We start from the raw sequence: 55423 nt of genomic DNA, 5'->3' as shown, positions 1-55423 counted from the left end.
ATAAACGCGTCAAGATGGCGCAAAGCGTAGAAATACGAAGGTCTTGTTCTGCAGGCGCATTGACGGCTGACATGGCCTGCAAATGTTTGACGACATGTATTTTGATGACAGGTTAAGTCACGCAATACAATCGCTTTTTGTGCGGGCCGTTCTTTCTTTGTGCAATCCTGTTGCAGGCGGTCCTCGCTTGCCGCTGTGCAGTGGTATCGTTGCTGCAGGGAACTCTGACAGGCTTCGCCCGTTTATAGTGTGACAGATATAAACCAGGAAGGAGCAGATCATGAACAGGAACCAGCTTGAAGGTAACTGGAAGCAGTTCAAGGGCGAGATCCGTACCCAATGGGGCAAGCTGACCTCCGACGACGTCGATATCGTGGCCGGCGAGCGCGACAAGCTGATCGGCAAGATTCAGGAGCGCTACGGCAAGGCCGAGGCGGAGGCAGCGCGTGAGGTTGATGAGTGGATGTCGCGGCATTGATCGGCTGATCCGCCGGCAAGACGACGTCGCAAATTGAGTGAAAGGCAGCTGCGCCTGGCGCGGCTGCCTTTTCTGTGCGCAAGGCGAGGTGCAAATGCCTTCTCGCTAAGCATCTGCAAATATATGAGTTTTACACATAGCAGCCATGCGGACCAAATGTTCGCGATTGCTTGCATTTTGCCAGATTGAGCATAAATCAGAGTGACACAAGTCAAGGCGGACGGATTGTTCTGGCGCCGCTTGAAAGATCCCGGATCAGACCCGCAGACTGCGTTTTACGTGGAAAAGAGCCTGGAAATGGGGTCCCCGTTTTCGAAAGGATCAAGACCATGGCATGGCAGGATGTTGAACATAACTGGACGGAACGCAAGATGAAGGTTCGCGCCAAGTGGACGCGTCTTTCCAATGATGATCTCGATTTCATTGCCGGCAGCCGCGACAAGCTGATCTCGAAGATCCAGCAGCATTATGTGCGCGGTCGCGACGAGGCCGAGGTCGAACTGAATTCCTGGCTCGCCAACCGTCATCATTGATGGTGGGTTGGCCGTCCGCGCGAAAGCGGGGCAGTCATGATTTGCGGCGGCACTGACCGCCGATAAACAAACGGGCCGTATCCCTTGAGGGAACGGCCCGTTTCTTTTGCCATGGTTCGGTTATCGTCGCGCGAAATTGACGACGACGGCAACGGCGAAGAACAGCAGAAACAGAAAGAACAGGATCTGCGCGATACCCGCTGAAGCGCCTGCAATACCGCCGAAGCCGAGGGCTGCCGCCACAAGCGCGATGATGAAGAAGACGAGCGCGTAATAAAGCATCGTAAACCTCCTTGTTTGTCTGGCTTGTCTGTCTGGAGGAATAACGACGGCTGACGGAAATGGTTCCGATGCGGCAGAATCAAAAACAGGGGCGCCTGGCCCCTGTTTTTCATCTTCGCATTTTCCGGGAACGGGATCGCCGCTCAGGCCTCGGCGCTGCTGTGTTCTTCAAAGAACAGCGCCTGACTGATCAGCGCCTTGACCATGTCGGGGTTGAAGGGCTTGGTCACCAGAAAGGTCGGCTCAGGCCGTTCACCAGTCAAAAGCCGTTCCGGGAAAGCGGTGATGAAGATGACCGGCAGTGAATGGCTGGCGAGAATATCGTTGACAGCGTCGATGCCGGAGCTTCCGTCAGCCAGCTGGATGTCGGCCAGAACCATTTTCGGCTTTGTCCGCTGGAAGAGTTCGACGGCCTCCTTGTGGGTGCGGGCAATGCCGGTGACCCGGTGGCCGAGGCTCTCGACCATTTCCTCGATATCCATGGCGATCAGCGGTTCATCCTCGATGATCATGATATCGGTGGCGACCTGACGCGAGATCTCCGTGGAAGCCTCGTCGAGAAGGGCGTTGAGATCCGCTGCCGGAACCGAAAGGATTTCGGCGGTCTCCGCTGCGGAAAATCCCTCGAGCGAGACCAGAAGGAAGGCCTGGCGCGGTTTGGCCGGAAGAGCGAGCAGATTGGCCGCCGCCCGCTTTTCCCAGGAAAAGGGCGAGTCGATCTCGCCGATTTCAATTGTCGTGGAACTAAATAAAGTGGTGAAAAGTTTATACAGTGCGACCTTGTCGTCACCCTTGTCGGGGAAGAGAGAAACATCCGCGATCAGGGCTTCAAGGACAGCTGCCACATAGGCGTCTCCAGACGTCTGGGAACCGGAGACCGCGCGAGCGTACCGCCTCAGATACGGCAGATGCGCGGCGATACGAGTAGAAAGTGACATGTCTGATTGTCTCCTGCCTGATTGTCGTCGTGTGGTATGAATTGCAGTTAGAAACAGTCCTTCAAACGTAAAAAATGCGTGAGCGTGAAATTTGTTCCGCCGCGCCGGAACTTTTTCTGAAGCGCCACGTTTGTAGGACAGAAAATGAAATTCGACCATAGCGAGGCGATAAAGTGAAAAAGACGGTTGGCCTGCAGCAAGGCATGATGATGCCCGGCGCCTCGGACAATCCGAACGAGGCAATCAGCCGGCGCCTGAAAGCGCTCTATTCATCGATAGAGCAGGAGGAGATCCCTGATCGCTTTCTTGATCTTCTTGAAAAGCTCGATGCTGCTGAAGAAGCGGCGCGCAGTGTGAAAGAGGGTTGAGGCAACATGGCGACAAATGATCCGAGTTTCAAAAGGGACCTGCTGAAGACTTTGCCCAGCCTGCGCGCGTTCGCCGTGTCGTTGTGCGGGCATCCGGATCGTGCAGACGATCTTGTCCAGGATACGATCATGAAGGCCTGGGCCAAGCAGGACAGTTTCGCCGTCGGGACCAATCTCAAGGCCTGGCTGTTCACCATTCTGCGCAATGAATTCTACAGCCAGATGCGCAAGAGCGGCCGCGAGATCCAGGATCCCGACAATGTCTTTACCGACCGGCTGTCGATCCATCCAGCCCAGCACGGGGTGATGGATCTGAAGGACTTCAGAAAGGCCCTCGACAGCCTGCCGAGCGATCAGCGTGAAGCAATCATTCTGGTTGGTGCGTCCGGCTTCTCCTATGAGGAAGCGTCGGAGATCTGCGGCTGTGCCATCGGCACGATCAAGAGCCGCATTGCCCGGGCGCGGACAAAGCTTCAGGACATGCTGGCGATTGAAGGTGAGGGTGACTATGGCCCGGATGCCTCTTCGGCCGCAGCCATGACCGGAGCGATTTCGGCGCGGACCGCCTGAAGCCATATTCACTGACAGGTCCTGTCCCAATGCCACGCTCTTGCCGGCGTGGCTTTTTTGTTTGGCGGCGGCCAGCAGAAAGAGCCGGCCATCTCAGGATGGCCGGCCCGGGCTTCAAGCGTCAGAAATGAGGACGGATCGGGTCAGTCGCTGATGATGGCGCGCAACATCCAGAGCGCCTTTTCGTGGAAGGTCAGGCGCTGGGTCAGCATGTCTTCGGTGACAAGGTCGCCAGCCTCTCCCGCCGCCGCGCCAGCCTCTCGCATCTGCCGTACGGCTGTTTCATGTTCACTGATCAGATCACGCACCATGGCGTCGGCCGAAAGGCTGCTGATCGTCTTGCCATCGGGGGCGAAGCCGTTGCTGGCGCTGACGGTTTCCGGCGCGAGGAAGCCGATGGCGCGGATTCGTTCGGCAATGATGTCTGTTGCCGCGAACAGGGCGTTGTAATGTTCTTCCGTCAGTTCATGCAGCGAGCGGAACAACGGGCCGACGACATTCCAGTGATAGATGTGGGTCTTGATCGTCAGCCGGTAGGTGGCTGCGAGGATATTGGACAGCTGGTCCGCCATGTCGGAGCGATATTGCTCCGAAAGGCCTGTCTGCATCGTGCTTTCGTGCGATTTGGGTTTCAGAACGGCTGCAACATTGGCCATTTTGGTGTCTCCTTTCGCTGTTGTGCCCGCAGGATCACCGCTGGGCACTGTTCAGTCAGCCAGCCACAGGACCGGCCGCTTGTTCAAATAACGAATGAGGCTGCGGGCTTGTTCCTTGCATCCGGATTTTGCTTTGTGGCAAAAAAAAGGTGCGGGCACGGAACCAAAGCGCATGGCTTGCGTTTCCCGCCCGAGGCTTGCATCAATCAATTGGCCGGACATGCGCTTAAGTGGCTGACATGGGCGTTGCCCGTGGTGGCGAAACAGAAGAAGAAGAGCAGTGAAACATTTACCGCAGGAACTCGTGGAGGCGATCAAGGATGAATCGCGGCTCAGGATCCTGTCGCAATATATCTTGCGCTCAGAGGACGGGGATGCGGATTTCGATACGGTGACCTCTCAGGCTGCCAGGCTCTTGTCTGTGCCATTCGCCTTTCTGATGATCATCGATTTTGACCGCAACTGGGTTCAGTCCGCGTCCGGCATGGACATTTCCGACGTGGAGACGGAGAAGGGGCTCAGTGCCTACCCGATTGCCGGCGGGGTGGAGCCGGCGCTCGAGATCCACAATCCCCAGGAGGATCCGCGCTTCCTCCGGTCTGTGCCGGAATATCAGGGGCAGGTTGCTGTGTTTTTCGTCGGTGCGCCAGTCTATGTCCACGGCGTCAAGGCCGGCACACTCTGCGTTTTCGATACTAAGCCGCATGAAAAAACCCCGGTCGAGACGCTTGTCGCGCTCAGACGGATCGCCGATCTGGCCGGTTCTCTCTATGAATTGAAGGATGCCGCACGTGGCAAGGCGTCAGCCGATCTCGCCCTGTCGCGGGCGGAAACGCGCCACTCGCTGGCGCTCAGAGCCGCCAATATCGCCGCCTGGAGCTGGGACGGAACGTCCGAGGCGATCGAATGCGACAATACCTTGCGGGCGATGTTCGATCTGCCTGTCGGCGAGCCGGTGACCTTTCGCAAGGCGCTTGATGCCATTGCCCCCTCAATGCGGGCGTCAACCATGCGGGCCTTCAAGGGGGCGCTCTCGCGGGGTGAGGAATATCAGGGTGAGGTCAGGGTCAGTTCTTCCGGCCGCTGGCTTCTGGCGCTTGGCCGCACCTATGACAATCCCGTCAGCCAGCGCGGCGGCACCCGGCCGGTTTTCGGCGTTGTGGTTGACATCACCGCGACCAAGGCCTCGGAGGAGAAGACGCGGCTTTTGCTGCGCGAGCTCAATCACCGGGTCAAGAACACACTCGCCATCGTCCAGTCCATCGCCAGCCAGACGCTCAGGCGGTCGCGTTCGTCCGCCGAGTTCACCATGTCGTTTTCGGCGCGGCTGCAGGCACTTTCTCTGGCGCATACGCTGCTGTCAGACGAACAATGGGGCGCCATCGAAGTGGAGCGATTGCTGCGCTCGCAGATCGCACCCTATACCGATCGCTTTGATCGCCAGATCGAGATTGATGGCGACACGGTCTATCTCGATCCCGACGAGGCCCTGGCACTTGGCCTTGTGATCCACGAACTGGCCAGCAATGCCGCCAAGTTCGGCGCGCTCACCGCCGAGCGCGGCATGGTGAAGATCGCTGTGCGGCGCGTTGTCGGGAAGCAGGGGCGCTATCTCGATCTCAGCTGGCAGGAGGTTGGCGGACCGCCGGTGGCGGTTCCGGATCAGCAGGGTTTCGGCTCGGTGCTGATCAAGCGCAGCCTCGACAAGGTGGTCGGCAGCCGGGTCGACGTTTCCTATGCGCGAAGCGGGCTGGAAGTTCATATCACCATGCCGCTCAGAACACGCTGAACCCTGTTTTTTAGGGCCCGAAAAGAACATTGTTTCATATTACATGAAGGCCCGGGAAGTCCGGGCCTTTCGCGTTTTCCGGCGGCACATCTTTCCGCAATGCGCCTCTTTTGAGCGCAGTTTTTCGGGAACCGGACAGCGTCCGACACGTTTTCCCAATCAGCGAGACGGGTCGGGAAGCCAAAGCCCGGCGCGCTCGAGATGAATGAAGAAAACAGGAGTTTCATATGCTTCGCAAGATTCTTTCGACCACCGCAGTTGTCGCACTCATGGCAGCGGGCGTTGCCCAGGCTGAAGACAGCACGACAACGGGCAAAGTGGGAATGGAGGTGCAGGCTCCTGCTGATACCTCTGCCAATCCGCTGTTTCCCGATGACAAGATGGGCGAAAACGGCTCATCCTTCTTTGATGCCGGCGATCACCAGATCCTCGCCAGCACCGTGCTTGGCTGGCCTGTCTATGGCATGAGCGCGAAGGACGGCAAAATGCAGAGCATCGGTGATGTCAACGACATCGTCATGGCGCCGGATGGCAGCGCCAAGGCGCTGGTGATCGGCGTCGGTGGATTTCTCGGTGTCGGCGAAAAGAATGTCGCCGTCGCGGTTGACCGCGTGAGCTGGAAGGCCAGTGACGAGGGCAATTACCTTTCCGTCGATGCCACCAAGGAAGATCTTGAAAATGCGCCTGCCTTCGAGCCGGATGACACGAATGTCCTGCGGGTTGGCGCCGTGAACATGGAAAGTCTTGAAAAGACCTATCACAAGACCGCCCGCAATGTCTCAGACGCTGCCGGTACGGCCTATGACAAGCTCTCGAATGGCATTGCCAATGCCGCCGACAAGACCGGCGACGCGTTGAAAAAGACCTCCGACAGCATGGCCTCGGCCGCCAAGGACATGACGGATTCGGTTGAAGGCACGGCCCCGAAGAAGAGCGATCTGGCGCAGATGACGCCGGTGGCGCCAGGCGGCTTCAGTGCCGATCAGCTGAAGGGGGCACCGGTTCTGTCGCAGAGCGGCGATGAAGTCGGCGAGGTCTCGAATGTGATCATGGGCAATGACGGCATTGAAGCCTATGTTGCCGATGTCGGCGGCTTCCTTGGCGTTGGCGAGAAACCGGTTGCGATTGCGCCGGCGGCGGTGACGATCATGAAGGACAAGGATGGCAATCTGGTCATCGATACGGATTTCGACCAGAACACACTGAAGGATCATGTCGCCTACAGTGCCGATGCCTTCCAAAATGACCCCGAGAAGGTTCTGCTGAACTGATCGACAGCTTCTGTCGCGATTGGCCCACCGGAGTGCTGCTCCGGTGGGCCTTTTGCGTTTCAGCCATGCCAGTAGCCGTCTTCGCCCTTGGTCAGGATCGGGGAGGCAAATGCCGCGTGGACGTGGGGAACGAGACTGTTGTCAAAGGCTTCGATGGCTTCAAGGCCACGCTTCGACTGCAGCATGGCGACGGCGATGGCCACCGGCTTGACGCCGCAGGAGCGCAGCAGCTGAAGCCCGGCCAAGATCGATTTCCCCGATGAAATCACATCATCGACAAGCACGACACGGCGCCCCTCGAGCAGCGGCAGCATGCGCGGATCGACATAGAGCCGCTTTTGCTGTTCCGGCGTGGTGATCGATGAGATCGGCACGGAAAGCTCCTCGCGGTACCAGAATTTCCTTGAGGTGCCGAGCGGCACATAGCGGCCATGGGCAAGCTTGTGGGCAACGGGGGCGGCAAGCGTCAATCCCAGCGTCGGCAGGCCGACGATCACCTCCGGCGCATAGGCTTTCAGCCGGTCGGCAACATCGCCGGAGAGCGCATCAAGCACGGAAAACGAAGCCTGATTGACGATCAGCGAGGCCAGCGCCGATGTCCCGTCGGAAAGCGGGCGGATCGGCAACAGCAGCTGGCGGCCATCGGCAAGGGTTGCGGGATAGAAGCGATCGAGCGGTGCCGATGCGTCGAAACTTGCGGCGGGATGGATCTCCTGCCAGAAATGATGCGGTTCCATGAATGCCACGCCGGAAAACCGGCCCCGGTTTTGTGTTCTCAGAGCGTTGTTCGTCTATCCGTCCGGATGCCGAAACATGTTCTAAGCTATTGAATCTACGCATTGCGCCTGCTGAAAACCGGTTTCGGTTTCCAGACCGATGCGCTAGGCTGTCTGTCTTATAGCAGCAGCATTCTGTTTTGCAGCATTCAGGTGAAGGAAAAGGGACGAAATGACGAAGCTTGAAACCATTGACGCGGCCATGACCGCCGATCTCGATTTCTGGACCGCGCTTCGCCATGATCTTCATGCCCATCCCGAACTCGGCTTCGAGGAGACCCGCACCAGTGCTCTTGTTGCCGAATGTCTGGAACAGGATGGCATCACCGTCACCCGCGGGCTGGGCGGAACCGGGATAGTCGGCACGCTGCAGGTCGGAAATGGCACCCGGGTGATCGGGCTGCGTGCCGATATGGATGCACTTGCCATGCCGGAAACGGCAGAGCGGCCCTATAGGAGCACCGTCCCCGGCAAGATGCATGCCTGCGGCCATGATGGCCATACGGTGATGCTGCTGGCCGCTGCCCGCCATCTGGCGCGCACGAAAGATTTCTCCGGTACGGTACATTTCATCTTCCAGCCGGCGGAAGAAGGGCGGGGCGGGGCGAAGAAGATGGTCGAGGACGGGCTTTTCCGCCAGTTCCCCTGCGATGCCGTCTACGGCCTTCACAATATGCCGGGGCTTGATCCTGATGAGATGGCGGTGGTCGAAGGGCCGCAGCTGGCCTCCTCCGACAGCTGGTATGTAACGATGAAGGGCATCGGCACCCATGGCGCCAAGCCGCATCTCGGCCGCGATCCGGTGACGGCGGCCGGCAGCTTTCTTGCCAGCCTTCAGGCGATCATCGGCCGGGTCGTCGATCCGCTTCAGCCGGCAGTCGTCTCGGCCTGTTCTGTGCAGGCAGGCGACCCCAAGGCGTTGAATGTGATCCCGGATTTTGTCGAGATCGGCGGCACGGCGCGGGCCTATTCTGCCAAGGTCCGCGATCAGCTGGAAGAAGAAATCGGCCGGCTGGCGCGCGGTACGGCAGCGGCTTTCGGGATTTCTGCGGATTACCGCTTCGTGCGCCGCATTCCCCCGGTCATCAATGCGGCTTCCCCGACGGCAACAGCGCTTGAAGCGGCCCGTGCCGTCTTCGGGGACAAGACCCTAACGGCCTTTCCGCCGTCAACGGCTGGTGACGATTTCGCCTTTTTCGGCCAGGAAATTCCTGGCTGCTATGTCTGGCTTGGCAATGGCCCGGCCCGCGACGGGGCATTGCATCACAATACAGGCTATGATTTCAATGACGCGGCCATTATCCCGGGCGCCGCTTTCTGGGTGTCGCTGACCGAGACGGAGCTGAAGGCGGGCTGAGGGTCACAACACCCTCAGCACCGGATCTTTCAGCAAAGTGCCGGCGACGACATCCGAAATACCCTGATCGGTCTGATGCGGTCCGGCATTGCAGGCAAGTGTCGCACCGACGGTTGCCTTGAAGGTGAGGTAGGGCGGCTGCCAGTCGACAATCGCGCCGGCCGCTTCGCGCAGGGCCGCAAAATCTCGGGCAACCGCATCGAGCGGACGATCCGAGACCAGGCCCGAGAGGGGCAGTGCCAGAAGGGCTTTCAATTCCCCGTCAGCCGCGACCGCCATGCCGCCACCGGCTTCGATCAGCGCATTGGCGGCGATTGCCATGTCTTCCTCGTTGCCGCCGAAGACGGTCAGATTGTGGCTGTCGTGGGAGATGGTCGTTGCCATGGCGCCCTGCCACTGGCCCCAGAAACGCAGGAAGCCGGTATGTGGCACGGCTTCCGCCCGGCCATGGCGATGGATGACTGCAATCAGCGTGGTCCCGTCTGGTTTGACGACCATGCCATTTTCGACCGCTGCCTCCATCTTCCCCCATTCGGTGAAGCGCGGTTTGTCGATCGTGGCGATCTCGACGCGTTTGCCCTGCGCCCTGACCCTGAAGTCATCGGCGGTCAGCTGCGGCACTTTCACCGACGCGGCCAGCAGGCTTGAGTCCGTATCCGGGCAGGGGGCAATGGTCACGCCGTTTGCGGCAACGACAGCGCCATTGGCAATCACCGAGCGGGCGCGGAACGTTTCCAGGTCTTCGAACAGCACGATATCGGCACGGCGTCCGGCGGCGATCAGGCCGAGATCGGGGCGGGTAAGGCGATGTGCGGCGTTCAGTGTCGCCGCCTGCAGGGCCTGTTGCGGGCTCAGCCCAAGGGCGGTCAGCTTGCGGATCAGCGCGTCAAGCCCGCCCTCCTGCAACAGGTCGTCAGGGAAAACGTCATCCGTTGCCAGCGTCATGGTCGAGGGCCAGTTCGGCAGCGTCTGCAGTGCGCCAACGATCTCCGGCAGCAGATAGGGATGTGAACCGCGCAGCTCGACAGAAAGCCCGGCGCGCAGCTTTTCGAGAAAGTCCGCGGCAGAGGTCAGTTCGTGATCGGAGGAAACACCCGCCGCCATGAAGGCCGAAAGTCTGGCATCCTTCAATCCGCGCGCATGGCCGAAGACCGGCTTTCCGGAGGCAAGCCCCGCCTGCATGATGGCGCTCATGCGTGGATCGCGGGCGATCACGTCTTCCATATTCATCATTTCGGCAATACCGCCGATTTCCGGCCAGGCCAGCATCTCGGTCATGGCATCGGCATCGATGTCAGCGCCAGCCAGTTCCAGCCCCGGTGCTGAAGGCACGCAGGATGGCGCCAGAATAATGGCGCGCAGCGGCAGGGCGCGGATGGCGTCTATGGCCCAGCGCACGGCGGCAGGGCCATGGACATTGGCGAATTCATGCGGATCCCAGACGATGGTGGTGACACCGCGCGCCAGCATGGCCTTCGCATAGGTTGCGGGCGTCACCATCGAGCTTTCGATATGCATGTGACTGTCGATCAGGCCCGGCGCAATGAAGCTGCCCGTGGCGTCGATCAGCTCTGCTGCATCGCTGCGTGCGGCCGGCGCATGCACCGAGGCAATCAGCGGGCCGACAAGGCCGATATCGGCAGCGCGGATCTCACCGGTGGCGACATCGACGAGGCTGCCGCCTGCAATCAGAAGGTCGAACGCGGCATCGCCACGCGCTGCAGCGACGGCGCGGGTGCGCAGGCGGCCGTCGGCAAGGTCTTCCGGTTCGGCGCGAAGATCGGTCATCGGTCCGCCTCCGACAACAGGGCCGACAGGATCAATTCATGAGCGGCATGTTCATCGACACCGCTGATCAGCCCGGCATTGGGAGCGGCCTTGTGGGGGCGGTTTTCGACCACGGTGCGGCCGCGCGTGTGAACGCCAGCCAGTTCCATATCAATACGAACCGTCTGCATGGTGACGAGGTCCGGCCGGACGAGGGCTACAGCGGCTGCAGGGTCGAAAAAGGCCATCCGGTCGCGCCCGCGCGCGCGGGCGATATCGAGAAAACCCTCGGTCAGATCGCCAAGAAGGGCGGCATTTGCGCCGGATCTTTCGCGAATTGCCGCGACATCCTCCGCGCCGATCGTCACCTTCCTGCAGAAATCGAGATCAGCCATCTTCAGCGGCAGGCCGTGAGCCAGCACGATGGCGACGGCTTCCGGGTCAGCCAGGGCGTTGAATTCCGCAGAGGCGGTGTGATTGCCCATCGTCGCGCCGCCGCCCATCCAGATGAGTTCATCGATTTTCGGCGCCAGATCGGGGCGGGCAAGGCACAGAATGGCGATATTGGTGAGCGGGCCAAGCGCCAGAATGCGCCGCGGACCGGCACCTGCTGCAAGCCAGCCGACAAGGGCCTCCAGCGCCGGCCCTGAAAAATCTTCCGGCGCCGGTTCCAGCTGTGCACCGGTGCTCGGCATGCCGGTCTTGCCGAGAATGGTCTCGGCCGTTTCCACCGCGCCGAGAATGGCGCGATCCGCTCCGACATGAACCGGAAAGCGGAAGGAAAAGGCCTGCGCGGCGGCGGCGGCATTGGCGCGCACCTGCGCAAGCGGAGCATTGCCGAAGACCAGTGAAACGCCGTCAATGGCAAGCCCGGCCGCCCGCACGGTCAGAACCGCCGCGAGGTCGTCAAAGCCCATATCGGTATCGATCCATACGCCCATGATGTCAGGCCTTCAGCACGGCGGCATTTTCAACCGGCAGCGAGAAGGCAACGGTTTCACCGATGGCGTAGGCGGGCAATGTGGCATCGATATCGGCCTTGATCTGGCCGATTGGCGTATGCAGCACATATTCGCGCTGTTCGCCGACAAAGGCGGCGCCCATGATCGTGCCGCGATGCGGGCCTTCGCCAAGGCGGACTGCGGTCGGGCGGAAGGCAAGTCCTGCAGCCTCTTCCGGCAAGACGCCTTCGGCCATGAAGGCCTCGCCTTTGCCCTTCATCATGCCGCCCTCGATGGCAAAGATGTTCTCGAAGCCAACGAAATCGGCAACGAAACCGGTTTCGGGATGGCGATAGATCTGCTCCGGCGTGCCGATCTGCTCGATCAGTCCGTCATTCATGACGACGATCCGGTCGGCAAGCGACAGGGCTTCCGACTGATCATGGGTGACGAAGATCATCGTCAGCCCGCTGTCGCGCTGAACGCGCTGCAACTCAGTGCGCATTTCAAGGCGCAGGCGCGCATCGAGATTGGAAAGCGGCTCGTCAAGCAGCAAGACCTTCGGTTCCATCACCAGAGAGCGGGCAAGCGCGACGCGCTGCTGCTGGCCACCGGAAAGCGCGGCTGGCTTGCGCTCGGCAAGATGGGCAAGGCCAACCGTTTCAAGGCCGCCCTTCACCTTGGCATCGAGCTCGCCGCCGCGCATGCCCTTCAGGCGCAGCCCGAAAGCGACATTTTCATAGACCGAGAGATGCGGGAACAGCGCATAGGACTGGAACATCAGTCCGACCGCGCGCTTGTTTGGCGGCACGCGGGAGATATCGGTTCCATCCAGCATGATCCGCCCCGCAGTGGGGCTCATCAGACCGGCGATCGCGCGCATGGTCGTGGTCTTGCCGCAGCCTGAAGGTCCGAGAAGCGCGATCAGCTCGCCCTTGTCGATGGAGAGATCGAGGCTGTCGACAGCGACTGTCTTGCCATAGGAAAGGGTGAGCTTTTCGAGCGTGAGATAAGAAAGATCAGACATAGCGGGTAAAGCCCAGGAAGCGTTCAGCGATCATGACGATGCCGATCGACAGGAATGCGAGAAGCGCGGAAAGCGCGGCGATCGAGGGGTCGTAGGTGGTTTCCATATAGCCGAGCATATCGACGGGCAGCGTGTGAATGCCCGGGCCGGAGAGAAACAGCGAGACCGGAACCTGATTAAATGACGTTACAAAACCGAGGATGAAGGCCGAGAGCACGCCGCCACGGATATTCGGCAGGATAACGCGAAAGAAGGCGCCGACCCGGCTGGCGCCGAGCAGTACGGCCGCCTCTTCGATATCGGAACGCAGGTTCTGCAGGCTGGCCGAGACCACGCGCACCGCATAGGGAATGATCAGTGCCGTGTGGGCACAGAACAGCGCCAGCGAGACTTTCAGCTGCAGCGGCACGACGAAATAGCGCAAAAGCGCCAGACCGACGATGATACCCGGCACGATGATCGGCGATGAGACGATCAGCCTGACGGCCTCAGCACCCGGCACCTTGTAGCGCGACAGCGCGTAAGCCGCGGGAACGCCGAGGATGAGGGCGGCCAGCGTGCCGAAGATGGCAAGGAACATCGACACGCCGAAGCTTGCGCGGAAACTGTCGATGGTGAAGACCTTGTAGACCCACTTCAATGACAGGCCAGGCGGCGGAAAGGCGAGATTGTTGCCGGAGGAAAGCCCGGCCATGACGATGACGACAAAGGGGCCGATCAGAAACAGAAGAACGGCGGCAAGTGTCAGCAGGGTTGCGAGACGTTCGGCTCTCATTTTCCACCTCGCGCAGATGCGACGCGTTTCAGCACCATATTGGCCGAGAAGCTCATGACCATCAGGATGAAGGCGATCACGCTCGCGGTGACGAGATCATTGGCGACCGTGACGCGCTGGTACAGCAGGGTTTCGAGCATGAGAACCTTGGAGCCGCCGAGAATGGCGGGGGTGATATAGGCGGTGAGCGAGCCGGTGAAAACCAGCGTGCCGCCAATGACGAGGCCCTCGCGGGTGAGCGGCAGGACCACCTTGTAGAAGACCTGGAACCAGTTGGCGCCGAGCACGCGGGCAGCAGCAATGGCATCGCGCGGCATGTTCTCAAGCGCTGATACCAGCGAAATGATCATCAGCGGCAGGAAGAGCTGCAGCAGGCCGATGGTGATGGCTGTCTCGGTAAACAGAAAGCGGATCGGCTCGTCGGTGAGGCCGATCGCCACCAGCGCCTTGTTGACGATGCCGGTGCGGCCCAAAATGACGATCCAGGCATAGGTGCGTGCGACCGGCGAAATCATCAGCGGCAGGACGACAAGTCCGACCATGCGCCCCTTGGAGGCCGGCGGAAGGCTGACAATCGACAGCGCTGCGGCATAGCCGATAATGGCAGCGAGGAAGGTCACCAGCACGCCGAGCCGGAGCGTTCGAAAGAACACGACCTGGTTCAGCGACTTCGAGAAGAAGTCGATATAGGCGGCAAGCGTCCATTGTCCGTCGATATGGATACCCTGCGAAAGCAGAACGATGACGGGCACGAGAAAGACGAGCCCGGCAAACAGAGCGGCCGGCAGGACGAGTGCCATGGCTTCGGCGCGGCTTTGGAACATGTGTCGATAACCTCTGAAAGGACACACGGCGGGTCTCATCCGCCGTGTGTCTTGAAGCTTGCAGACGGCCGCAAAGCCGCCTGCCGGATTGTCAGGCCTTACTGGCCAACCTTGTCATTCCATTCGGAAAGCCACTGATCGCGATAGTCGAGTGCGGTGGCCGAGGGGATCAGCTTCAGGCTTGCGGCCGTGTCGGCACCATAGGTGATGCTGTTGGCGACTTCGTCGGAAACCTTGACGTCCTTGTTGGCCGGGCTGTCGACCAGGGCGTCTGCCAGCTTCTGCTGCACTTCGGTGGAAAGCCAGTAATCCATGAACTGCTCCGCGAGCTCTTCATGGCCGGAATTCTTGGTCATGACCATGACGTTCATGCCGCCGGTCTGGCCTTCCTTCGGCGTTGCCCATGCGAGCGGCAGGTCCATGTTCTTGAACATGCCCCAGGCAAAACGGCCGACCGGTGCCGCCCAGATCTCTTCCTGTTCCATCAGCTGTGCCAGCTGCGAGGACTTGACGTAGAAGGTGACGAAATCGTCCTTGTGTTCGCCAATGGCTTCGATCGGCTTTTCAAGTGTCGGGCTGTCGTCTCCCATGGCGAGACCCAGCATGTAGAGCGACGGCGGGCCCTGATTGGTGGTGACGTTCGGGAAAGCCACTTCGCCGGCCAGTTCCGGCTTCAGCAGGTCGGCCCAGCTGTCGACCTTGACCTTGTCTGTGCGGTAGACGATCGAGGTGCCGTAGAAGGTGTAGCCGACGCTCATGCCATCGCCGTTCGGATCCTTGGCGATATCATAGAGCTTGTCGTAGTTGGAAAGCTTGGAATAGTCGATCGGTGCGATCAGGTCCTGGCGGGCGGCCTGCAGCGCATCGGCCATGGAGATCACGGCCATGTCGACGACAGGATGCTCCTTGTTGGCTTCCATCTTGGCCAGACGCTCGACGCTGTTGCCGGTCTCAACGACAAGCTTGCAGCCGCAGATCTGTTCAAAGGGGTCGTAAACCAGTTCCTTGAACTGGTCCTGGGACAGGGCATAGACCGAAATGGTCAGCGTCTTGTCCTCGGCCGAGGCCATCGACGCGGAAACGGCAAGCGCCGCGCCTGCCAGAAGTAGTGTCTTGCGCATTGTTTCAGTTCTCCTTCACGAGAGGTTCAGGGACGGCTTTGCTGCCGTCTTCTGCTGGTGCCGGACCGGTGGACCGGCGGATCACAAGCTCCATGGCGACACGGTCAGGATCGGCTGAAACCATGTCGGAGCCCGTTTCTGTCTGGCCACCGTTTTCGATGGCTGATTTCAGGGCAGCGATGGCGATGCGACCGATCGTGCCCATATCCATGCGCATGCTGGTCAGTGCCGGCATGACGGATGATGAGAAGACGAGGTCGTCAAAACCGGCGACCGAGGCCATGGCCGGGACGGCAATGCCGGCATGTTGCAGTTCCGTGAGAATTCTCAGCGCTTGAAGATCCGACGTTGCGGCAAAGGCGGTGAAACCGCGCGCATGCCAGCCCGACGGGTTGAGAACCGCATTCGCGCCGTGAAAGCGTCTCAGATCATCCATCCAGACGGTTTCGACGATGCCGGAATGATCAAAGCCAGCACGAATGCCGCCGAGCCTGTCATTCTGGACGATGGAATCGGGATTGTTGCCGACCAGAAGCAGCCGGCGATGGCCATGCTCCTTCAGATGCCTTCCCAGTGTCCGGCCGCCTTCCCAGTGATCGGCGGCAACCGTATTGCCGGGCGTGGAGGGCGAATCAATCATTGCCACGGGGCAGCCCGTCGCGGCAATGCGGGTGCCGCGCCTTGGAATGACGACGAGCCCGTCCACCTGCCGGTCAACCAGCCGCTGGATCGCCTCGGTCTGGGTGTGGACCGCACCGCGCGAATCGGCAATCAGAACACCGAAGCCCATTTCGGCCGCGGCATGTTCAATGGCCTGGGCAATCTGTGGAAAAAGCGGATTGGCGATATCAGGCAGAACCAGACCGATGACGCCGGTCTGGCCGGTGCGCAATGCGCGCGCCGAGGAACTTGGCACATAGCCGATCTCGTCCGCGACCGCGCGAACGCGCGCAGCGAGCTCCGCCGAGACCCGCCCCTTGCCCGAAAGTGCATTGGAGGCGGTGGCCGTGGAGATCTGCAATCGTGCGGCAATCTCGGAAAGGCTGGCGCTGCGTCGCTTCATCGGTTCAATACGTGATTAATCGTTTAAGCAACCATGGCCTGAATCATCTGACTTGTCGAGTCCTCTTCTGCGTCGTGACCAAGAAAACATCGTCGCGCCATGGTGGCGACAGGGCGAAAACTGTCGCTGAAACTTCAGAAATGGCGGCTTGCGCGGAAGAAGCTGCTTGGATAGTTTTTGATAAAGCGTGCTTTCGAAAGACTTCTGGAGGCCCATGATCCATCTTTATAAAGCCGGCGGCGAGCGCAGTGTTCTGGCAAGCTCCGGTCCCGCTCTGCCGCTTGATGACGACGTGGTCTGGATCGACATGCTCGATCCGTCCGAGGCCGACATTCATCATGTCGAGAGCCTGCTCGGCATTTTGATGCCGACGCGCGAATCGCTGAAGGATATCGAGCCCTCCAGCCGTTTCTATACCGAGGGCTCGACGGTCTATATGACGGCATCACTGGTGATGAATGTGGATTTCGGGCTGGCACATCTGACCGATGTCGGCTTCATTCTGACGGGCGGACGGCTGATCACGATCCGCCATGCGGAGCCCAAGCCTTTCTTCCTGTTCGCTGCCGATATGCGGCGGCTGGATATCGCGCCGGGTCAGGGCACCAAGGTGCTCGCCTGTCTTCTCGATACGATCGTCGACCGGACGGCAGAGATTCTCGAACTGGCCGTCGCCAAGATCGACAATATCTCGATCGCGGTTTTCGGCGAGGGTGCCAGGGGCCGGCGGCGTCCGCCGGCGGAACTCGAGGAGCGGCTGATCGAGATCTCCTCCTATCACCGCCTTGTCAGCAAGACCCGCGACAGCCTGACGACGCTGTCGCGGCTGTCGACCTATCTGCAGTCGCTGCGGCGGGTGAAGGATGACAAGGACACCAAGGATCTCTGCCGCATCGTCGCGCGCGATATCCAGTCGCTGACCGAGCATACCGGCTTCGTCTCATCGAATATCTCGTTCCTGCTTGATTCGGCGCTTGGCCTGATCAATCTGGAACAGAACAATATCATGAAATTATTTTCCGTGGTTTCCGTCATTTTTGCTCCGCCGATGCTGATCGCCGGAATCTATGGGATGAACTTCGATGTCATGCCCGAATTGCACTCGAGTTTCGGCTATCCGGCGGCGCTGGGGCTGATGTTTCTCACAGGATTTTTCGCAATCTACTGGCTCCGTTCGCGCGGCTGGTTCTAGACATCTGTTAAGACAAGACTTTCGTCGTACAGGTCAGGCGCAAAGGCCGGTCGTCAACGCCTTGACTAGGGGGGAACCTAAAACTATGGTGCGGCCGACTTTCACAAGGGAGAATATGCGCTCTATGCCGCATTTTCCGGCTTGTGAGCGCAGCGGCAGATAGGGACGAGGTGGCCATGCCGCGAAATGAGGAAGAAGAAAGTCTTGAGGAACGCCGTTTCCAGCTTGAAAAGCAGGTAAAGGCGCTTCGCAAGCAAAGAGGGAACGGGGACGAGCCGGAGGCACCTTCAAAGGTCAGCGACAGAAAACAGATGTCGCAGGGACTGAAACTGTCGAGTGAGTTCATTTCGGCGGTTTTCGTGGGCTTCATGATAGGCTATCTTCTCGATCGCTTCGCCGGTACAGGTCCATGGGGAATGGTGATTTTCATTCTTCTCGGATTTGTTGCCGGTGTTTTGAATGTTTTGCGCGCCATTGGCGTTGTCAGGCAGCCCGAGGATCGGCTAGATGGGGACAATCAATAGCCGGTCTCGACAGAGGCGCCGTTATGGATGGATTTGCCTGCCCTTTCCGGGTGGGAGTGATGAAAGAGAGAGCTCAAGGTGTCAAACGATCCGACCCATCAGTTTCTGATTCATAATATTGTGCCGATCAATGTCGGCGGGGTGGACCTCTCCTTTACAAATGCGTCGCTCTACATGGTTCTTACCGTGGCTGCCACGGCTGGCTTCATGTATTTCGCAACCGCCAAGCGCGGGCTGATCCCGTCGCGGTCCCAATCGGTTGCCGAACTGGTTTACGAGTTTATCGCATCGATGCTGAGGGAAGGCGCGGGGGCGAAGGGAATGGTCTTCTTCCCCTTTGTGCTGACGCTGTTCATGTTCATTCTGGTGGCCAATCTGATTGGCATGTTCCCCTATTTCTATTCGGTGACAAGCCAGATCCTGGTGACATTCTCGTTGGCGCTTCTGGTGATGATCATCGTCACGGCCTATGGCTTCAAGAAGCATGGCATCGCCTTCATGAAAATCTTCGTGCCGCCGGATGTGCCGATGCTGCTTCTGCCGCTGGTCTTCCTGATCGAGTTGATCTCGTTCCTGACCCGGCCCGTCAGCCTCTCTGTCCGTCTTTTTGCCAACATGCTCGGCGGTCACATCACGCTCAAGGTTTTTGCCGGATTTATCGTCGCGCTGAGTTCGCTCGGTGCTGTCGGTGTCGGTGTTTCGATCCTGCCGCTCGCCATGACCGTGGCGCTGACGGCACTGGAACTGCTTGTCGCATTCCTGCAGGCTTACGTCTTCGCAGTTCTGACATGCATGTATCTCAATGACGCGGTCAATGGCGGAAGCCATTGATCCGGGAATGACGGTGTTTCGGCTCATCTGTCGGTTCGCCTGTCGCTCAACAAGCCGCAACAACCCATCTTAAGGAGTTAACTTATGGACGCGGAAGCAGCAAAATACATCGGTGCCGGTATCGCATGCGTTGGCATGGGCGGTGCAGCCATGGGTCTTGGCCGTATCTTCGGTGACTACCTCGCCGGCGCTCTGCGCAACCCCTCTGCAGCTGACGGCCAGTTCGGCCGCCTGATCTTCGGCTTCGCCGTTACCGAAGCTCTGGGCATCTTCTCGCTGCTGGTTGCCCTGATCCTGCTCTTTGCCGTCTGATTTCCACAACGGAAATTAAGACAGGGCCATTGACGGCCACGGCGCGCTTCAGTGTCGTGGCCGGTCTCGGCAAAGACTTTTGGAGATGAGTATGTTCGTGACACCGGCATTTGCCGAAACGGCTCATGGTGCAGCCGCCGGAACGGAAACGGCGCTGGAAGAAGCGACCACCCATGCGGATAAGATCGTCTTCCCGCCCTTTGACGCGTCGACCTTTCCGTCACAGTTCCTGTGGCTGGTCATCACGTTCGGCGTTCTCTACTTTCTGATGAAGAGAGTTATCGTTCCGCGCGTTGGCGCAATTCTGGAAGACCGGCATGACCGGATTGCCCAGGATCTGGACGAGGCGAGCCGCCTGAATTCAGAAGCGAGCGCGGCCATGGCGGCCTATGAGCGCGAACTTGCCGCGGCCCGCTCAAAAGCCCGTGACATTGCGTCCGCCGCCGCCGAGAAGGCACGCGCCGAAGCCGATGCCGAACGGCATAAGCTTGAAGGTGAGCTGGCCGAAAAGATTGCCGGCGCAAGCGCACATATCGATGCCGTCCGTGCCGAGGCGCTGGCTGAAGTCGGCGCCATCGCCGAGGAAACGACGGCTCTGATCGTTACCCACCTGATCGGCGGTCGCGTTGCCAAGGCGGATGTCGCCAGCGCCGTTACCGCGGCCAAGGAGGGCTGATCCATGGAATTCGATGCAACATTTTTTGCCTTCGTTGGCCTGGTGATTTTTGTCGTCGCGATCGTCTATCTGAAGGTCCCGGCGATGATGACCAAGTCGCTGGACGGGCGTGCGGAAAGCATCCGTACCGAACTCGCCGAAGCAAAGCGTCTGCGTGAAGAAGCCCAGCACCTGCTGGCCGATTACCAGCGCAAGCGCCGTGAAGCCGAGCAGGAAGCCAAGGGCATCATCTCGGCTGCCGAGCGCGAGGCCGCTTCCATCAAGGAAGAAGCCCGCCAGAAGACAGAAGATTACATTGCACGCCGCACGGCCCTCTCGGAACAGAAGATCCGCCAGGCCGAAAGCGAAGCGCTGGAAGCCGTGCGTGGTGCGGCTGTTGATCTGGCTGTTGAAGCAGCGCGCAGCGTTCTCGAAAAGAAATCCACCGATGCCGTTCAGGCCAAGCTTTTCGCCAAGTCCGTTGAAGAGGTCAAGGCGAGGCTGAACTGAACCGGACACGGTTTGAAGATGACGAAGCAAGCGCCCCACGCGCTTGCTTTTTTGTTTTTCGTGCATAAATTCCGCAGGCCGCGAAGACGGCAATGCGTGAAGGATAGAATTGAAAGGTGGCATCCATGGCGAAGCTGATTGACGGGAAGGCGGTTGCCGCCGAAATCATCGAGAAGATCAAGCTGGCTTCGGCGGACCTGACGAAACGTACGGGCGTCATTCCGGGGCTCGCCGTTGTGATTGTCGGCGATGATCCGGCAAGCCACACCTATGTCGCCGCCAAGGGACGCCGTGCCAAGGAATGCGGATTTCACTCGATCCAGATCACGCTCGAGGCTGATACCAGCCAGGCGGATCTCGAAGCCCATGTGGCCGCGCTGAACGCAGATCCCGCCGTCCACGGCATACTGGTGCAGCTGCCGCTGCCGCGTCATCTCGATGAGGATCGCGTGGTGCAGATGATCCTGCCGGAAAAGGACGTCGATGGCCTCAATGTCGTCAATGCCGGCAAGCTTGCCACGGGCGACTTCAACACCGGGCTGATTTCCTGCACGCCGGCGGGTGCCATGGTGCTTGTCCGTCGGGAACGTGGCGATGATCTCTCCGGCCTGTCGGCGGTCGTGATCGGCCGTTCCAATCTCTTCGGCCGTCCGATGGGGCGGCTGCTGCTGGCTGCCAATGCCACCGTCACCATGGCGCATTCACGCACCGCCGATCTGGCCGCTGTCTGCCGTCAGGCGGACATTCTGGTGGCTGCCACGGGGCGGGCGGAAATGGTCAAGGCAGACTGGGTCAAGCCGGGGGCGACGGTGATCGATGTCGGCATCACCCGTGTTCCGGCGCCGGAAAAGGGGGAGGGCAAGACGCGACTGATCGGTGACGTCGATTTCGCCGCCGTCGAGACGATTGCCGGGGCGATCACGCCCGTGCCGGGCGGCGTCGGGCCGATGACGATCACCATGCTGATGGCCAATACGGTGATAGCAGCCTGCCGCGCGGCGGGCGTGGATGTTCCGCGCTTCTGAAACGTTTCAGATCGTCGGCGAGATCTTTGCCGCGCCATCTTGCAAGGCAGCGGAACGCGGTGTAACAGGCTAAGGGTGCAGATCGTTTCTCGATCGCCGATCTGCTCCCCAAATCCTTAAAACCTCGCCCGGCCGTCCCGGCCCGATGAAGCATTTTGCCATGCCCCATTTTCTGCCGCCGGCACTTCTGTTCCTGGGCAATGCCCTTCTGTATATCTCGCTTTTCATCCGCATGCCGGAAATTTCCAGCGCGATGGGGATTGGCAAGGCGGCGCTGGGCCTGGCGATTTTCGGCGCTTCCATCGGCACGCTGGCGGCACTGCCGATTGCCGGCCGGGTGACAAACCGCCTGAGCCCGCGGGTGACGGCGGCCATCGCGCTGGCGGCCATGTGCCCGCTGATGCCGATCATGAGCGTGGTGAGCTATCGGTGGTTTTTCATCTGCTTCGTGATCTTTGGTTTCGTCCGCACGCTGCTGGACGTTGCCGCCAATATGGTGGCGATGGAATCCGAACGGCTTGCCGGCGTGAAGGTCCTGTCGCGCAGCCATGGTTTCTGGTCTGTCGGCCTGCTTCTCGGTTCGCTTTTCGGTGGCTTCATGGCCAGTCGCGGCGTGTTGCCGGTCATTCACCTGACGATCATTTCCGCTCTGATCGTTGTTCTGGCGGTCGTGGAGCTGAAGTTGCTGCCGTCTCTGGCGCCGCTGCCAGCCGCTGAGGGTGAAAAGCGGCGCATTTTCGTGCTGCCGGGCAGGGCGGTGCTGCTGGTTTGCGCCATCGTCTTCGGCCTGGCGATTGCCGAAGGCACGATTTACGACTGGGGCATATTCTACATCCGTTCGGTGATCGGTGCCGATCCTGGAACGGCCGGATTGCTGTTTGCCTGCTTCACTGCGGCAATGGGGCTGATGCGGATGTTCGGCGATCAGCTGCGCGGGCGCTTTTCGTCGGTGCGGCTGCTGCAGGCCTCGGTGCTGTCCGTTTTCGGCGGCATTATCTTTCTGGTCACCGTTCCCGGCATCATCACCGGCGCCATCGCGCTAACGGTCATCGGCGCCGGGATCGCGCTCAACATGCCGCTGGCCGTTGCCGCTGTCGCCCAGCTTCCCGGCCGTTCGGCGGCCGACAATCTGGCCGCCATGTCGCTGGCGCTGCTGATTTCCACGATCGGCATTCCGCCGCTGATGGGAACGGTCGCTGAAGCCTTCGGGCTCACGGTCACGTTCCTGCTGCTGCTGCCGATGCTGGTGGTCAGCTTCCTGCTGGCACCGCGTGCCTATCGCGGCTTCTGACCGGCCCTCAGGCAAAGGCCTTGAAGGTGACGAGGGTGAAGGTATCCTTCACGCCCTCAATGGTCTGCAGCTTGCTGGTGACGAAATGGCCGATATCGGCATCCTTGGGCAGGTAGAATTTGGCCAGAAGGTCGTAATGGCCGGAGGTCGAGTAGATCTCCGATGTTTCCTCCAGCGAGCGCACGATGAGATCGGCGACGTCATAGGCCGCGCCGGAGAGGCATTTGAACTGGACGAAAATGGTCTGCATGGTGGAACTCTTGGCTGTTGCGCTTCGTTTCGGTGGATAAGCTATAGCAGGCTTTCTCAGGGTTTTCAGTCTTGCCGCACGAAGTTTATCGGATAGGATTGCATCGTGCGGCAGATTGATGGTTGACAAGAATGCGCCATTTGTCGACGAAGATTCGAAATAATCACGCATTCTCGCGCGAAATGGCTGAATTCTCCGGTGTTGGATGAGGAATTCCTTTGTGCGCGATTTTGCGTCACGGCGTTTGGCGAAGGGAGAAGACATGACGATTGCAGGCGAACTGAAAGACAGGCTGAAAGATCCCTCACTGGCAGTTGATGCTGCCTTTGTCGCCGGCCGATGGCTGAGCGCCGGCGAGGCTGGGCAGACCTTTGCCGTCACCAATCCGGCCGATGGTGCGCAGCTCGCCGTCCTGCCTGATATCGACGCCGCTGTGCTCGATCAGGCCATTGCCGCGGCCTATGCGGCGCAGAAGGGCTGGGCAAAGAAGACGGGCAAGGAGCGGGCCGTGATCCTGCGCCGCCTCTACGATCTGATGGTCGCGAATGCCGATGATCTGGCCACGATCCTGACGATGGAAATGGGCAAGCCCTTTGCCGAGGCGCGCGGCGAGATCCTTTATGGCGGCGCCTATGTCGAGTGGTTCGGCGAAGAAGCCAAGCGCGCCTATGGCGATATCATTCCCGGCCATCAGGCCGATAAGCGCCTGCTGGTCATCCGCCAGCCGGTGGGGGTCGTCGGCGCGATCACGCCGTGGAACTTCCCCAATGCCATGCTGGCGCGCAAAATGGCTCCGGCACTGGCGGCTGGCTGCGCCATGGTTGCCAAGCCAGCACAGCAGACGCCGCTTTCGGCGCTGGCGCTGGCGGTTCTGGCCGAGCGGGCCGGCGTGCCGGCAGGCGTGCTTTCCGTGTTGACCTCGACGCAATCATCAATGGTCGGCAAGGCCTTTTCCGATGATGACCGTGTGCGCAAGATCACCTTTACCGGCTCGACCAATGTCGGTCGCATCCTGATGCGGCAGGGGGCGGAGCAGATCAAGAAAATGGGGCTGGAGCTCGGCGGCAACGCGCCGTTCATCGTCTTCGATGACGCTGATCTCGATGCGGCGGTCGAAGGGGCGATTGCCTCGAAATATCGCAATGCCGGGCAGACCTGCGTCTGTGCCAACCGGCTTTACGTGCAGTCAGCTGTCTATGATGCCTTCGCCGAAAAGCTGGCGGCGCGCGTTGCCGGGCTCAAGGTTGGCAATGGCCTGGAAGACAATATCGAGATCGGTCCGATGGTGGACGAGAATGCGGTGAAGAAGGTCAAGGAACACATTGAGGATGCCGTGTCCAAGGGCGCATCCGTAAGGCTTGGCGGCAAGCCGCATGATCTCGGTGGCCTGTTCTTCGAACCGACGATCCTGACGGGGGTCACCAGTGACATGGCCTGTGCGCGGGAAGAGACCTTCGGACCGGTCGCGCCGCTGTTCCGGTTTGAGACGGAAGAGGATGTCGTGGCCATGGCCAATGACACGGAATTCGGCCTTGCCTCATATTTCTATTCAAAAGACATGGCCAAGATCTTCCGGGTGGCCGAGGCGCTGGAATATGGCATTGTCGGCGTCAATACCGGCCTTATCTCAACCGAAGTTGCCCCCTTTGGCGGCATCAAGCAGTCCGGCACAGGCCGGGAAGGCTCCAAATACGGCCTCGATGACTATACGGAACTGAAATATATCTGCCTTGGCGGGATTGGCTGAGGTCGAGGGAAAAGAGGCCGCCTGCGGGCGGCCTTCTGTCTCCATCACATGGATGTGGAATTATAGGTCGGCGGGGTGTAGGGCTGCGGCATGTCTGACGCGCCAGTTGAGGTGTCGCCTGCGGTTGAAGCAGCGGCGGCGGCCGATGGCAGCACATAGCCGGGCGGTGCTGCGGCTGGCTTGTAGAGCTGGAACTGGGCCCCCTGGTTCGGGGTGCAGTTCATCAGATAGGCGCTGACCACGGCGCAATTGACCCGTGCCTTGGTCTGGCGGATGACCGAGGTCAGATCAATCTCGATGACATTGTTGCCAAGGTCGGTATAGGTGCCCGACGCCAGCATCTGGTTGGTATCGGCCGTACGGGTCTCGAACTGTCCGTTTGAGAAGCTCGAGACAATGCCGTTCTGGTCAAGCCACTGCCCGTCCACGACACTGGCCTGCGAATAGGTTGGCATGCCCTGACTTGGCGATGGCGTCTGATAGGTCGAGCAGCCAGCAAGAAGGCTTGCGATGCCGGCCACGAGCACAGCGGTTCTGGTTTTCACGGGCAGTCTCATCCGAGCGAGTTTCATCTGTCTTCGATTGTTATCATCTGGCTTCAAATTGCAACAGCATCCTGTCGCAATCAAAGGATTTTAGCGTTTTGCGCCAGCTTTATGGCGGGCCGCTTCGCGCCGGGCAAGGCTTTCCGGCGGCCATTCCTGTTTCATGTCGTAATATTCGGCGAAACTGCGTGCCGCTGCTGGCAGCGGCAGCCAGGGAAGTTTCGAACGGGTGTAGATATGCACGTCAGGCTGGAAGCTGCCGGGCTCGTCGAGCGTCGCAATCCGGATGAAGGCCATCCAGCCACGCCGGCCATAATCGCTCCAGAGCGCCGTGCCGCAATCACTGCAGCGCACCACGTCATGGGGGTAGCCGCTGTCGGTTGGCAGTGTGGTTATCTGTGGGCTTCCTTGTGTCACGGCAAGACGGTCCGCCTCGATCAGGCCGTTGACGACGAAGGGCCCCCCGGTCTGACGCTGGCAGTCCTTGCAATGGCAGGCATGTACGAACATCGGCCGTCCATGCATGCGAAAGCGAACGGCACCACAGAAGCATCCACCCTCGAAAACCGTCTCAGCCATGATTGCCTCCCTCAGATAGTTTTCACCCAGGCGCGCGCCAGAGCCAGGCCCGCCTGGTCGGCCTGCCTTCCCAGTGTATCGGAAAGGGTTTCGTAATGCTGCATGAAGTCCGGATCATGCCGGGCAACGGCTTTGGCGAAATGGGCGCTCCACTCCTTCACCAGGGCGCGGTCTGCCTCGAAATGAAACTGCGTTGCATAGCCTGCCCGACCGATGCGGAAGGCCTGGTTCATGACGCTGGAATTGCCGGCAAGGCGGGTTGCACCGGCTGGCAGGGTAAAGGTATCGTCATGCCACTGAAAGCTGGAGAAGCTGCTGCCGGCAGCCGAAAGCACTGGATCAGCCTCACCGTCCTCCGTCAGTGCGATCTCTTTCCAGCCGAATTCACTGGCGCCACCGATAATGTTGCGGCCGCCAAAGGCGCGGGCGAGCATCTGGCCGCCAAGACAGATGCCAAGCACGGCGCGCCCGCTTTCGACATAGTCGCGCATCAGCCCGGCAAGGGCGGGCAGGTAAGGATGCGCGGCGTCGTCAACCGCATTCTGCTCACCGCCGAAGACGACAAGCCCGTCGAATTCCGAGTCAGGCGCGGGCAGCGGATCGTCCTGCCACGGGCGAAAGACGGCGATCTCGGCATCGGCCCCGCTCAGCGCAGCGCCAACCGTACCAAGGCCGGTGGCATCCATATTTTCAACGATTGCGACGCGCATGACCAAGCTCCTGTCTATGGTTGAGACAAAAAGCATGGCCCATGAAGACGGGCAAGCGGATTCGTCAATTCTACATTGCCATGCTTGCCTTGCGGTAATATGGATCAAAAAACTCAAGTTAAGGATCTGTCATGACTGAAAAACCATCGGTTCGAATCGTCTATTGCAGCATGTGCAACTGGCTGATGCGTTCGGCCTGGATGGCGCAGGAGCTGCTCTCGACATTTTCGCTGGAATTGCATGCCGTGACGCTGGAGCCGCGCTCCGGCGGCATTTTCGAGATCTATGTCGACGAGAAACTGGTGTGGGAACGCAAGCGTGATGGCGGATTCCCGAGCCCGAAGCAGCTGAAGCAGCTGGTGCGTGATGTTGTCGATCCTGACCGTGACCTCGGACATGTCGATCGCTCCGACCCGGCATGACCGGGTTTTCAACGGCTTTCGGACGAGAATTTCGCGCTGGCGAAAAATTTGACACGAAAACGTCAAATACCCTGTTGACTTCCCCGTGCTGGCCCTCTAAATCGCTCCTCGTTGCCCAGATGGCGGAATTGGTAGACGCGCCAGCTTCAGGTGCTGGTACTCGCAAGGGTGTGGAGGTTCGAGTCCTCTTCTGGGCACCAGTTCAATTTGTGTGAGAGCACACAAATATTTCTTTTTCCTGACAAATCAGCTTTGCAATGATCCTGCGGGATGATGCCGGTCATCGGCCCCGGGAAGAGGAAATTTGTCTGTCAAAGCTGTTCGTTGCCTTGTAAATCGTCGCTATTCCTTTGTGTTGACGGTGCAATTGCGGCATAGTCGCCGCGCTTTGAAGGAACCCGAAACGGAACGAAGCGATGCATGTCCTCGTGGCGCTCTCTCATCTCTGGGGCGTGCTGAACACCATGGTGCTGAAGATCTTTCGCCATATCGCCGCCACGGCGCTCGGCGTCATGGTTTTCGTGATTCTGACGCAGGTCGTGTTCCGCTATCTCCTGAATGACGCGCTGAGCTGGACCGAGGAGCTGTCACGCTTTTTGATGCTGTGGATGGTCGGGCTGATGTCGCCGATTGCCTGGCGCCATGGCGGCTTTGTCAGCATCGACATGCTCACCCGTTTCCTTCCGCTGCGTCTTGCCAGTCTGCTGTCGCTGCTGCTGCTCGTTTTCACCGCCATTCTGTTTGCCTTCGCCGTCAGGATCGGCTGGGCGGAGGTGACCGGCATTGGCGGCCGCTTCGCCATGCCGGCGCTCAAGGTGCCGGGTGCGCTCGATTTGTCCGTATGGATCCGCGTGCCGCGTGCGGCGATGATGGCGTCGCTTGCCGTCGGTGTCACCGCCATGCTTTCGGTGACGATCGAGCTGGCATTGCGTCAGCTGGTTCTGCTTGCGGGCGGCGGCGAAAAGCTCGATGCGCTGGCGCCGGTGGTCGGGCTGGAGACGGAGTGATGCTGAGCCTGTTTCTGCCGCTCTTTCTGGTGCTGATGTTTCTCGGCCTGCCGATCGTGATCGCGCTGGTCGCGGCACCTGCCGTGCTGCTGGCGCTGAACGGGCAGGAACGCGATATCGTGCTGCTTTATCGCAATGTCTATAACGGCATGGACAGCTTTCCGCTGATGGCTGTTCCCTTCTTCATGCTGGCAGGCGAGCTGATGAACCGGGCGCGGATCACCGAGCGTCTGGTCGAGTTCTCTCAGGCCATGATCGGTCATTTCCGTGCCGGTCTTGCCCATGTCAACATCCTGTCGTCCATGCTGTTTGCCGGGCTTTCGGGCTCTGCGGTCGCTGATGTCTCGGCACTCGGCTCGATGCTGATTCCAGCCATGGAAAAGCAGGGTTATGACCGCAAGTTTGCCGCCGCCGTGACCGCAGCGTCCGCCATTATCGGCCCGATCATCCCGCCATCGGGCATCATGATCATCTATGCCTATGTCATGGGGGAAAGCGTTGCCGCGCTGTTTCTCGCCGGGATCGTTCCTGGTGTTCTGATCGGCCTGGCACTGATGGCCGTGGTCCGGTTGATGGCAGATCGCGCCGGCCTGCCGCCGGCGACGAAGCGGGCATCGCTGCGGGAGCGGGGCCGGGCGAGCCTCAAGGCCTTTTTCCCGCTGATGACGCCGCTCATCATTCTGGGTGGCATTCTCGGCGGCGTGTTCACGCCGACGGAAGCCTCCGCCATTGCCGTTGCCTATGCCTTTGTGATCGGCTTTTTCGTCATGCGTACGCTGAAAATCGGCGATGTGCCGGGTATCCTCACCCGCTCGGCCCTGTCATCTTCCGTGGTGTTGCTGCTGGTCGGGGCGGCCATGGCCTTCAAGACCGTGGCCTCGCTCGCCCATACGCCGGAAATGCTGGCTTCTTTCGTGCTCGCCTTGTCTGACAACCCGCTGATCCTGCTGTTCCTGATCAATCTGTTGCTGTTCGTTGTCGGCATGTTTCTCGATGCCGGGCCTGCCATCATCGTGCTCGGACCGATTCTGGGACCGGTCTTTACCGGCATGGGCGTGGAGCCGGTGCACTTCGCCATCATCATGGCGGTGAACCTGACGGTCGGCCTGCTGACGCCGCCGATGGGGCTGGTTCTGTTCGTCACATCTTCCGTTTCGAAACTCCGGGTCGAAACGGTCGCGCGTGCCGTTCTGCCTTTTCTCGCGGTTGAGGTGGCGGTTATCTTCCTGATCACTTATGTTCCGGCACTGAGCCTGACCCTGCCAAGGCTGTTCGGCTTTCTCGATTGACTGAAAGCGGGATCAATCTGATCACGGATCCCGGCAAAATGGGAGGACATCGATGTTCAAGCATATGTTCAAGGCCTCGCTTCTGGCGGGGGCGCTGTCGCTTGTCGCCTTTGGCGGCATCGCCGCAGCTGCCGACATCACACTGCGTGCTGTCGCCAATTCGAATGAGGCGGACGAGGATTATGACGGCCTCGCCGTCTTCAAGAATTATGTCGAAAACGCCTCGAATGGCGCGATAGCCGTCGATATCTTCCTCGGTACACAGATCTGCGGTACCGGTGAGGAATGCCTGCAGGGGATCGCCGATGGCACGATTGACGTCTATGTCTCGACCACAGCAGGTGCTGCGGGCCTGTTTCCCTATCTGCAGGTTCTGGACCTGCCCTATCTGATGGATGATGACCGGGTCGCTGAAACCGTTCTGAGCGGGCCCTTTGCCACTGAACTTCGCGATTTGGCGCTTCAGGACAGCGGCGGCGCTATCCGGCTGATGACGATCGGCAATACCGGTGGCTGGCGCAATTTCGCCAATACCCAGCACACCATTCACACACCTGCCGACATGGCGGGGCTGAAAATGCGCACCGTGCCCGCCGAACTGCCGCAGGAACTGGTCAAGACGCTGGGCGGTGCGCCGACGCCGATGCCCTGGTCCGAGCTGTTTACCTCGCTGCAGACCGGTGTCGTTGAAGGAACCGCCAACGGCATTACCGATATCATGAACATGAAGTTTCCCGATGCCGGGCTGAAATACATCACCCTTGACCGGCATTCCTACATGGCCGCCTTCTGGTGGATGGGAAGCGCCCGCTTTGCCAGCCTGACAGCAGAGCAGCAGAAGGTGGTGGTGGACGGCTTCAAGGCGTTGCAGCAGGCGACCTTTGCCAGCCCCAAGCGCAAGGAAATTGCGGCCTATCAGGAATTCACCAAGGCTGGCGGCGAGATCTACGTGCCGACAGATGACGAGAAGGCAGCGTTCCGTACCGCCGCTGAGCCGGTTTTTGACTGGTTTACCGCCAATCTGCCCGGCGGCGGCGATATCTATGCGAGCTTCACCGCCGCTGTCGATGCAGCACAGGCTGAGGTGGATGCACAGCGCGCGGTGGAAATGGCGCAGTAATCGACAGGCCTGATCGGTCGGAAGGGCCCGCCAGATCGGCGGGCCTTTTTCGTTGAAGCCTATTCGGAAACCTTCACCGGCCTCGGTTTCGGCTTCTGCATGAACAGTACCAGCGGCATCAGTGCAAAGGTAACGAGCATCATCAGCTTGAAGTCGTCGATATAGGCGATCAGGGCCGCCTGAACGCTGATTTCGGAATTGACCAGATAGATCAGTATATCATGGGAGAATCCGGTTTTCTCGGCGATGTCGGCCAGACGCGGCCCCGCCTCGGTGATCTTGGCGGTCATCTCGGTACGGTTGGTGGCCACATTCCAGGCGAGCACCGTCGACAGCAGCGAAATGCCGACGCTGGAGCCGATATTGCGCACCAGGTTGAACAGGCCGGCAGCTTCGGCGCGGTAGCGGGCCTCGAGCGTCGCATAGGCGAGCGCCGAGAGCGGCACGAAGACGAGACCAAGGCCGAAACCCTGCAAGATGCCGCTGACAATCACCGGTTCCTTGCCCATTGTGGTGGAAAAGCCGGTCATCATCTGCATTGACCATGCCGTCAGCAACAGGCCGGTGACAATGGCGACGCGTGTGTCGATCCGGTTGGCAAGCCGGCCATACAGCATCATCGAGGCCATGGTGCCGAAACCGCGCGGGGCCATGACAAGGCCTGACAGGGCCACCGGATAGCCGAGCACGTCCTGCAGCAGCGATGGCAGCAGCGCCGAACCGCCGAGCACCATAGCGCCGACCAGAGCGGCAAGGATCAGGGCCATCAGCAGGTTCTTGTCCTTGAAGACGGCCAGCGAAATGAACGGATCCTTGGCGCGCAGGATATGAATGGTGAATACCCACAGGCCCGAGACAAACAGTCCGGTCTCGATCCAGATCTCGGTCGACTGGAACCAGTTCTGCGCCTGGCCGCGGTCGAGGATCATCTGCAGCGCACCGATGGCGATCGACAGCATGGCAAAGCCGAAAAAGTCGAATCTTCGGATGCGGGTCGGCGCCTTGGGTAGGAACAGCATCATGCCGGCAAGGGCGAGCAGTCCGATGGGCAGGTTGACGTAGAAGACATAGCGCCAGCCCCAGTTATCCGTCAGCCAGCCGCCAAGCGTCGGGCCGATGATCGGGCCCAGCATCACGCCCATGCCCCAGACCGCCATGGCCTGGCCGTGCTTCTCGCGCGGGTTGATGTCGAGCAGGACAGTCTGTGAAAGCGGCACCAGCGAAGCGCCGAACAGGCCCTGCAGCACGCGGAAGGCCACCATCTCGTTCAGGCTGGATGCCATGCCGCAGGCCATGGAGGTGATGATGAAGCCGGCGGCGGAGACGATGAAGATCTGCCTGAGCCCGTAGCGCTCTGACAACCAGCCGGTGACCGGGGTGATGATGGCGGAAGCGACGATATAGGACGTCAGCACCCAGGTGATCTGGTCCTGGCTGGCGCCGAGCGAACCACGCATGGAGGGCAGCGCGACGTTGGCAATCGTCGTGTCGAGCACCTGCATGATGGTGGCAAGCATGATCGATATGGTCAAAAGCCCCTTGAACGGAACCTTCGTCATATCCGGCTCTGCCGTTACGGCGGCGCTCATCAGTCAGCGTCCCCGTCGGCAGCAAGGGCCGGTGCGCCGAAGCCGATCGCGGCAAGGCTGTTCTTCATGAAGTCAGGCATGCCGCGGGCATGGCCGGTATCGACCTCGACAAGTGCGCTCATGCCGACGCGAAGGTCAGGGCTTTTCGGCGTCAGGTCCAGGGCAATGCGCACGGGAACGCGCTGCACGACCTTGACCCAGTTGCCGGATGCGTTCTGGGCCGGGATCAGCGAAAAGGCCGAGCCGGTGCCGGCGCCGATGCTTTCGACCGTGCCCTTGATCGTGACGTCAGGATAGGCATCAACACGCACTTCGACCGGCTGACCGGCTTTCATATGCGTGAGGTCGGTTTCCTTGAAGTTGGCCTCGATCACCGTCGAGCCCGTGGTGACGATCGTCAGCACGGAAGAGGAGGTCGAGACATATTGCCCGTCCTGCAACGAGGTGGTCTGGGTGACGATGCCGTTGCTCGGCGCGACGACCTTGGTGCGGGCCAGATCCAGCTTGGCGGCAGCCAGTTTGGCAAGAGCGGCCATCACTTCGGGATGGCTGTCGGTGGCAATATCGGGATTGCCGCCAAGAGCGGCCTTGGCGCTGGCGACATCCTGCTTGGCGCTGACAACGGCACCTTCGGCATTCTTCAGCGTCAGGTCGGCCTCATCCAGCGCAGTCTGGCTGACGGCGCCCTGCTTCAGCAGGTTCTGCTGGCGCTGCTGGCGCACCCGGGCGATGGTCAGTGCCTCGCCGGCGGTTTCAAGTTCTGCCTCGGTTTTCAGATAGGCCGATTTCAGCTTCTCCACATCGAGGCGTGCCGAAGCCACGGCGGCATTGGCCTGGTCGACGGCATTCACATAGACCGAATCGTCGATGGCGAAGAGCAGGCTGCCCTTGGTGACGGCGTCGTTTTCGCCCGGGCCGACGGAGACGATCTTGCCGGAGACTTCCGGGACGATCTTCACCACATCCTGATCGACATAGGAATCTTCGGTGGAAACGACGCGGCCGCCGGTGACATAGAAATAGGAGCCGGCAACGGCGAGAATGACGGGCACTGAGGCCATGAGGATGAATCGGCCGGCGCGGCGCGGCTTCGGCTTGACGATGGTGACGTCGCTGTCGGAAGGTGACAGTTCCTCTGCGGGCTTCTGCTCGGAAGAAGCGTTCATAATGTGTTTTCCTGATAAGACAAACCGCCATGGCGGACGTAAAATGGGGTCATCCGCTTGTGCCAATCGGGACCGGTAATCGATCCTTGGCAAATAGGATACATTGATGTATCTAATATTCGTGTCGAATTCTGTCAATAGGATTCGTCAGTGTTTCTTATGGATCTGGAATGACGAAGAAGACGACGGAACGAAGGCGGGGCGAAGAGCTTGAAAGCGCATTGCTGCAGGCGGCCTGGGACGAGTTGCTGGAAAAGGGCTATGGCGGGTTGACCATGGAAGCCGTGGCCAGACGTGCAGGCACCAGCCGGCCGGTGCTTTATCGCCGCTGGGCGTCTCTGCCCGAGCTTGCCGTGGCCGCGATGCGCTACCACGTTGAGGCGAACCCGATCATCGTTCCCGATCTGGGCGACCTGCGCGACGATGTAATCGCATTGCTGCAGCATATCGTTGACCGGCGATCACGCATGGGATCGCTGATTTCGGTGGAACTCACGGATTATTTTCGAGAAACCAATTCAAGTCCGGCGGAATTGAAGCGCCAGATCGTTTCGCGCGATCAACATACGATGGAAATCCTGTTGACGCGGGCGGCAGCCCGCGGCGAGATTGAAGATCAGGCGATCGCGCCGCGCATCGTTTCCCTGCCGGTCGATCTCTTGCGTCAGGACATGATGATGACGATGAAACCGACCTCGGACGCCGTGATCATCGATATTGTCGACACGGTTTTCCTGCCGCTGGTCGGCTACAAGCCCGTCAAAGCGGGGTGAGGCGGTGCCTCAAAGCTTGGCGATGTAATCGCAGAGCCGGTCAGCCGCATCTTCAATCTGCTTCGGATCGCGCAGGAAGCAGGCACGCAGGAAGGCTTCGCCGCCCGGCCCGAACGCCGACCCCGGGGCCAGCCCGACGCCGGTCTTGTCGACGATATCGAGTGCTGCACGGCGACTGTCGGTAATGCCGTCGACCTTGAGAAAGGCGTAGAGCGCGCCCTCGGGCTTGAGCGTCTGCACCCGGTTTGTCGCCAGCAGGCGGTCGCAGAGTATATCGCGTGAGAGGCTGGCGCGCCGGAAGTTTTCGGTGATGACGCCGTCCCCGTCGCGCACGGCGGCAAGAGCCCCCTTCTGCAGGAATTGCGGCACCCCTGAGACGGTATATTGCACCAGATTTTCAATGACATCGCCCATTTCTGCGGGCGCAACGATCCAGCCGATGCGCCAGCCGGTCATTGACCAGTTCTTGGAGAAGGAATTGACGAAGACGATCCGGTCATCTGCCTCCATGATATCCATGAAGGAGGGCGCGCGGCCACCGCCGAAGTGGTAGAGCGCATAGATCTCGTCGGCCATGATCCAGATGCCGTTCTTGCGCGCGATGTCGAGAAGCGTGCGCAGATCTTCAACACTTGCGGTCCAGCCGGTGGGGTTGGAGGGCGAGTTGACGAAGATGACGCTGGTCTTCTCGGTGATTGCGGCCTCGACCTTGCCGGGGTCGAGCTGCCAGCGGCCGTCCCTGAAATCCAGCGGCACACCGATCTGTTTTGCCCCGCTGACACCAAGGGAGGCAGAGATATTCGGCCAGGCAGGCGTGAAGTAGATTGCCTCATCGCCCACTTCCGTCAGCGCTTCGACCATCAGCTTGATCGCATGCATGCCGGATGACGTCACGAAGATATTGTCCATGGCCAGCGTCTTGGCAAAATGCCGGCCGTAATAGTCGGCGATCGCCTGACGCAGTTCGGGAATGCCGCGTTGCAGCGTGTAGAAGGTTTCACCATCGGCCAGTGCCTTGGTCGCGGCCTCGCGAATGAAGGCGGGGGTCGGCAGATCGCCTTCGCCGGCCCAGAGCGGCAGCAGCCCGTCACGCCCGAAGGCGTAGTTGATGATCTCGACAATACCGCTCTCAGGTGCGTTGAGAGAGCGCTCGCTCAGGCTTTCGGTCAATGTCATGGTGCACTCCTTGGACAGCATTCTTTTAGCCGCAGAAACGCGGCGATGACATGAAAAATCGCCGGCGAATCATTGATTTTTGTGATCTGAGACCGGCCGCATGGCGGGCATTCCCAAATCTGCCACAATCGCCTAAGGTCAGGGCCTTCAGGGAGGACTGTCGATGTTGCCGAGCTGGCTCATCCTGCTGGTGGCGCTTTCTTATATTCTGCTGCTGTTCGTGGTCGCCAGTTTCGGTGACCGCCGGGCAAAACGCCAGCTTGCGCCATTATCCGGCCGGCCTTTCGTCTATTCGCTTTCGCTGGCTGTCTACTGCACCTCCTGGACCTATTTCGGCGGTGTCGGCCTTGCGGCGGATCGCGGGCTGGAATTTCTCGGAATCTATCTTGGTCCCATCGTCGCATTCACGCTCGGCATGCCGCTGCTGCGCCGCATGGTCGGCCTTGCCAAGGCGGAGAAGCTGACCTCGGCGGCAGATTTTCTCGCCGCCCGCTATGGCAAGAATTCCACGGTTGCGGGTCTCGTCGCGGTGATTTCGCTGGCGGCCGCCATTCCCTATATCGCCTTGCAGCTGAAGGCCGTGTCCGATTCGGTCGCGGCCATGGTCGGCACGCCCTATGGCACGCTTACCGGTTCCGGTTTTCTGCCAATCGGCCTGCCCTTTGCGGTGACGCTGGTGCTGGCCTCCTTCGCCATCATTTTCGGCACGCGCCACACCGACGCGACCGAGCATCAGGACGGGCTTATTCTGGCGATCGCGATGGAATCGGTGGTCAAGCTGATTGCCTTTGGCTCTGTCGGCTTCTTCGTGCTGTTCGTGTTGTTCAAGGGGCCGGCCGATCTCTTCGCCAGGGCCGCAGAAAATTCGGCAGCCATGGCCGCTCTGTCCTATGACACGCCGATCAGCCGCTGGATCCTGCTGATCCTGTTATCCGCCTGCGCGATCCTGCTCTTGCCGCGCCAGTTTCATGTGACCGTGGTGGAAAACCGCTCGGAGCGGGAGCTCAACCTCGCGCGCTTTCTGTTTCCGCTTTACCTCGTGGCGATCAATATTCTGGTTCTGCCGGTGGCCCTCGGCGGGCTGATGATCCTCGGCCCCCATGTCGATGCCGATCTTTATGTGCTGCAATTGCCGATCGCCGAGGGCATGCCATTCATTTCGCTGATTACCTTTATCGGCGGATTTTCGGCGGCAACAGCCATGGTCATCGTCTCCTCGGTGGCGCTGGCGATCATGCTGTCAAACGATATCGTCAATCCGATCTTCCTCAGACGGCGCATGACGGCGATCCCGGGCCGCAAGCAGGATTTTTCCAACCTCCTGCTCAATATCCGCCGTGCCTCGATTCTCGGTGTCATGCTGCTGGGCTATGTCTATTACCGGCATATCGACAGTGATCGCGGGCTGTTCTCCATCGGCCTGCTGGCCTTCGCCGCAATAGCGCAGGTGGCCCCGGCGTTGATTATCGGGCTGATCTGGCGGCGCGCCAATGCCCGTGGTGCCATTATCGGCCTGTCGCTCGGCTTCCTCGTCTGGGCCTATCTGCTTTTCATTCCAAGCCTTGGCGGCCCCGACCATTCGGCTCTTGCCGGCGATATTCTCGATGTCTTCATTCCGGGGACGGGGCTTTTCACCGGGCCTGCCGCTGATCCGCTGCTGAATGTTACCTGCCTCTCCCTGTCGCTGAATATTCTCGGCCTGGTGCTGGGATCCTTGTCACGGCCCTCCAGCCCGCTGGAGCGGATCCAGTCAGGCATTTTCGTCAAGCGTCAGGCGCGCTGGCAGTCCTCGGCCCGCGGGCTTGGCACCGGTGTTTCGGTTGGCGCCCTCAAGGATGCGATCACCGGTTATCTGGGGGATGAGCGCACGCTGCGCTCCTTTGCGACATTTGAGAACAGTGCCGGGCGCAAGCTTGATGATGGTGATCAGGCCGACATGGCACTGATCCATTTCTCCGAGCAATTGCTGGCCTCTGCCATCGGCTCATCCTCGGCCAGGCTGGTGCTGTCGCTGGTGTTGCAGCGCGCCGAGGCGGCGACCGGCGATGCGGCCTTCCTGCTCGATCAGGCAAGCGAGGCGCTGCAATATAATCAGGGCATGCTGCAGACGGCACTGGCCCATATGGATCAGGGGATTGCCGTTTTTGACGCCACCAACCGGCTGACCGTGTGGAACAGGCGGTTCCGCGAGCTCTTAAGCCTGCCGGACGAGGCGGGACAGGTCGGCTATCCGCTGATCAACATCATCGGCCGTCTGTCGTCGCGCGGTGATCTGACGGGCCAGGAGGCAGAGGATATTCTCAAGCGCCTGCGCGGGCATGAGAAGGCCTTTCCCATGGTGCTGGAAAGCGGCCATCGGATCATCGAGGTGCAGTCGCGGCCGATGCCGGACAAGGGGATGGTCGTTACCTTTACCGATATTACCCGGCGTGTGGCGGCCGATCTGGCGCTGAAACAGGCCAATGAGACGCTGGAACTGCGCGTCAATGAGCGCACCGCCGAGCTGACGCGGGTCAACGAGGCGCTTCGTGCGGCGCGGCGGGCGGCCGATGAGGCGAATATCGGCAAGACGCGTTTCTTTGCCGCTGCCGGTCACGACATTCTGCAGCCGCTCAATGCTGCGCGTCTTTATGCGGCGGCGCTTGGCGAGCGCATGCCGGTCGAGAGCGACAATCGCGTCCTCTCGGAAAAGGTGGATTCAGCGCTGCAATCGGTTGAGGATATTCTCGGCGCGGTGCTGGATATTTCCCGGCTTGATGCCGGCGCGATGAAACCGCATTTCACATCCGTCGCGCTGGATGAGCTGCTCAGAAGGGTTGAGACCGATTTCCAGCCGCTTGCACAGGAACGCGGGCTGAAGCTGATCGTCGTGCCCTCGCATCTGAAGGTCCGGTCCGATATCCACCTGCTGCGCCGGCTCATTCAGAATCTGGTCTCCAATGCCATCAAATATACGGTGTCGGGCGAGGTCCTGGTTGGCGTCCGCCGCAACCGCGAGCGTGCCACGGTGATGGTGATCGATACCGGGATCGGAATTCCGGAGACCAAGATCGAAAGCATTTTCAAGGAATTCACACGACTGGAAGAAGGCGCGCGAACGGCGCAGGGCCTGGGGCTGGGCCTGTCCATCGTCGACCGGCTGTCGCGCATGCTGTCGCATCCCGTCAGTATCGATTCCAGCGTTGGCAAGGGTACGGTCTTCCGGGTCAGCCTGCCGCTTTCCGAAGGCGAGGAGGAGAGCGAGCACGATCAGCCGATCACGATCGATGCTGCCGGTGTCGAGGCGATTTCCGGGCTGAAGGTCCTGTGCATCGACAATGAGGAAGCCATTCTTGAGGGCATGCGGCTTCTGGTCGAAGGCTGGGGCGGCGTAGTGGAAACGGCAGCGACCGGGGCCGATGCCATCAGCTCCGGCTTCGTTCCCGATGTGATCATCGCCGATTACCATCTTGACCATGAAAACGGCATCGAGGCGGTGACGGCGGTGCGCGAGCATTTCTCACGCCATATCCCGGCCATGCTGCTGACGGCTGACCGCACCCGCGAGGTGCGCGACGCCGCGCTTGAAGAAGATATGGCGCTTCAGCACAAGCCAGTGAAAACCGTCAATCTGAAGGCTTTCCTTAGCCAGATCGCCAGGTTCCACCGGGTCGCCGGGCGCTGAGCCTCAGCTGCTTCCGGCAATCTGGCCGTTGGCACGGCGCCACCGGATGGATGACCACAGTGAAAGTGCGATCAGCGAGGCACCAACCAGGCCGGTCACGGCCTCGGGGATGTGGAACAGCGTCTGGGAGAACATGATCACGGCCAGGATCAGGATCGCATAAAAGGCGCCATGTTCGAGAAAGCGGAACTCGCTGAGCGTGCCGCGTTCCACCAGCATGACGGTCAGCGAGCGCACATACATGGCGCCGATGCCGAGACCGGCGGCGATGATAAACAGGTTCTTGGTCAGCGCAAAGGCACCAACGACGCCATCGAATGAGAAGCTGGCATCGAGGATTTCCAGATAGATGAAGGCACCAAGCCCGCCTTGGGCGGCGGCGCGGGCAACCTGTTTCTGGCTGGCGTCGAGAAAGCCGCTCAGGACCTCGACGCCGAGGAAGGTCAAAAGACCATAAAGGGCGGGATAGAGGAAATCGGCGGCACGGGCATCAGGGACGAGGCTTGAAAACAGCAGCACCAGCACCAGAGCGAGGCCGATTTCGATCCCCTTGATGGAGGAGAAGCGGCACATCGGGCGCTCAACCGCCGGCAGCCAGTGAATATCCTTGTCGCCATCGAAGAAATAGGAGAGGCCGACCATCAGCAGGAAGGTCCCGCCAAAAGCAGCGATCGGCATATGCGCCTCATGCATGATCGCGGCATAGGCACGCGGATCATAGACGGCGAGCTCAAGAGCCGAGAGCGGGCCGATATGCGCTGCAGCGGCGACGATGGCCAGAGGGAAGATCAGCCGCATGCCGAAGACTGCGATCAGAATGCCCCAGGTCAGAAACCGGCGCTGCCAAGCCTTCGACATATCCTTGAGCTTGTTGGCGTTGACAATGGCATTGTCGAAGGAAAGCGAGATTTCCAGCACGGCGAGCACAGCGGTGATGAACAGGAAGGCGAGGGCGCCGCCCAACCCGTCAAAGCTGAGATAGCCATAAAGCGCTGCGCCGCCAAGGCCGATGGCGGTGACGATGAAAGCGCCGTGAAAATAGCTGTGAAGCGGTCTTGAAGATGGTGTCATGGCCGCACTCCCGATCCGCTCGAAGGGCGCAGATCAATCGTCGCCAGCGCGCAGCTGAAGTGGGCACACATCACCGATGGCCCGATGAGCCGCGCCTCGGCATTCCTGTTCTGATACATTGTGATCAATGTCCGCCGGCTCATCTGCGGACGGTACCGACATCACGAGAGCGCCGTCGAACTCTCGCCAGAGGGGCCCGGCACCGGGTTTCTGGCCTTCATGCTGAAAGGTCCAAGATGAGCGATAATGTAATCGCTCGAAGCGCCACGTCAAGAGTGCGGTCCGATTAGTGCCGCGAAATCAGTTACATGTATGCGCCCGGCTGACAAATATCAGATTTGTGGTGCGTTTACGTCCGCTTATGCTAACGTCACGTCAATGCAACCTTGCGTATGTCTGACGGGAGTTGCCTCTATGTCGCTACTTCTTGCATTGCTGATCGGCGTGATCGCGGGCCTGAGGGCCATGACCGCGCCTGCCGCCATTGCCTGGGCGGCCTATCTCGGCTGGATTGACCTTTCGAACACGTTTCTGTCCTTTCTCGGATCTGTCTGGGCGGTCGGGCTGCTGACGCTTTTTGCACTGGTCGAGCTTGTGACCGACCAGCTGCCGACAACGCCGAGCCGTACCGTACCGCCACAATTTGGCGCGCGGATCGTTATGGGCGCCATTGCCGGTGCCGCACTTGGCTTCGTCGCCGAAGGGGTTGGCGCCGGTGCCGTGGCCGGTATCGCTGGTGCGGTGATTGGCACGCTCGGTGGCGCCAGGGCGCGCGGTGCGCTTGCCCGTAAATTTGGTCAAGACAGGCCGGCAGCGCTGATCGAAGATGCCATCGCGCTATTGGGGGCGCTTTTGATCATGGTGGCTGCATGAAGAGCTATGATGCGATTATCATCGGCGCGGGGCAGGCGGGGCCTGCGCTTGCAGGACGGCTGACGGAAGCGGGGCAGAAGGTTGCGCTTGTCGAACGGCACCGTCTGGGCGGTACCTGCGTCAATACGGGCTGTACGCCCACCAAGACGCTGGTGGCGAGTGCACGCATGGCCCATATGGCGCGCCGGGCGGGTGATTTCGGTGTCGATATTGGTAGCGATGTCTCAATCGACATGAAAAGGGTGATGAAGCGTGCGCGCTCCGTGGTTTCGGCCTCGCGGCTAGGACTTGAAACCTGGCTCGGCGGCATGGAAAACCTCACGCTGCTGCATGGCCATGCCCGGTTTTCCGGGCAGCGGACGCTGATCGTCGATGAGAGCGAGATCACGGCGGAGAAGATCTTCATCAATGTCGGTGGCAGGCCCGCCATTCCGCCGATCAAGGGCATCAACAGGATCAAATACCTTACCAATGCCGATATGGTTCGCCTCGAGCGGGTGCCGGAGCATCTCATCGTGCTCGGCGGCAGTTATATCGGGCTGGAATTTGCGCAGATGTTTGCCCGCTTCGGCGCCAGGGTCACGGTGATTGAGCGCGGCGAGCGGCTGATCGGCCGTGAAGATCCGGAGATCGGCGAAACGGCGCGGCAGATTCTCGAAGCCGAGGGCGTCACCGTCCTGACCGGGGCAGATTGTATCGGTCTCGCACCGCATGGCGATGGCCTGCGCGCAACCGTGCGGCATGCTGCCGACGAGACGGTCATATCCGGATCCGATGTCCTTGTGGCGCTCGGGCGGCGGCCGAACACGGATGATCTCGGGCTTGAGCGGGCGGGGATTGCCGTCGATCAACGCGGCTATATCACCGTCGATTCCTTTCTCGAAACCAGCGTGAAAGGTGTCTATGCGTTGGGCGACTGCAATGGTCGCGGCGCTTTCACGCACACGGCCTATAATGACCACGAGATCGTGGCCGCCAATCTCTTGAACGGCGGGAACCGACAGGTGGAGGACCGGGTCGCGGGCTATGCGCTCTATATCGATCCGCCGCTGGGCCGGGCCGGGCTCAGCGAAACCGAGGCGCGCAAGCGTGGGTTCAATATCAGCGTGTCGAGCCGGCCGATGGCGAATGTCGCCCGTGCGCGCGAGCGGGGTGAGACGCAGGGGCTGATGAAGCTCGTGGCCGATGCTGAAACCGGCCGGCTGCTCGGCGGTGCCATTTTCGGGCCCGGCGGCGATGAGGCCATTCATGCGCTGCTCAACATGATCAGCATGGGCGCCCAGATCGCCGATCTTCAGTGGGCTGTTCCTGTTCATCCGACGGTTGCCGAATTGCTGCCAACCCTTGCGGGTGGGTTGCAGAGCCCGGCCTCGCGCTGAGGCAGTTTTTTGCGCTTGCCGGGCAGGGGGCGGCGGTGCTATTGAGCTGATACTGCCTGCGGGTATGATGTAATGGTAGCCTGTCAGCTTCCCAAGCTGAACGCGCGGGTTCGATTCCCGCTACCCGCTCCAATAATCTCAATGACTTAACCTTAAGCCGCGTCCCGCATACAATGTTGCCGGCCGGATTCTTGGTCGTGTTGCGGTGCTCGTTCAGGCCTGCCACCGCGCGCCTCTCTTTCCGTGCCGCCGACCGGGTGAGAGCCAGCCGGCCGCCCCTCATGGCGGCTCATGCCTTGTCCTTTTCGGGGCGGATACGGAACCACGTCACGTAAAGCGCCGGCAGGAACAGCAGCGTCAGCAGCGTTCCGACGATGATGCCACCCATCATTGCCACCGCCATCGGCCCCCAGAAGATCTCCCGCGCGATCGGGATGAGGGCAAGCGTTGCCGCCGCCGCCGTCAGCATGATCGGCCGCATCCGGTTTTCGGTGGCCTCGATCACCGCCTCAAAGGCCTGCATTCCGGCCTTGCGCAGGTTTTCGATCTGCACGATCAGGATCACGGAATTGCGAACCAGGATGCCGATCAGCGCCAATACGCCGAGGATCGCGACGAAGCCCATTGGTGCGCCGGTGATGAACAGCGCCATGACCACACCGATCAGCGCCAACGGTGCCACCGAGAACACCAGCAGCAATCGCGAAATGCTCTGCAGCTGGATCATCAGCACCGTTGCCATCACGAACAGCATCAGGGGCACGACAGCGATGATCGGGGCATTCGCCTCGGCGCTCTTTTCCTCGGTTCCGCCCAGCTCGATTCTGTAGCCCGCCGGAAGCGCTCTCTTCAGCTTTTCGATGGACGGCTCGAGCTGTTTGACAACGGTCGCGGCCTGCAGAGAAGAGGTGATCGCCGCATCGACCGTGATTGTCGGAATGCGATCCCGCCGCCATATCACCGGCTGTTCGAGTTCGTAGCGGAACTTCGCGACGGCGCCGAGCGGCACGGACTGTCCGTTTGTCGAGGTCAGTTCGAGGTTTTCGAGCGTGTCGATGGAACCGCGTTCTCCGTCATTGGCCCGGGCGATCACGTCGACGAGGTAGATATCGTCGCGCAGTTGCGTGGCCGTGGTGCCGTCCGTCATGCCGTTCAGCGCCGTGGCGATATCCTCGGAACTGACACCGAGCTTGCGTGCCTGATCCTGCAGCACATCGACCTTGATCATCCGCGATGGCTCGTACCAGTCCATGGTCAGGCGCCCGAGATTGGGGTTGTTGCCGATCGCCACCGCAAGCTTCTGGGCATATTCGCGGGTTTTCTGGATATCCGGTCCGCTGACGCGATATGCGACGGGTTTGCCGACGGGTGGGCCGATGGCCAGAAGCTTCACGAATGCGTCCGTGCCGGGGAATGTCCTGTCGAGATAGTCCTGCAATTGCCCCTTGAGCTCATCGCGGTCCTTGAGGTTGCGGGGCACGATCACGGTCTGGCCGAAATAGCGACCCGGCGGCTGCACGTCGAAGGACAGGATGAAGCGTGGCGCGCCTTCACCGACATAGCTGCTCCAGTGGTCGATGAGGGGATTGCCCTTCAGCGCTTCCTGCTCGAACCGGTCAATCTGACGATCGGTTTCCCGGATCGACGAATTTTGCGGCAGGTTCCAGTCGACGATCAGTTCCACACGATCGGAATCGGGAAAGAACTGGTGCTGGACGAAGCCGTAGCCATAGATCGAAGCCGCGAAAGCCACGAGTGTCACCGCGATGGTCACCCACCGGAAGCGCAGGCAGGTCATCAGAAGCCGCCGGAAGGTCCGCATGACAAGACCGCGATGTTCGCCGGTCTGCTTCAGCGTCTTCGGCATCACCGTCACGCCGATCAGCGGCGTGAAGACCACCGCAACGATCCACGAGACGATCAGCGAAACGGCGATCACCACGAACAGCGTGAAGATGAATTCACCGGCATTGGAACTGTTGAGGCCGACCGGCATGAAACCGGCAACGGTCACCAGCGTGCCGGTCAGCATCGGGAACGCGGTCGAGGTGTAGACATGGGTCGCCGCCTTGTCGAGGCTGTCGCCCTTTTCAAGCCGGTGCACCATCATCTCCACCGCGATCATTGCATCGTCGACCAGAAGGCCGAGCGCGATGATCAATCCGCCGAGCGAAATGCGCTGCAGTGATATGCCGCTGTAATACATGACCGCGAAGGTGATGGCGAGCACCAGAGGAATGGCGATCGCCACCACCAATCCGGCGCGAATACCGAGGCTGATGAAGCTGATGACAAGAACGATGGCGACCGCCTCGAACAGCGCCCGGGTGAAGCCGGAAACCGCTTCGTCCACGACCTCGGGCTGATCTGCAACATGGGAGACCTTGACGCCGGCGGGCAGCTTTGCGACGACCGCATCGATTTCCCGATCGAGTGCCTTGCCGAATTTCAGGAGATTGGCGCCTGAGCGCATGCCGATCGCAAGCCCGATCGCGGGCTCTCCGTTGACGCGAAACAGCGCCTGCGGCGGGTCGACATAGCCGCGTTTGATCTCGGCGACATCGCCCAGCGGGAAGAAGCGGTCGTTGACGCGCAGATTGACGGCGCGCAGGCTTTCCACCGAGGAAAACGCGCCGCCGACGCGAAGCGCGATCCGCTCCTCGTCGGTTTCGATGACGCCGGATGCCGTGACGGCGTTCTGCTCCTTCAGTGCGTTCAGCACCGACTGGGGATTGAGACCAAGCGCCGCCAGCTTGCGCGTCGAGAATTCGATATAGATAACGTCGTCCTGCGCGCCAATGACATCGACGTCGCCGACATTGTCGAGTGTCAGAATGGCGTTGCGGGCCTCGTCGACATAGTCGCGCAGCTGCCGCTCGCTGAGGCCATCGGCGGTGAAGGCGTAGATATTGCCGTAGACATCGCCGAAACGGTCATTGAAGAAGGGACCGTTCACCCCTTGCGGGAAATCCTGCTTGATATCGTCGATCATGTTGCGGACCTGCTGCCAGATCCCCTGCACATCGGCTTCATCGACATTGTTCTGCAAATCGACGTAGACGATCGCCTGACCGGCCGTTGTCATGCTCCGGGTCTTGTCAAGCTCATCGAGTTCCTGAAGCTTCTTCTCGATACGGTCTGTCACCTGCCGGGTCATTTCCTCGGCGGAAGCGCCCGGCCAGCCGACCTGTATCGTCATCGTCCGGATGGTGAAGGAGGGGTCCTCTTCGCGCCCGAGATTGACGTAGGAGAGCAGGCCAGCAGCCATGAAGACCGCCATCAGGTACCAGACGAGCGAGCGATGTGCGAGCGCCCAGGTGGAGAGGTTGAACTTGTTATTCATGATCTGCGCCCCCGGCGATCTTCACGGGCTGGCCTTCGTCGAGGCTGTGGATGCCTGCCGTCACGACCCGCGTTCCGGGTTCGATGCCGGACAGGATGGCGACGGTGTCGCTTCCCACCGTGTCTTCTGTCTTCACTGCCACGGTGTGCACGGTGGCGGTGTCGGGGTCGACGACCCAGACGCGCGTGCCGCCGTTGTCGGAAAGAATGGCTGTTGCCGGAAGCAATAGCTGGCGATCTCTGCCGTTCATTGAAATGGCCGTTACGGTCGAGCCCAGCCGATAGGCCTCGGGCGGATCCTGAAGCGCGAGCTTGACCCGCCATGTGCGGGTGACAGGGTCGGCGTCAGGCGAAATTTCGCGCACCTTGCCAATGGCGCTGAACTGGCCGTTGAGCTGCAGGCGGGTGTCGAAAAGCTGTCCGATTTTCACCGTCGCCAGCGCGCCTCCGGGCACATCGAGAACCACATCCCTGGCGCCGAGCTTGGCGAGCGTCAGCACCGGCTCCCCGGCCGAGACGGTCTGGCCGACTTCTGCTGAGACATCCGTGACAACGCCATCGAAGGCGGCGACAAGCCTTGTATAGGAGAGTTGCTCCCTGGCCTTGGCGAGATTGGCTTCGGCCTGCTTCACCGACGCCCTGGCGCCTTCAAAGGCCTGATTGGCCTCCTCCAGCGTCGATTTGCTCGTGGCGTTGGCCGAATAGAGCTTGTTCTGACGCGCGAGATTGCTCGAAGCCTTGTCGAGCGCTGCGTGGGCGCTGGCGACATTGGCCTCAGCACTTGTCACGGAGAGTTCGTAGGATGTCGGATCGATCCGGGCGAGAATGTCTCCGGCCTGCACCTTGTCGCCGATGTCGACATCCCGGTCGGTGATCTGGCCGAGAACGCGGAAGGCGAGGTCCGTCTCGGTGTGGGCCGCAACAACGCCGGCGAAGGTCTGCGACCGGCCTGCCGATGGCGTCGCGATGACCGAAAGCACGGGGCGCACAGGTTCCGCTGCCGGCTCAGCCCTGTCACAGCCGGCAAGCATCATCAGGGCGATAAGAGGCAGAAGGATATGGTCTCTCATTGTCCATTCTCCTCAGCCTGTGCCACGGTGACGCCCGGCCGCAACAGCTTGCCGCCTCTGGTCACGACCTGTTCGCCTGCCTCAAGCCCCGCAAGGACCTGAAATGTCTGATCTTCAAAGCTGCCAAGCGTGATGTCGCGCAGGGTGACCTTGTGCGTCTCGGGATCGAGCATCCAGACGGCGGGCCCGTTCGCGGATGCGGTCAGGGCGGTCCATGGCAGGACGATGCCCTTTTGCTGATGGCTGTCGAAGCGGCCGGAGACGGGGGCGCCGAGCAGGAACCCTGCTGCCTGCTGATCGAGGTCGACCTTCACCGTCACTGTCCCGGTGTCGGGATCGACGACCGGGGATATCTCCGCGATCTTGCCGCTGATCTGGCGATGGCCGTTGTCCAGCACGGTCACGGTTACCGGCATCGCTTTCGGATCGGGCACCATCATCACGGTCTCCGGCACGTCGAAAACCGCCTGCCTGCTGCCGCCCCGCGCGACCGTCAGAACCGTCTGACCAGCCGAAACGACCGCGCCGATTTCGCTGTCGCGGCTCAAAACCGTACCGGCGACTTCTGCCACGATCCGCGTGTCCGCCAGATCCTTCCTGGCAGAAGATAGCTGGCTTTCGGCCGCCAGAACGTCGTTTTCTGCCGAGGTCAGTGCCTCTTTCGCCTGTTCAAGCGAGGCTTGCGGCGCTGCACCCTTTCCGACAAGGCTTTGCTGCCGCGCGGCGGCGGCCTTTGACTGCTCGAGCTCCGCCCTGGCGGACTCCAGTCCCGCTTCGGCGATATCGAGGTCGGCGCGCTGCTGGCGATCATCGATTTCGGCCAGCACTTCGCCGGGCTTGATGGGATCACCGACATCGACATGGATGGCCTTGATCTGTCCGGAAACCCGGAAGGAAAGCGCCGTTTCTTCTTCCGGCTGGATCGCGCCGGTATAGGTCGATGATGCGGCGATCGTCTTGATCTCGATGGTCGGGGCAGAGACATAGATCGTCGCGGCCTCTTTTTCGCCGGATCGGTCACAGGCGCTGAGCGTAAGTGCGGAGATCACAAGAAGCGCGCCACTCCGGGCGGCCGCCAGTATCGGAATTCGGAAATGAACCATGGGTGTCGCGATGACCGTCAGGAGCGAGAACTTTTGCTGCGAACCAGCGGCCCGCAGCCCACGAAGATAGGTTCAACGCTTCTACTTGGGTCAGTTTGCGCGATCATTGCAAACTTGTTTCAGATTGTATCCGGGCGAGCCACAAGCCAGTGCATTTCAGATCCGCAAGGCCGGACCGATCTTCTTTGGCGGGGCACCCTGTCCCGGCCGGGGCCCATCCGGTCGGGAAGCCGAGCGCGACATAGGCCGCGCCACGCGGGATCAGGCAGAAGGCTTCATCTGCCTGCCGGTGCTTTTGACAGCGTCAGCGCGATGCGAGCGCGTTATTGCCGTCGCCGCCATCCTTCATATCGACTGTCGTGACGACGGAAAGGCCCGGTACCAATTTGTCGGCGTCGGCCTGATCCGGATCGATGGCGATGCGGACCGGCACGCGCTGGGCGACCTTGGTGAAGTTGCCGGTGGCATTGTCGGCCTTGATGACGGCGAATTCGGATCCGGTTGCCGGCGAAAAGCGCTCAATGCGACCGGTGAATTTCTTGCCGTCAAGCGCGTCGACCGTGAAGGTGACCTTCTGGCCGACCTTCATGCCAGGCAACTGGGTTTCCTTGTAGTTGGCGACAACCCAGACGGTATCGGGGACCAGCGAGGTCAACTGCGTGCCGGCGGAGACATATTGGCCGACCCGGGCCTTGATCTGGCCGAGCGTGCCGTCACGCGGTGCGGTGATCTCGGTATTTTCGACATTGATCTCGGCAAGTGTGGCTGCCGCCTTTGCGGATGCCACATTGGCCTTCAATGTATCCCGGTTGATGACGGCCGATTTCAGCGTCTGGTTGGCGACATCGAGGGCTGCTTTGGTCTTGGCCAGCGATGCCTTGGCCTGATCAAGTGTCGCGCGGGCGGTGTCGAGGCTGCTTTGTGTGGCGACCTGCTTCTCGCTCAGCGTCTGGATGCGCTGCCACTGTGAATTGGCATTGGCAAGTGTGGCTTCCGCACTGTCGACATCGGCATTGGCCGAGGCAATCTGCGCCTTGGCCGTTTCCTGCGTCTGGGCATTGGCGTCCAGCGCATTGTTGGCGGCATCAAGGGCGGCTTTGGCCTCGGCCAGTTGCTGGCGGTAGATCCGGTCATCAATCTTCACCAAAAGATCGCCCTTCTTCACCGTCTGGAAATCCTGAACCGGCACGGCGGCAACAATGCCGGAGAGCTGCGGTGACATCAGCGTCACCTGCCCCTGAACATAGGCATTGTCGGTGCGGGCGTCGGAAAAATTGAAGGGCGGAAGCTGCCAGGCAAACAGCAGGGCAAGAATGCCGGCAAGGCCGATGGCGAGTGTTGCATAGGATGCGATTGAGCGTAGTGCACGTGTCATGATGGACGTCCTTGGGAGAAGTTTCAGGCCGCAAGGCCTTCGGCCCGCGCGCGGATGTGCTCCCACTTCTCGAATGCGACATCGATGAGGAGAATGATCAGCGCCAGCAGGGCCAGCAGAGATTCAAAACGGAATGCGTCATTATAGGCCAGCACATAGGCTTGCTGGGTGACCTGGCTGGCCAGCAGCACCGCTCCTTCGGCTGTGCGGATCACCGGATCCGGTATGACGGAGGCATAGGCTGCCGAAAGCTGGCTCATGCGGGCTGCGACGAGTGGATTGCCTGCGGTCAGATCCTGGACGAGGGCGGCGGAATGGACCTTCTCGCGCCAGGTGACGAAGGAGCCGAACATGGCAGAGCCGAGAATCCCACCGAGCCTCTGTGTGGTCAGGAAGACGATGATGAAACTCAGAATGTAATTCGGACCGCGCCGCAATGCCGCGACAAAGCCGATCAGCATGGCAGGTGGCATGAACAGGCCGGATGCGAAGGCGATCAGGATCTGACTCAAGAACATGTCGCTCGGACGCGTCAGGCTGGTCGACTGGCTGTCGAGCCAGCAGCCGATCATGAGAAGGACAAGCGCGAAGCCGTGCATGGCCGCCACCCGCCCGGGCTTGATCACCAGTGCGCAGGCGATGCCTGCGGCTATGGTTGCGCCCAGAATGACGGCGTAAAGGCCGACCAGCTGATCGTTGGACAGTCCCAGCATGATGAAGAAGGAGCGTACGCCGGTTGACTGTTCCGACAGGATGATGCGGAAGATCATCAGCGCGCCGGTAAAGTGGATGATTTCCGCCGAGGTCAGCCAGCGGATATCGATCAGCGGCTCGTCGCGCCGGTTGAGTTCGATCAGCGCCATGAGCGTGAGGGAAATGACGCCAAGGATCAGGAGCAGGCCGGTCCAGCGTACTTCCGTCCACCAGTAGATCCGTCCGACGCTGAGCACAACGGTGATCGCACCCATGCCGAGGGCCAGTAAGGTGAACGAGATCAGGTCCTTGCGGTTGATGACCTTGACGCGCTCGCCGGAGACCAGCGGCAATTTGAAAATCAGCATCAGCGACAGCATGGCCAGGCCGAGCTCACAGATATAGAGCGCCTTGAAGCCGCCATGGTTGAAGAGATACGGCGCCGTCAGTCCGGCCAGCGGCGTCGCCAGCAGCATGACGGTCATGCCGCCGGTGATGCCCACTGAAATCTTCTTCTGCGGTGGCAGGCCCTCAAGCATGTAGAGGATCGAAATCGAGGACATCGGCGCAGCGGCAATGCCGGCAAAAAAGCGGACGATCATTGCCGACTGGAAGCTGTCGACCCAGAGGTGGCAGAGATTGACCAGAACATAGATGACGATCGAAACCTCGGCAAAACGGCGGATGCCGAATTGCTGACGCATCTTGAACAGCATCAGGGTCAATACCGCATTGGGCGCCAGATAGGCGGCCGTCAGCCAGCTGGCTTCGGCCGTCGTTGCCTTCAGCGGGCCGGCGATCTGCTGGATCGTGACCGAGATGAAGGACATGCCGACGCCCTGGGTGACGCCAACCACGGTGGCGGCAAACATGTAGAGCAATAGCAGCGGCAGCGGCTTTGGCGGCTGCGGCGGCGGCGCGCCTGGATAAAGCGGCCGTGGCGGCGGCGCCGGCTGGGCCTGCTGCTCGTTTTCCGCGGGCTGCGGCCGAGACGTTGTGTCAGGCTCAGATGTCGCCATCATGCGCCTCCAGCTTCTCGATCCGGGCAATGATCGTTTCGAAAACTGAAATGCCGCCGGCAAGCTTCTGTGTATCGGCCGGGCCAAACAGGGCGTCAAAGAATTCGACGCGCACCTGGTCAAGCTTGACCGCCATGGCCTTGCCGTGTTCGGAAAGCGAAATCAGATTGGCGCGGCGGTCATTGGGGTCCGGCGACCGGCTGATCAGCCCGATGGCTTCCATCCGGTCCAGCATGCGTACGACCGTCGGCTTTTCGAGTTCCAGCTCGCAGGCGAGTGCGCTCTGGTTCATGACCTCGTTTTTCGACAGCAGCAGGATCACCCGGGCACGGGCAAAGGTCAGTCCGTAACGGGAGACCTGAGCATTGTAATAGGTGCGCATCTTCCGGCTGGCGACGGTCATCGTCTCCATGAATGTGATGGCCTGTCTGTTAATTTCGCTTGGCATATTAATAGCTGACTATCTGTTAATGAGCTAATAGATAGTAGGCTATATAATTTTAATTTGAGGAAAATCAAGCCTTACCGACGGCAATTGCTGACGCGGCGAACCGTTCTCAGCCCCGTTTTGAGGACCGTAGCGGGCCGCTTTCTGCCATCTGAAAGATGCTAGCAGGTTGATATAACTTATAAATTTGTCTTTCCCGATGTTCAGTCCGGCGTCACCGGTCGGTGTTCGGTTTTCTTCCAGTGAAATGGGCGGTGGACGAGCTCGATCGCGGCCTGCCAGGCGGCAAAGGAAAGGAACAGCCAGTAGAGTGGTACCTGAAGCAGCCCGCCTTTCAGGGTTCTGGCCTGTTCAGGGGTAAGGTTCTTCTGGCCCAGACGCAGGAAAACGACATAGCTGAGTACGATATTGGCAAGGTCGACGGCCGTGAGCGTGATATGCAGAAGGTTTGTCGTAAATCCGCCTGAGGCGATAAGCGCCAGATTGACCGCCAGAGCAAGAAAGACGATGGGGTGCAGCAAGGCCGAGACGAGCATGCCGCCGCTGTTGAGCATGAAGATCATGAAGGCGTTGGCACCAAGTTCCCGCCATAGTGCAACCGGATCCCGGGTCGCGACGAGAAATGTCTGCAGCCAGCCCTTGAACCAGCGAGTGCGCTGGCCGGTCCAGCTGCGAAGGCTGGTGGGAGCATCCTCCAGCGTTGCGGGGCCGATGACGCCGCAGCGATAGCCGAGCCGATGCAGGCGCAGGCCAAGATCGGCATCCTCCGTCACATTGAAGGGGTCCCAGGCCCGCGCGGCGCGCAGGGCATCGGTGCGGAAATGGTTGGATGTGCCGCCAAGCGGCAGCGGCAGTGCGCTGCGGGCCAGAAGCGGAAGAATGCCGCGGAACAGGGCCGCATATTCACGCGCAAACAGCCCGCAAAGCCAGGAGTGGGCGCCATTGGTTATGTCGAGCGGAGCCTGAAGGCAGGCCAGCCGTTTCGATGCGTGCGAAAAGGTCTGATAGGCGGCACGCAATTGCTGCGGATGCGGCCGGTCTTCGGCGTCATAAAGCGTCAGGAATTCGCCACGGGCGCCGGAAAGCGCATAGCTTAGCGCCTTTGGTTTTGTCCGCGGCAGCGATGGCGGCACGCAGACGAGTTCAAAACAGGCAGGGAGCTGACCCGCCTTGATGGCGGCGATGGTCTCGTGGTCATCCGCTTCGCAGACGAGCTTGATGTCCAGCTTGGTCCGTGGCCAGTCGAGCGCCAGAAGCGCGCCTGTCAGCTGGTCGATCATGCCCGCCTCACGGTAAAGCGCGACCATCACCGTATAGACGGGCAGGTTGCCGTCCCGCGGCGGCGGTGCGGCTTCCAGAGGCGGCGCATCAATGGTCATTGCTGCGGCACGGAAGATCAGCGAGCAAAAATAGAAGGCCGAAAACACGACGTGCAGCGCAATCAGAGTCGTTGCCGGAAAAGCTGCCAGCAGGGCGCATAGCGCTGCAAGCAGGCTGCCGATCAGAAAACCCTGCTTGCCCCAGAACACCACGCGCGCCGAAAACTGCGGATTCCAGGTAATAAGCCTGTTGATTGCCCGATAGGTGCGGCGTTTCTCGCCCGCCTGCCATACGGCGTTGCACAGTGCTGCAGGGGTTGTGACGACTATTCGTTCACGCAGATCCGGAAAGTGCTGAAGCGTGCGCTGCAAGGCCTCAGCCCTGGTGGCTGACGGGATGATGGCGATCCGGCTTTCGCCGCTTCGCCCTTCCAGCCGGATGGCGGTCGGCTTCACGATCTGCGTATCGAGGTTCGGCCTGTCGATCAGACGGAACGGCGAAAAGGAGGTGGCGAAAGGCAGGCCCAGATAGGTCGCGAACCGGCTGTAGTAATCGTCGGCTGTCACATCTTCGCCCGCCAGCAACTCGGTCTCGACCGAAGTCTGGTTGGCAATTGCCTTGCGGCTGGCGGCATCGATGGCCGGTTGCGGATAGTCTAGCGCCTTCAGTAGCGCCCTTTCTGTTAGTATTAAATTACGTGTTGTAGTATAGGTTTCGGCGATCGGAACATAGGATCCGATCGCGTCTTTCGAAAATGACGCTGTCATTTAAGCCCCCGGAAGGGAAAGGCCTCCCCGAATGAGCCTAACCCATGCGGAAATAATAATATAAATATGACTTATTGCAAGTATGGTTAATTATATATTAATTACAATGCAATGTAATTGAAAATGTCAGATTAATGGCCGAATCTGTGCGGTTTGCGTTGTATTTATAGAGAGTGAAATCCCGATGATGGTTGAGTATATGCCGAACTTCACTTGTGAAGCATATCGCAATGCACAATAATATTGAAGAATAAATAAAATCAGGCGTCATGCTACTGTTTTGACGCAGGAAATCGAAGCGGTCAGTGCTTCCGCCCATAACCTCGGGCGAACCAACGATGTCGCTGCTGGCCGTTGCGAAGGCCCATGATCGGGGCGCAGCCAAGGGCGGCGCGGCAAGATCCATGCCGCAACGCTGTCTGTCAGAATGTCGCGTGCGCCCTGTCAGTCCGGGGTGGGGCGGCAAGGTGGCCGGGGATCAGAAGCGCCGGGCGGTCGGGTGCATGGACTGGCCTTGCCGTGCAACAGCATCGGCAATAGCCTCCAGCCGCTCGTCCTCAATCCCCATCTGTTTGAGATGGAGCAGGGTGTTGTTCACATAGTCGCGATTGGAACCCGCCTGGCCGACGGCGCTGCCGGTCAGCCGTGCCGACGTCTCGATGTCGAGGTTGCCGGCATACTGGCTGTGGGCGAGATCCACAACATAAGTCACGGCTGGCACGATCGGTCCATTTTCAAGGCTGACAGGTAATACGAGTTCGCGGTAGACTCCGGTCACAAGTTCGCGTTCGCGCAGATATTGCATCACGTCGTCCTGCCGTTTCATCGAAACAGCAAAGGCAACCCCTTCGCAATAGCCGCCGCGATCGAGTCCCAGAACAAGACCGGGTTTTTCGCTGGTGCCACGATAGACATGAGAATAGACGCAGAGGCTGCGGTGATAACCTGTCAGCCGCCCGTGTGATCGCCGCTCGCTGACGAAACCGGGGTTCCACATTAGCGAGCCGTAGCCAAATACCCAAAATTCGTCCATATGCTTTGCGAGTCCCTCATTATGATTTCAGAATTGGAGAAGTGAATGGCAGCGTCAAGTCGCACGCGCAAACTTCTGCGCGTTATCGGTGTTATTCTGGTCGTTATTATTGTGGCCTATGGCCTCGGCTGGTTTTACGTTGCCCGTACGGTGAAGGCGCGGATATTCACGCTGTTGGAGGGAACGCAGACCAAGGATGTGATGGTGGAATGCGGCAAGCTCGGCTATCAGGGCTTCCCGCTGCAATTCGGTTTCTATTGCGATGACCTGCATCTGCGTCAGCGCGATGATCGCTTTACCTTCGATCTGCCCAAGCTTGTCGCCGATGCGCCGGCCTATTCGCCCTGGTCGGTGATGGCGCATCTCCAGGGGCCGGCGACACTGAAGAATGAAGCCGGTTTCCTGCTGCGTTCCGAATGGACCAGCTTCGACACCAAGATGATCTATGGCAAGAGCGCGCCGCGCCAGCTGTCCTTCAGTCTCGACGGCCTGTCGACACAGCTTTCAATGCCGGCGGGAAATCAGAGCGCGCTGACGCTTGAACAGGCTCAGGGCCTGGTCCGCAATCAGGATGGCGATCTGGATGTGGCACTGTCTGTTGACAGTGCCGTCGTTCGCCCCGGAAACCGCACCCGATCTCTGGAACCGATGAGCCTTAATCTGGTCGGTTCGCTCAAGGATGGCGGCGCCTTGATGGGCGGCGATCTGAATGTCCAGCAGCTCAAGGGCAAGAGCGGTGTCGTCGATCAGGTGGAGCTGACGGTTGGCGACAATGAGTCCTACATTTCCGCCGCCGGGCCCTTCTCCTTCGATACCAGTGGTTACCTGAGTGGCCGCTTCAAATTCGAGGTCGCGGGGCTCGATGTCGCCGGGCAGATGGCACAGATGGCCTTCCCGGACTACGCGCAGGTGATCAACACGATTGTCGGCTTTGCCGGCTCGCTGTCGCCGGGCAACAAGAGCATCACGATCGGCATCAATGTCGATGGCGGCAAGGTTTCGATGGGCTTCATCCCG

Annotated in this window: 52 protein-coding genes and 2 tRNA genes (1 of these 54 only partly in view); 27 read left to right on the top strand and 27 right to left on the bottom strand. The window is 60.3% G+C overall.

The window, feature by feature from the left end:
- The first annotated feature begins 280 nt into the window (after positions 1–280).
- Entirely contained in the window at positions 281–478 is a 198-nt protein-coding gene (locus HCK86_RS20600; RefSeq protein WP_176086373.1) for a CsbD family protein, read from the top strand.
- Positions 479–807: 329 nt separating this feature from the next.
- Positions 808–1011, top strand: coding sequence for a CsbD family protein (locus tag HCK86_RS20595; RefSeq protein ID WP_176086372.1), 204 nt, complete (start codon positions 808–810; stop codon positions 1009–1011).
- Between the two features lie 120 nt (positions 1012–1131).
- On the opposite strand, the gene HCK86_RS20590 is transcribed toward HCK86_RS20595, so the two are convergent.
- Positions 1132–1293 (bottom strand): DUF1328 domain-containing protein, encoded by a 162-nt coding sequence (locus tag HCK86_RS20590; RefSeq protein WP_176086371.1) that lies wholly within the window; start codon positions 1291–1293, stop codon positions 1132–1134.
- A 143-nt stretch (positions 1294–1436) separates the two neighbouring features.
- The gene (locus tag HCK86_RS20585; protein WP_176086370.1) at positions 1437–2231 is read right to left on the bottom strand and encodes a response regulator; all 795 of its coding nucleotides are present in this window, start codon (positions 2229–2231) and stop codon (positions 1437–1439) included.
- 203 nt (positions 2232–2434) lie between these two features.
- On the opposite strand from HCK86_RS20585, the gene HCK86_RS20580 reads away from it, so the two are divergent.
- Positions 2435–2599 carry a NepR family anti-sigma factor gene (locus HCK86_RS20580; RefSeq protein WP_246739703.1) on the top strand — a complete coding sequence of 55 codons (165 nt, stop codon included), beginning with the start codon at positions 2435–2437 and terminating at the stop codon, positions 2597–2599.
- Between the two features lie 6 nt (positions 2600–2605).
- Entirely contained in the window at positions 2606–3169 is a 564-nt protein-coding gene (locus tag HCK86_RS20575) for an RNA polymerase sigma factor (RefSeq protein ID WP_176086369.1), read from the top strand.
- A gap of 143 nt (positions 3170–3312) precedes the next feature.
- Here the strand turns inward: HCK86_RS20575 and HCK86_RS20570 are convergent, their stop codons facing one another.
- Positions 3313–3825, bottom strand: a complete 513-nt coding sequence (locus HCK86_RS20570; RefSeq protein ID WP_176086368.1) for a DNA starvation/stationary phase protection protein — start codon at positions 3823–3825, stop codon at positions 3313–3315.
- Between the two features lie 280 nt (positions 3826–4105).
- On the opposite strand from HCK86_RS20570, the gene HCK86_RS24325 reads away from it, so the two are divergent.
- Together HCK86_RS24325 and HCK86_RS20560 are read left to right on the top strand one after the other, a co-directional pair.
- Positions 4106–5614: an HWE histidine kinase domain-containing protein gene (locus HCK86_RS24325; protein WP_176086367.1), complete on the top strand. Its 1509-nt coding sequence runs from the start codon at positions 4106–4108 to the stop codon at positions 5612–5614.
- Between the two features lie 227 nt (positions 5615–5841).
- Complete coding sequence (locus HCK86_RS20560; RefSeq protein ID WP_176086366.1) at positions 5842–6885, top strand: PRC-barrel domain-containing protein; 1044 nt, start codon at positions 5842–5844, stop codon at positions 6883–6885.
- Between the two features lie 59 nt (positions 6886–6944).
- Here the strand turns inward: HCK86_RS20560 and HCK86_RS20555 are convergent, their stop codons facing one another.
- On the bottom strand, positions 6945–7622 hold the full coding sequence (locus HCK86_RS20555; RefSeq protein ID WP_176086365.1) for a phosphoribosyltransferase: 678 nt from the start codon (positions 7620–7622) through the stop codon (positions 6945–6947).
- A gap of 211 nt (positions 7623–7833) precedes the next feature.
- Between HCK86_RS20555 and HCK86_RS20550 the strand changes: the two genes are divergently transcribed.
- The gene (locus tag HCK86_RS20550; protein WP_176086364.1) at positions 7834–9018 is read left to right on the top strand and encodes a M20 aminoacylase family protein; all 1185 of its coding nucleotides are present in this window, start codon (positions 7834–7836) and stop codon (positions 9016–9018) included.
- Between the two features lie 3 nt (positions 9019–9021).
- On the opposite strand, the gene HCK86_RS20545 is transcribed toward HCK86_RS20550, so the two are convergent.
- From HCK86_RS20545 to HCK86_RS20515, 7 genes are all read right to left on the bottom strand, one after another.
- Positions 9022–10806 (bottom strand): adenine deaminase C-terminal domain-containing protein, encoded by a 1785-nt coding sequence (locus HCK86_RS20545; RefSeq protein WP_176086363.1) that lies wholly within the window; start codon positions 10804–10806, stop codon positions 9022–9024.
- Positions 10803–11726, bottom strand: coding sequence for a nucleoside hydrolase (locus tag HCK86_RS20540; RefSeq protein WP_176086362.1), 924 nt, complete (start codon positions 11724–11726; stop codon positions 10803–10805). Before HCK86_RS20540 ends, HCK86_RS20545 begins: the two co-directional genes overlap by 4 nt.
- A gap of 4 nt (positions 11727–11730) precedes the next feature.
- The gene (locus HCK86_RS20535; protein WP_176086361.1) at positions 11731–12753 is read right to left on the bottom strand and encodes an ABC transporter ATP-binding protein; all 1023 of its coding nucleotides are present in this window, start codon (positions 12751–12753) and stop codon (positions 11731–11733) included.
- Positions 12746–13528, bottom strand: a complete 783-nt coding sequence (locus HCK86_RS20530) for an ABC transporter permease (RefSeq protein ID WP_176086360.1) — start codon at positions 13526–13528, stop codon at positions 12746–12748. Before HCK86_RS20530 ends, HCK86_RS20535 begins: the two co-directional genes overlap by 8 nt.
- A complete protein-coding gene (locus HCK86_RS20525; RefSeq protein WP_176086359.1) occupies positions 13525–14352 on the bottom strand; it encodes an ABC transporter permease in 828 nt (275 codons plus the stop codon). Before HCK86_RS20525 ends, HCK86_RS20530 begins: the two co-directional genes overlap by 4 nt.
- Positions 14353–14450: 98 nt before the next feature.
- Positions 14451–15473 carry an ABC transporter substrate-binding protein gene (locus HCK86_RS20520; RefSeq protein WP_176086358.1) on the bottom strand — a complete coding sequence of 341 codons (1023 nt, stop codon included), beginning with the start codon at positions 15471–15473 and terminating at the stop codon, positions 14451–14453.
- Positions 15474–15477: 4 nt separating this feature from the next.
- Positions 15478–16536, bottom strand: coding sequence for a LacI family DNA-binding transcriptional regulator (locus tag HCK86_RS20515; RefSeq protein WP_176086357.1), 1059 nt, complete (start codon positions 16534–16536; stop codon positions 15478–15480).
- Positions 16537–16750: 214 nt separating this feature from the next.
- On the opposite strand from HCK86_RS20515, the gene HCK86_RS20510 reads away from it, so the two are divergent.
- The 8 genes from HCK86_RS20510 to HCK86_RS20475 all read left to right on the top strand — a co-directional run bounded on the left by HCK86_RS20510 (position 16751) and on the right by HCK86_RS20475 (position 22876).
- Positions 16751–17728, top strand: a complete 978-nt coding sequence (locus HCK86_RS20510; RefSeq protein ID WP_176086356.1) for a magnesium transporter CorA family protein — start codon at positions 16751–16753, stop codon at positions 17726–17728.
- 176 nt (positions 17729–17904) lie between these two features.
- Entirely contained in the window at positions 17905–18252 is a 348-nt protein-coding gene (locus HCK86_RS20505; RefSeq protein WP_176086355.1) for an AtpZ/AtpI family protein, read from the top strand.
- A 78-nt stretch (positions 18253–18330) separates the two neighbouring features.
- The gene (locus HCK86_RS20500) at positions 18331–19083 is read left to right on the top strand and encodes a F0F1 ATP synthase subunit A (RefSeq protein ID WP_176086354.1); all 753 of its coding nucleotides are present in this window, start codon (positions 18331–18333) and stop codon (positions 19081–19083) included.
- A gap of 84 nt (positions 19084–19167) precedes the next feature.
- Positions 19168–19395, top strand: coding sequence for a F0F1 ATP synthase subunit C (locus tag HCK86_RS20495; protein ID WP_141148884.1), 228 nt, complete (start codon positions 19168–19170; stop codon positions 19393–19395).
- Positions 19396–19486: 91 nt separating this feature from the next.
- Entirely contained in the window at positions 19487–20071 is a 585-nt protein-coding gene (locus HCK86_RS20490; protein WP_176086353.1) for a F0F1 ATP synthase subunit B, read from the top strand.
- A gap of 3 nt (positions 20072–20074) precedes the next feature.
- A complete protein-coding gene (locus HCK86_RS20485) occupies positions 20075–20560 on the top strand; it encodes a F0F1 ATP synthase subunit B (RefSeq protein ID WP_176086352.1) in 486 nt (161 codons plus the stop codon).
- A gap of 125 nt (positions 20561–20685) precedes the next feature.
- Positions 20686–21585 carry a bifunctional methylenetetrahydrofolate dehydrogenase/methenyltetrahydrofolate cyclohydrolase FolD gene (gene folD / locus HCK86_RS20480; RefSeq protein WP_176086351.1) on the top strand — a complete coding sequence of 300 codons (900 nt, stop codon included), beginning with the start codon at positions 20686–20688 and terminating at the stop codon, positions 21583–21585.
- A 160-nt stretch (positions 21586–21745) separates the two neighbouring features.
- Positions 21746–22876, top strand: a complete 1131-nt coding sequence (locus HCK86_RS20475) for an MFS transporter (RefSeq protein WP_176086350.1) — start codon at positions 21746–21748, stop codon at positions 22874–22876.
- A 7-nt stretch (positions 22877–22883) separates the two neighbouring features.
- Here the strand turns inward: HCK86_RS20475 and HCK86_RS20470 are convergent, their stop codons facing one another.
- Positions 22884–23126: an Lrp/AsnC family transcriptional regulator gene (locus tag HCK86_RS20470; protein WP_176086349.1), complete on the bottom strand. Its 243-nt coding sequence runs from the start codon at positions 23124–23126 to the stop codon at positions 22884–22886.
- 262 nt (positions 23127–23388) lie between these two features.
- Here HCK86_RS20470 and HCK86_RS20465 point away from each other — a divergent pair, with 262 nt between their 5' ends.
- Complete coding sequence (locus tag HCK86_RS20465) at positions 23389–24873, top strand: NAD-dependent succinate-semialdehyde dehydrogenase (protein WP_176086348.1); 1485 nt, start codon at positions 23389–23391, stop codon at positions 24871–24873.
- A gap of 44 nt (positions 24874–24917) precedes the next feature.
- Here HCK86_RS20465 and HCK86_RS20460 read toward each other — a convergent pair whose 3' ends face one another.
- The 3 genes from HCK86_RS20460 to HCK86_RS20450 all read right to left on the bottom strand — a co-directional run bounded on the left by HCK86_RS20460 (position 24918) and on the right by HCK86_RS20450 (position 26707).
- The gene (locus tag HCK86_RS20460) at positions 24918–25418 is read right to left on the bottom strand and encodes a hypothetical protein (protein ID WP_176086347.1); all 501 of its coding nucleotides are present in this window, start codon (positions 25416–25418) and stop codon (positions 24918–24920) included.
- Between the two features lie 90 nt (positions 25419–25508).
- On the bottom strand, positions 25509–25997 hold the full coding sequence (locus HCK86_RS20455) for a GFA family protein (RefSeq protein WP_176086346.1): 489 nt from the start codon (positions 25995–25997) through the stop codon (positions 25509–25511).
- Between the two features lie 11 nt (positions 25998–26008).
- Positions 26009–26707 (bottom strand): type 1 glutamine amidotransferase, encoded by a 699-nt coding sequence (locus HCK86_RS20450; RefSeq protein WP_176086345.1) that lies wholly within the window; start codon positions 26705–26707, stop codon positions 26009–26011.
- A gap of 131 nt (positions 26708–26838) precedes the next feature.
- Here HCK86_RS20450 and HCK86_RS20445 point away from each other — a divergent pair, with 131 nt between their 5' ends.
- The 5 genes from HCK86_RS20445 to dctP all read left to right on the top strand — a co-directional run bounded on the left by HCK86_RS20445 (position 26839) and on the right by dctP (position 30545).
- Positions 26839–27129 carry a SelT/SelW/SelH family protein gene (locus HCK86_RS20445; RefSeq protein ID WP_176086344.1) on the top strand — a complete coding sequence of 97 codons (291 nt, stop codon included), beginning with the start codon at positions 26839–26841 and terminating at the stop codon, positions 27127–27129.
- Between the two features lie 113 nt (positions 27130–27242).
- Positions 27243–27329 (top strand) — tRNA-Leu (locus HCK86_RS20440).
- Between the two features lie 216 nt (positions 27330–27545).
- Complete coding sequence (locus tag HCK86_RS20435) at positions 27546–28136, top strand: TRAP transporter small permease subunit (protein ID WP_176086343.1); 591 nt, start codon at positions 27546–27548, stop codon at positions 28134–28136.
- On the top strand, positions 28136–29425 hold the full coding sequence (locus tag HCK86_RS20430) for a TRAP transporter large permease (RefSeq protein ID WP_176086342.1): 1290 nt from the start codon (positions 28136–28138) through the stop codon (positions 29423–29425). The genes HCK86_RS20435 and HCK86_RS20430 overlap by 1 nt, the downstream gene beginning before the upstream one ends.
- Positions 29426–29477: 52 nt before the next feature.
- A complete protein-coding gene (dctP, locus tag HCK86_RS20425) occupies positions 29478–30545 on the top strand; it encodes a TRAP transporter substrate-binding protein DctP (RefSeq protein ID WP_176086341.1) in 1068 nt (355 codons plus the stop codon).
- Positions 30546–30604: 59 nt separating this feature from the next.
- Here dctP and HCK86_RS20420 read toward each other — a convergent pair whose 3' ends face one another.
- The gene (locus HCK86_RS20420; RefSeq protein WP_176086340.1) at positions 30605–32134 is read right to left on the bottom strand and encodes a DHA2 family efflux MFS transporter permease subunit; all 1530 of its coding nucleotides are present in this window, start codon (positions 32132–32134) and stop codon (positions 30605–30607) included.
- Entirely contained in the window at positions 32134–33300 is a 1167-nt protein-coding gene (locus HCK86_RS20415; protein ID WP_176086339.1) for an HlyD family secretion protein, read from the bottom strand. Before HCK86_RS20415 ends, HCK86_RS20420 begins: the two co-directional genes overlap by 1 nt.
- 170 nt (positions 33301–33470) lie before the next feature.
- Between HCK86_RS20415 and HCK86_RS20410 the strand changes: the two genes are divergently transcribed.
- Positions 33471–34073, top strand: a complete 603-nt coding sequence (locus HCK86_RS20410) for a TetR/AcrR family transcriptional regulator (RefSeq protein WP_176086338.1) — start codon at positions 33471–33473, stop codon at positions 34071–34073.
- A gap of 9 nt (positions 34074–34082) precedes the next feature.
- On the opposite strand, the gene HCK86_RS20405 is transcribed toward HCK86_RS20410, so the two are convergent.
- A complete protein-coding gene (locus HCK86_RS20405) occupies positions 34083–35249 on the bottom strand; it encodes a pyridoxal phosphate-dependent aminotransferase (RefSeq protein ID WP_176086337.1) in 1167 nt (388 codons plus the stop codon).
- A gap of 163 nt (positions 35250–35412) precedes the next feature.
- On the opposite strand from HCK86_RS20405, the gene HCK86_RS20400 reads away from it, so the two are divergent.
- The gene (locus tag HCK86_RS20400) at positions 35413–38913 is read left to right on the top strand and encodes a PAS domain-containing hybrid sensor histidine kinase/response regulator (RefSeq protein WP_176086336.1); all 3501 of its coding nucleotides are present in this window, start codon (positions 35413–35415) and stop codon (positions 38911–38913) included.
- A gap of 3 nt (positions 38914–38916) precedes the next feature.
- On the opposite strand, the gene HCK86_RS20395 is transcribed toward HCK86_RS20400, so the two are convergent.
- Positions 38917–39984 carry a DUF475 domain-containing protein gene (locus tag HCK86_RS20395; protein WP_176086335.1) on the bottom strand — a complete coding sequence of 356 codons (1068 nt, stop codon included), beginning with the start codon at positions 39982–39984 and terminating at the stop codon, positions 38917–38919.
- Positions 39985–40398: 414 nt separating this feature from the next.
- Here HCK86_RS20395 and HCK86_RS20390 point away from each other — a divergent pair, with 414 nt between their 5' ends.
- From HCK86_RS20390 to HCK86_RS20380, 3 genes are all read left to right on the top strand, one after another.
- Positions 40399–40857, top strand: coding sequence for a DUF4126 family protein (locus HCK86_RS20390; protein ID WP_176086334.1), 459 nt, complete (start codon positions 40399–40401; stop codon positions 40855–40857).
- The gene (locus HCK86_RS20385; protein ID WP_176086333.1) at positions 40854–42236 is read left to right on the top strand and encodes an FAD-containing oxidoreductase; all 1383 of its coding nucleotides are present in this window, start codon (positions 40854–40856) and stop codon (positions 42234–42236) included. The genes HCK86_RS20390 and HCK86_RS20385 overlap by 4 nt, the downstream gene beginning before the upstream one ends.
- Before the next feature lie 58 nt (positions 42237–42294).
- Positions 42295–42368 (top strand) — tRNA-Gly (locus HCK86_RS20380).
- A gap of 157 nt (positions 42369–42525) precedes the next feature.
- Here HCK86_RS20380 and HCK86_RS20375 read toward each other — a convergent pair.
- The 8 genes from HCK86_RS20375 to HCK86_RS20340 form a co-directional block, all read right to left on the bottom strand.
- On the bottom strand, positions 42526–45579 hold the full coding sequence (locus HCK86_RS20375; RefSeq protein ID WP_176086332.1) for an efflux RND transporter permease subunit: 3054 nt from the start codon (positions 45577–45579) through the stop codon (positions 42526–42528).
- The gene (locus tag HCK86_RS20370) at positions 45572–46648 is read right to left on the bottom strand and encodes an efflux RND transporter periplasmic adaptor subunit (RefSeq protein WP_176086331.1); all 1077 of its coding nucleotides are present in this window, start codon (positions 46646–46648) and stop codon (positions 45572–45574) included. Before HCK86_RS20370 ends, HCK86_RS20375 begins: the two co-directional genes overlap by 8 nt.
- Entirely contained in the window at positions 46645–47751 is a 1107-nt protein-coding gene (locus HCK86_RS20365) for an efflux RND transporter periplasmic adaptor subunit (RefSeq protein ID WP_176086330.1), read from the bottom strand. Before HCK86_RS20365 ends, HCK86_RS20370 begins: the two co-directional genes overlap by 4 nt.
- Positions 47752–48055: 304 nt before the next feature.
- Complete coding sequence (locus tag HCK86_RS20360; RefSeq protein ID WP_176086329.1) at positions 48056–49126, bottom strand: HlyD family secretion protein; 1071 nt, start codon at positions 49124–49126, stop codon at positions 48056–48058.
- A gap of 23 nt (positions 49127–49149) precedes the next feature.
- Positions 49150–50838 carry an MFS transporter gene (locus tag HCK86_RS20355; protein ID WP_246739697.1) on the bottom strand — a complete coding sequence of 563 codons (1689 nt, stop codon included), beginning with the start codon at positions 50836–50838 and terminating at the stop codon, positions 49150–49152.
- On the bottom strand, positions 50825–51250 hold the full coding sequence (locus HCK86_RS20350; protein WP_176086327.1) for a MarR family transcriptional regulator: 426 nt from the start codon (positions 51248–51250) through the stop codon (positions 50825–50827). The genes HCK86_RS20355 and HCK86_RS20350 overlap by 14 nt, the downstream gene beginning before the upstream one ends.
- Positions 51251–51489: 239 nt before the next feature.
- Complete coding sequence (locus tag HCK86_RS20345) at positions 51490–53373, bottom strand: glycosyltransferase (protein ID WP_176086326.1); 1884 nt, start codon at positions 53371–53373, stop codon at positions 51490–51492.
- 478 nt (positions 53374–53851) lie between these two features.
- Positions 53852–54406, bottom strand: a complete 555-nt coding sequence (locus tag HCK86_RS20340) for a gamma-glutamylcyclotransferase (protein ID WP_176086325.1) — start codon at positions 54404–54406, stop codon at positions 53852–53854.
- 45 nt (positions 54407–54451) lie between these two features.
- On the opposite strand from HCK86_RS20340, the gene HCK86_RS20335 reads away from it, so the two are divergent.
- On the top strand, positions 54452–55423 hold the 5' portion of the coding sequence (locus tag HCK86_RS20335) for a DUF2125 domain-containing protein (RefSeq protein ID WP_176086324.1). The gene runs 27 nt beyond the window's last position; the window shows 972 of its 999 coding nt (coding positions 1–972); its start codon is at positions 54452–54454; the stop codon falls past the right edge of the window.

Source organism: Martelella sp. HB161492 (assembly GCF_013184775.1).
Taxonomy (GTDB): domain Bacteria; phylum Pseudomonadota; class Alphaproteobacteria; order Rhizobiales; family Rhizobiaceae; genus Martelella.
Note: the sequence above shows the minus strand (reverse complement) of the source record. Positions and strands in the feature narration are given on the sequence as shown.

What these genes read in the sequence shown, in the direction of transcription:
- HCK86_RS20600 (WP_176086373.1), top strand. Translation starts at nt 281, where the DNA reads ATGAACAGGAACCAGCTTGAAGGTAACTGGAAGCAGTTCAAGGGCGAG.
- HCK86_RS20595 (WP_176086372.1), top strand. Translation starts at nt 808, where the DNA reads ATGGCATGGCAGGATGTTGAACATAACTGGACGGAACGCAAGATGAAG.
- HCK86_RS20590 (WP_176086371.1), bottom strand. Translation starts at nt 1,293, where the DNA reads ATGCTTTATTACGCGCTCGTCTTCTTCATCATCGCGCTTGTGGCGGCA.
- HCK86_RS20585 (WP_176086370.1), bottom strand. Translation starts at nt 2,231, where the DNA reads ATGTCACTTTCTACTCGTATCGCCGCGCATCTGCCGTATCTGAGGCGG.
- HCK86_RS20580 (WP_246739703.1), top strand. Translation starts at nt 2,435, where the DNA reads ATGATGATGCCCGGCGCCTCGGACAATCCGAACGAGGCAATCAGCCGG.
- HCK86_RS20575 (WP_176086369.1), top strand. Translation starts at nt 2,606, where the DNA reads ATGGCGACAAATGATCCGAGTTTCAAAAGGGACCTGCTGAAGACTTTG.
- HCK86_RS20570 (WP_176086368.1), bottom strand. Translation starts at nt 3,825, where the DNA reads ATGGCCAATGTTGCAGCCGTTCTGAAACCCAAATCGCACGAAAGCACG.
- HCK86_RS20560 (WP_176086366.1), top strand. Translation starts at nt 5,842, where the DNA reads ATGCTTCGCAAGATTCTTTCGACCACCGCAGTTGTCGCACTCATGGCA.
- HCK86_RS20555 (WP_176086365.1), bottom strand. Translation starts at nt 7,622, where the DNA reads ATGGAACCGCATCATTTCTGGCAGGAGATCCATCCCGCCGCAAGTTTC.
- HCK86_RS20550 (WP_176086364.1), top strand. Translation starts at nt 7,834, where the DNA reads ATGACGAAGCTTGAAACCATTGACGCGGCCATGACCGCCGATCTCGAT.
- HCK86_RS20545 (WP_176086363.1), bottom strand. Translation starts at nt 10,806, where the DNA reads ATGACCGATCTTCGCGCCGAACCGGAAGACCTTGCCGACGGCCGCCTG.
- HCK86_RS20540 (WP_176086362.1), bottom strand. Translation starts at nt 11,726, where the DNA reads ATGGGCGTATGGATCGATACCGATATGGGCTTTGACGACCTCGCGGCG.
- HCK86_RS20535 (WP_176086361.1), bottom strand. Translation starts at nt 12,753, where the DNA reads ATGTCTGATCTTTCTTATCTCACGCTCGAAAAGCTCACCCTTTCCTAT.
- HCK86_RS20530 (WP_176086360.1), bottom strand. Translation starts at nt 13,528, where the DNA reads ATGAGAGCCGAACGTCTCGCAACCCTGCTGACACTTGCCGCCGTTCTT.
- HCK86_RS20525 (WP_176086359.1), bottom strand. Translation starts at nt 14,352, where the DNA reads ATGTTCCAAAGCCGCGCCGAAGCCATGGCACTCGTCCTGCCGGCCGCT.
- HCK86_RS20520 (WP_176086358.1), bottom strand. Translation starts at nt 15,473, where the DNA reads ATGCGCAAGACACTACTTCTGGCAGGCGCGGCGCTTGCCGTTTCCGCG.
- HCK86_RS20515 (WP_176086357.1), bottom strand. Translation starts at nt 16,536, where the DNA reads ATGAAGCGACGCAGCGCCAGCCTTTCCGAGATTGCCGCACGATTGCAG.
- HCK86_RS20510 (WP_176086356.1), top strand. Translation starts at nt 16,751, where the DNA reads ATGATCCATCTTTATAAAGCCGGCGGCGAGCGCAGTGTTCTGGCAAGC.
- HCK86_RS20505 (WP_176086355.1), top strand. Translation starts at nt 17,905, where the DNA reads ATGCCGCGAAATGAGGAAGAAGAAAGTCTTGAGGAACGCCGTTTCCAG.
- HCK86_RS20495 (WP_141148884.1), top strand. Translation starts at nt 19,168, where the DNA reads ATGGACGCGGAAGCAGCAAAATACATCGGTGCCGGTATCGCATGCGTT.
- HCK86_RS20490 (WP_176086353.1), top strand. Translation starts at nt 19,487, where the DNA reads ATGTTCGTGACACCGGCATTTGCCGAAACGGCTCATGGTGCAGCCGCC.
- HCK86_RS20485 (WP_176086352.1), top strand. Translation starts at nt 20,075, where the DNA reads ATGGAATTCGATGCAACATTTTTTGCCTTCGTTGGCCTGGTGATTTTT.
- folD (WP_176086351.1), top strand. Translation starts at nt 20,686, where the DNA reads ATGGCGAAGCTGATTGACGGGAAGGCGGTTGCCGCCGAAATCATCGAG.
- HCK86_RS20475 (WP_176086350.1), top strand. Translation starts at nt 21,746, where the DNA reads ATGCCCCATTTTCTGCCGCCGGCACTTCTGTTCCTGGGCAATGCCCTT.
- HCK86_RS20470 (WP_176086349.1), bottom strand. Translation starts at nt 23,126, where the DNA reads ATGCAGACCATTTTCGTCCAGTTCAAATGCCTCTCCGGCGCGGCCTAT.
- HCK86_RS20465 (WP_176086348.1), top strand. Translation starts at nt 23,389, where the DNA reads ATGACGATTGCAGGCGAACTGAAAGACAGGCTGAAAGATCCCTCACTG.
- HCK86_RS20455 (WP_176086346.1), bottom strand. Translation starts at nt 25,997, where the DNA reads ATGGCTGAGACGGTTTTCGAGGGTGGATGCTTCTGTGGTGCCGTTCGC.
- HCK86_RS20450 (WP_176086345.1), bottom strand. Translation starts at nt 26,707, where the DNA reads ATGCGCGTCGCAATCGTTGAAAATATGGATGCCACCGGCCTTGGTACG.
- HCK86_RS20445 (WP_176086344.1), top strand. Translation starts at nt 26,839, where the DNA reads ATGACTGAAAAACCATCGGTTCGAATCGTCTATTGCAGCATGTGCAAC.
- HCK86_RS20435 (WP_176086343.1), top strand. Translation starts at nt 27,546, where the DNA reads ATGCATGTCCTCGTGGCGCTCTCTCATCTCTGGGGCGTGCTGAACACC.
- HCK86_RS20430 (WP_176086342.1), top strand. Translation starts at nt 28,136, where the DNA reads ATGCTGAGCCTGTTTCTGCCGCTCTTTCTGGTGCTGATGTTTCTCGGC.
- dctP (WP_176086341.1), top strand. Translation starts at nt 29,478, where the DNA reads ATGTTCAAGCATATGTTCAAGGCCTCGCTTCTGGCGGGGGCGCTGTCG.
- HCK86_RS20420 (WP_176086340.1), bottom strand. Translation starts at nt 32,134, where the DNA reads ATGAGCGCCGCCGTAACGGCAGAGCCGGATATGACGAAGGTTCCGTTC.
- HCK86_RS20415 (WP_176086339.1), bottom strand. Translation starts at nt 33,300, where the DNA reads ATGAACGCTTCTTCCGAGCAGAAGCCCGCAGAGGAACTGTCACCTTCC.
- HCK86_RS20410 (WP_176086338.1), top strand. Translation starts at nt 33,471, where the DNA reads ATGACGAAGAAGACGACGGAACGAAGGCGGGGCGAAGAGCTTGAAAGC.
- HCK86_RS20405 (WP_176086337.1), bottom strand. Translation starts at nt 35,249, where the DNA reads ATGACATTGACCGAAAGCCTGAGCGAGCGCTCTCTCAACGCACCTGAG.
- HCK86_RS20400 (WP_176086336.1), top strand. Translation starts at nt 35,413, where the DNA reads ATGTTGCCGAGCTGGCTCATCCTGCTGGTGGCGCTTTCTTATATTCTG.
- HCK86_RS20395 (WP_176086335.1), bottom strand. Translation starts at nt 39,984, where the DNA reads ATGACACCATCTTCAAGACCGCTTCACAGCTATTTTCACGGCGCTTTC.
- HCK86_RS20390 (WP_176086334.1), top strand. Translation starts at nt 40,399, where the DNA reads ATGTCGCTACTTCTTGCATTGCTGATCGGCGTGATCGCGGGCCTGAGG.
- HCK86_RS20385 (WP_176086333.1), top strand. Translation starts at nt 40,854, where the DNA reads ATGAAGAGCTATGATGCGATTATCATCGGCGCGGGGCAGGCGGGGCCT.
- HCK86_RS20375 (WP_176086332.1), bottom strand. Translation starts at nt 45,579, where the DNA reads ATGAATAACAAGTTCAACCTCTCCACCTGGGCGCTCGCACATCGCTCG.
- HCK86_RS20370 (WP_176086331.1), bottom strand. Translation starts at nt 46,648, where the DNA reads ATGAGAGACCATATCCTTCTGCCTCTTATCGCCCTGATGATGCTTGCC.
- HCK86_RS20365 (WP_176086330.1), bottom strand. Translation starts at nt 47,751, where the DNA reads ATGGTTCATTTCCGAATTCCGATACTGGCGGCCGCCCGGAGTGGCGCG.
- HCK86_RS20360 (WP_176086329.1), bottom strand. Translation starts at nt 49,126, where the DNA reads ATGACACGTGCACTACGCTCAATCGCATCCTATGCAACACTCGCCATC.
- HCK86_RS20355 (WP_246739697.1), bottom strand. Translation starts at nt 50,838, where the DNA reads ATGGCGACATCTGAGCCTGACACAACGTCTCGGCCGCAGCCCGCGGAA.
- HCK86_RS20350 (WP_176086327.1), bottom strand. Translation starts at nt 51,250, where the DNA reads ATGGAGACGATGACCGTCGCCAGCCGGAAGATGCGCACCTATTACAAT.
- HCK86_RS20345 (WP_176086326.1), bottom strand. Translation starts at nt 53,373, where the DNA reads ATGACAGCGTCATTTTCGAAAGACGCGATCGGATCCTATGTTCCGATC.
- HCK86_RS20340 (WP_176086325.1), bottom strand. Translation starts at nt 54,406, where the DNA reads ATGGACGAATTTTGGGTATTTGGCTACGGCTCGCTAATGTGGAACCCC.